The 57671-nt window shown below is 66.8% G+C and carries 50 protein-coding genes (2 of these 50 only partly in view); 29 read left to right on the top strand and 21 right to left on the bottom strand.

Translation table 11 applies throughout. The features are described from left to right. The 5 genes from bcsA to SBI20_RS12285 all read left to right on the top strand — a co-directional run. Window positions 1-1950 carry the final stretch of a UDP-forming cellulose synthase catalytic subunit gene (gene bcsA / locus SBI20_RS12305; protein WP_317975297.1) on the top strand. Its footprint begins 2523 nt before the window's first position, so only the last 1950 of its 4473 coding nucleotides appear in the window; its start codon lies beyond the left edge, outside the window; the stop codon is at window positions 1948-1950. A 46-nt stretch (window positions 1951-1996) separates the two neighbouring features. Beyond that, window positions 1997-6001, top strand: coding sequence for a cellulose synthase subunit BcsC-related outer membrane protein (locus SBI20_RS12300; RefSeq protein ID WP_317975296.1), 4005 nt, complete (start codon window positions 1997-1999; stop codon window positions 5999-6001). Continuing rightward, entirely contained in the window at window positions 5998-6531 is a 534-nt protein-coding gene (bcsD, locus tag SBI20_RS12295; RefSeq protein ID WP_317975295.1) for a cellulose biosynthesis protein BcsD, read from the top strand. Before SBI20_RS12300 ends, bcsD begins: the two co-directional genes overlap by 4 nt. A 31-nt stretch (window positions 6532-6562) precedes the next feature. Further along, complete coding sequence (locus tag SBI20_RS12290; protein WP_317975294.1) at window positions 6563-7630, top strand: glycosyl hydrolase family 8; 1068 nt, start codon at window positions 6563-6565, stop codon at window positions 7628-7630. 79 nt (window positions 7631-7709) lie between these two features. After that, window positions 7710-8597 carry an LOG family protein gene (locus SBI20_RS12285; RefSeq protein WP_317975293.1) on the top strand — a complete coding sequence of 296 codons (888 nt, stop codon included), beginning with the start codon at window positions 7710-7712 and terminating at the stop codon, window positions 8595-8597. A 182-nt stretch (window positions 8598-8779) separates the two neighbouring features. On the opposite strand, the gene SBI20_RS12280 is transcribed toward SBI20_RS12285, so the two are convergent. From SBI20_RS12280 to SBI20_RS12250, 7 genes are all read right to left on the bottom strand, one after another. Then, window positions 8780-9691, bottom strand: coding sequence for an RDD family protein (locus tag SBI20_RS12280; protein WP_317975292.1), 912 nt, complete (start codon window positions 9689-9691; stop codon window positions 8780-8782). Further along, complete coding sequence (locus SBI20_RS12275; protein WP_411911562.1) at window positions 9691-10743, bottom strand: stage II sporulation protein M; 1053 nt, start codon at window positions 10741-10743, stop codon at window positions 9691-9693. Before SBI20_RS12275 ends, SBI20_RS12280 begins: the two co-directional genes overlap by 1 nt. After that, window positions 10743-12110, bottom strand: a complete 1368-nt coding sequence (locus tag SBI20_RS12270) for a DUF58 domain-containing protein (protein WP_317975290.1) — start codon at window positions 12108-12110, stop codon at window positions 10743-10745. The genes SBI20_RS12275 and SBI20_RS12270 overlap by 1 nt, the downstream gene beginning before the upstream one ends. An 11-nt stretch (window positions 12111-12121) precedes the next feature. Then, the gene (locus SBI20_RS12265) at window positions 12122-13078 is read right to left on the bottom strand and encodes an AAA family ATPase (RefSeq protein WP_317975289.1); all 957 of its coding nucleotides are present in this window, start codon (window positions 13076-13078) and stop codon (window positions 12122-12124) included. Continuing rightward, window positions 13075-14424, bottom strand: a complete 1350-nt coding sequence (locus SBI20_RS12260; protein ID WP_317975288.1) for a DUF4350 domain-containing protein — start codon at window positions 14422-14424, stop codon at window positions 13075-13077. Before SBI20_RS12260 ends, SBI20_RS12265 begins: the two co-directional genes overlap by 4 nt. Beyond that, window positions 14421-15119 carry a hypothetical protein gene (locus SBI20_RS12255; RefSeq protein ID WP_317975287.1) on the bottom strand — a complete coding sequence of 233 codons (699 nt, stop codon included), beginning with the start codon at window positions 15117-15119 and terminating at the stop codon, window positions 14421-14423. Before SBI20_RS12255 ends, SBI20_RS12260 begins: the two co-directional genes overlap by 4 nt. An 87-nt stretch (window positions 15120-15206) precedes the next feature. Next, window positions 15207-16100, bottom strand: coding sequence for a prephenate dehydratase (locus SBI20_RS12250; RefSeq protein WP_317975286.1), 894 nt, complete (start codon window positions 16098-16100; stop codon window positions 15207-15209). A gap of 239 nt (window positions 16101-16339) precedes the next feature. Between SBI20_RS12250 and SBI20_RS12245 the strand changes: the two genes are divergently transcribed. Beyond that, on the top strand, window positions 16340-16933 hold the full coding sequence (locus SBI20_RS12245; protein WP_317975285.1) for a c-type cytochrome: 594 nt from the start codon (window positions 16340-16342) through the stop codon (window positions 16931-16933). 165 nt (window positions 16934-17098) lie between these two features. Here the strand turns inward: SBI20_RS12245 and SBI20_RS12240 are convergent, their stop codons facing one another. Next, complete coding sequence (locus tag SBI20_RS12240; RefSeq protein WP_317976128.1) at window positions 17099-18298, bottom strand: LL-diaminopimelate aminotransferase; 1200 nt, start codon at window positions 18296-18298, stop codon at window positions 17099-17101. 205 nt (window positions 18299-18503) lie between these two features. Here SBI20_RS12240 and SBI20_RS12235 point away from each other — a divergent pair, with 205 nt between their 5' ends. The 3 genes from SBI20_RS12235 (at window position 18504) to clpS (ending at window position 22600) form a co-directional block, all read left to right on the top strand. After that, complete coding sequence (locus SBI20_RS12235; protein WP_411911523.1) at window positions 18504-20423, top strand: PHA/PHB synthase family protein; 1920 nt, start codon at window positions 18504-18506, stop codon at window positions 20421-20423. A 649-nt stretch (window positions 20424-21072) separates the two neighbouring features. Then, the gene (locus SBI20_RS12230) at window positions 21073-21807 is read left to right on the top strand and encodes a phasin family protein (protein WP_317975284.1); all 735 of its coding nucleotides are present in this window, start codon (window positions 21073-21075) and stop codon (window positions 21805-21807) included. A gap of 448 nt (window positions 21808-22255) precedes the next feature. After that, a complete protein-coding gene (gene clpS, locus SBI20_RS12225; protein WP_317975283.1) occupies window positions 22256-22600 on the top strand; it encodes an ATP-dependent Clp protease adapter ClpS in 345 nt (114 codons plus the stop codon). 45 nt (window positions 22601-22645) lie between these two features. Here clpS and SBI20_RS12220 read toward each other — a convergent pair whose 3' ends face one another. Next, on the bottom strand, window positions 22646-23077 hold the full coding sequence (locus tag SBI20_RS12220; RefSeq protein ID WP_317975282.1) for a hypothetical protein: 432 nt from the start codon (window positions 23075-23077) through the stop codon (window positions 22646-22648). Between the two features lie 441 nt (window positions 23078-23518). Here SBI20_RS12220 and lptF point away from each other — a divergent pair, with 441 nt between their 5' ends. Both lptF and lptG read left to right on the top strand, forming a co-directional pair. After that, window positions 23519-24781 carry an LPS export ABC transporter permease LptF gene (gene lptF, locus SBI20_RS12215; protein WP_317975281.1) on the top strand — a complete coding sequence of 421 codons (1263 nt, stop codon included), beginning with the start codon at window positions 23519-23521 and terminating at the stop codon, window positions 24779-24781. Beyond that, a complete protein-coding gene (gene lptG, locus SBI20_RS12210; protein ID WP_317975280.1) occupies window positions 24771-25871 on the top strand; it encodes an LPS export ABC transporter permease LptG in 1101 nt (366 codons plus the stop codon). Before lptF ends, lptG begins: the two co-directional genes overlap by 11 nt. Window positions 25872-25878: 7 nt before the next feature. On the opposite strand, the gene SBI20_RS12205 is transcribed toward lptG, so the two are convergent. Next, complete coding sequence (locus SBI20_RS12205; protein ID WP_317975279.1) at window positions 25879-27699, bottom strand: methyl-accepting chemotaxis protein; 1821 nt, start codon at window positions 27697-27699, stop codon at window positions 25879-25881. 168 nt (window positions 27700-27867) lie between these two features. Here SBI20_RS12205 and hisC point away from each other — a divergent pair, with 168 nt between their 5' ends. Further along, a complete protein-coding gene (gene hisC / locus SBI20_RS12200) occupies window positions 27868-28992 on the top strand; it encodes a histidinol-phosphate transaminase (RefSeq protein ID WP_317975278.1) in 1125 nt (374 codons plus the stop codon). Then, the gene (locus SBI20_RS12195) at window positions 28989-29927 is read left to right on the top strand and encodes a prephenate/arogenate dehydrogenase family protein (RefSeq protein ID WP_317975277.1); all 939 of its coding nucleotides are present in this window, start codon (window positions 28989-28991) and stop codon (window positions 29925-29927) included. Before hisC ends, SBI20_RS12195 begins: the two co-directional genes overlap by 4 nt. A gap of 80 nt (window positions 29928-30007) precedes the next feature. Here SBI20_RS12195 and SBI20_RS12190 read toward each other — a convergent pair whose 3' ends face one another. Together SBI20_RS12190 and SBI20_RS12185 are read right to left on the bottom strand one after the other, a co-directional pair. Beyond that, window positions 30008-33097 (bottom strand): autotransporter domain-containing protein, encoded by a 3090-nt coding sequence (locus SBI20_RS12190; RefSeq protein WP_317975276.1) that lies wholly within the window; start codon window positions 33095-33097, stop codon window positions 30008-30010. A 352-nt stretch (window positions 33098-33449) separates the two neighbouring features. Beyond that, entirely contained in the window at window positions 33450-33623 is a 174-nt protein-coding gene (locus tag SBI20_RS12185; protein ID WP_317975275.1) for a hypothetical protein, read from the bottom strand. On the opposite strand from SBI20_RS12185, the gene SBI20_RS12180 reads away from it, so the two are divergent. Together SBI20_RS12180 and SBI20_RS12175 are read left to right on the top strand one after the other, a co-directional pair. Further along, entirely contained in the window at window positions 33615-34220 is a 606-nt protein-coding gene (locus SBI20_RS12180; protein ID WP_317975274.1) for an RNA polymerase sigma factor, read from the top strand. The two genes, SBI20_RS12185 and SBI20_RS12180, sit on opposite strands and share 9 nt — an antisense overlap. Then, the gene (locus SBI20_RS12175; RefSeq protein ID WP_317975273.1) at window positions 34217-35221 is read left to right on the top strand and encodes a hypothetical protein; all 1005 of its coding nucleotides are present in this window, start codon (window positions 34217-34219) and stop codon (window positions 35219-35221) included. The genes SBI20_RS12180 and SBI20_RS12175 overlap by 4 nt, the downstream gene beginning before the upstream one ends. A 200-nt stretch (window positions 35222-35421) precedes the next feature. On the opposite strand, the gene SBI20_RS12170 is transcribed toward SBI20_RS12175, so the two are convergent. Both SBI20_RS12170 and SBI20_RS12165 read right to left on the bottom strand, forming a co-directional pair. Continuing rightward, the gene (locus SBI20_RS12170) at window positions 35422-36489 is read right to left on the bottom strand and encodes a lysylphosphatidylglycerol synthase domain-containing protein (RefSeq protein ID WP_317975272.1); all 1068 of its coding nucleotides are present in this window, start codon (window positions 36487-36489) and stop codon (window positions 35422-35424) included. A 12-nt stretch (window positions 36490-36501) separates the two neighbouring features. Continuing rightward, window positions 36502-37260, bottom strand: coding sequence for an AcvB/VirJ family lysyl-phosphatidylglycerol hydrolase (locus SBI20_RS12165; RefSeq protein ID WP_317975271.1), 759 nt, complete (start codon window positions 37258-37260; stop codon window positions 36502-36504). 75 nt (window positions 37261-37335) lie between these two features. On the opposite strand from SBI20_RS12165, the gene SBI20_RS12160 reads away from it, so the two are divergent. The 10 genes from SBI20_RS12160 to SBI20_RS12115 all read left to right on the top strand — a co-directional run bounded on the left by SBI20_RS12160 (window position 37336) and on the right by SBI20_RS12115 (window position 48099). Continuing rightward, on the top strand, window positions 37336-38022 hold the full coding sequence (locus SBI20_RS12160) for a response regulator transcription factor (RefSeq protein WP_317975270.1): 687 nt from the start codon (window positions 37336-37338) through the stop codon (window positions 38020-38022). A gap of 47 nt (window positions 38023-38069) precedes the next feature. After that, complete coding sequence (locus SBI20_RS12155) at window positions 38070-39506, top strand: HAMP domain-containing sensor histidine kinase (RefSeq protein WP_317975269.1); 1437 nt, start codon at window positions 38070-38072, stop codon at window positions 39504-39506. 24 nt (window positions 39507-39530) lie between these two features. Further along, a complete protein-coding gene (locus tag SBI20_RS12150; RefSeq protein WP_317975268.1) occupies window positions 39531-40529 on the top strand; it encodes an alpha/beta hydrolase in 999 nt (332 codons plus the stop codon). Between the two features lie 56 nt (window positions 40530-40585). Next, a complete protein-coding gene (locus SBI20_RS12145; RefSeq protein WP_411911522.1) occupies window positions 40586-41983 on the top strand; it encodes a M48 family metalloprotease in 1398 nt (465 codons plus the stop codon). 5 nt (window positions 41984-41988) lie between these two features. Next, the gene (locus tag SBI20_RS12140) at window positions 41989-42810 is read left to right on the top strand and encodes a DsbA family protein (RefSeq protein WP_317975267.1); all 822 of its coding nucleotides are present in this window, start codon (window positions 41989-41991) and stop codon (window positions 42808-42810) included. Continuing rightward, complete coding sequence (locus tag SBI20_RS12135; RefSeq protein WP_317975266.1) at window positions 42807-43871, top strand: M48 family metalloprotease; 1065 nt, start codon at window positions 42807-42809, stop codon at window positions 43869-43871. The genes SBI20_RS12140 and SBI20_RS12135 overlap by 4 nt, the downstream gene beginning before the upstream one ends. Window positions 43872-43947: 76 nt before the next feature. Next, a complete protein-coding gene (locus tag SBI20_RS12130) occupies window positions 43948-45135 on the top strand; it encodes a sensor histidine kinase (RefSeq protein ID WP_317975265.1) in 1188 nt (395 codons plus the stop codon). Between the two features lie 104 nt (window positions 45136-45239). Continuing rightward, window positions 45240-46037, top strand: coding sequence for a LytR/AlgR family response regulator transcription factor (locus SBI20_RS12125; RefSeq protein WP_317975264.1), 798 nt, complete (start codon window positions 45240-45242; stop codon window positions 46035-46037). 43 nt (window positions 46038-46080) lie between these two features. Then, entirely contained in the window at window positions 46081-46944 is an 864-nt protein-coding gene (gene nadC / locus SBI20_RS12120) for a carboxylating nicotinate-nucleotide diphosphorylase (RefSeq protein WP_317975263.1), read from the top strand. A gap of 426 nt (window positions 46945-47370) precedes the next feature. Further along, window positions 47371-48099: a RelA/SpoT domain-containing protein gene (locus tag SBI20_RS12115; RefSeq protein ID WP_317975262.1), complete on the top strand. Its 729-nt coding sequence runs from the start codon at window positions 47371-47373 to the stop codon at window positions 48097-48099. 9 nt (window positions 48100-48108) lie between these two features. On the opposite strand, the gene SBI20_RS12110 is transcribed toward SBI20_RS12115, so the two are convergent. Further along, window positions 48109-49203, bottom strand: a complete 1095-nt coding sequence (locus SBI20_RS12110) for an IS5 family transposase (protein WP_317973627.1) — start codon at window positions 49201-49203, stop codon at window positions 48109-48111. A gap of 110 nt (window positions 49204-49313) precedes the next feature. Here SBI20_RS12110 and SBI20_RS12105 point away from each other — a divergent pair, with 110 nt between their 5' ends. Continuing rightward, window positions 49314-49763, top strand: a complete 450-nt coding sequence (locus SBI20_RS12105) for a hypothetical protein (protein ID WP_317975261.1) — start codon at window positions 49314-49316, stop codon at window positions 49761-49763. A gap of 278 nt (window positions 49764-50041) precedes the next feature. Here the strand turns inward: SBI20_RS12105 and queG are convergent, their stop codons facing one another. Beyond that, window positions 50042-51094, bottom strand: a complete 1053-nt coding sequence (gene queG / locus SBI20_RS12100; protein WP_317976125.1) for a tRNA epoxyqueuosine(34) reductase QueG — start codon at window positions 51092-51094, stop codon at window positions 50042-50044. Between the two features lie 70 nt (window positions 51095-51164). Here queG and SBI20_RS12095 point away from each other — a divergent pair, with 70 nt between their 5' ends. Beyond that, window positions 51165-52130 carry an ABC transporter ATP-binding protein gene (locus tag SBI20_RS12095; protein WP_317975260.1) on the top strand — a complete coding sequence of 322 codons (966 nt, stop codon included), beginning with the start codon at window positions 51165-51167 and terminating at the stop codon, window positions 52128-52130. Next, on the top strand, window positions 52127-53323 hold the full coding sequence (locus SBI20_RS12090; protein ID WP_317975259.1) for an ABC transporter permease: 1197 nt from the start codon (window positions 52127-52129) through the stop codon (window positions 53321-53323). Before SBI20_RS12095 ends, SBI20_RS12090 begins: the two co-directional genes overlap by 4 nt. 13 nt (window positions 53324-53336) lie before the next feature. Here SBI20_RS12090 and SBI20_RS12085 read toward each other — a convergent pair whose 3' ends face one another. From SBI20_RS12085 to SBI20_RS12065, 5 genes are all read right to left on the bottom strand, one after another. Continuing rightward, window positions 53337-54206, bottom strand: coding sequence for a 3-hydroxyacyl-CoA dehydrogenase NAD-binding domain-containing protein (locus tag SBI20_RS12085; protein WP_317975258.1), 870 nt, complete (start codon window positions 54204-54206; stop codon window positions 53337-53339). An 84-nt stretch (window positions 54207-54290) separates the two neighbouring features. Continuing rightward, entirely contained in the window at window positions 54291-54878 is a 588-nt protein-coding gene (locus SBI20_RS12080) for a cob(I)yrinic acid a,c-diamide adenosyltransferase (RefSeq protein WP_317975257.1), read from the bottom strand. A gap of 13 nt (window positions 54879-54891) precedes the next feature. Next, entirely contained in the window at window positions 54892-55128 is a 237-nt protein-coding gene (locus tag SBI20_RS12075; RefSeq protein ID WP_317975256.1) for an HIG1 domain-containing protein, read from the bottom strand. Then, on the bottom strand, window positions 55125-56027 hold the full coding sequence (gene gluQRS, locus SBI20_RS12070) for a tRNA glutamyl-Q(34) synthetase GluQRS (protein WP_317975255.1): 903 nt from the start codon (window positions 56025-56027) through the stop codon (window positions 55125-55127). Before gluQRS ends, SBI20_RS12075 begins: the two co-directional genes overlap by 4 nt. 223 nt (window positions 56028-56250) lie before the next feature. Beyond that, window positions 56251-56424, bottom strand: coding sequence for a hypothetical protein (locus SBI20_RS12065; protein WP_317975254.1), 174 nt, complete (start codon window positions 56422-56424; stop codon window positions 56251-56253). A 225-nt stretch (window positions 56425-56649) separates the two neighbouring features. On the opposite strand from SBI20_RS12065, the gene guaA reads away from it, so the two are divergent. Then, on the top strand, window positions 56650-57671 hold the 5' portion of the coding sequence (gene guaA, locus SBI20_RS12060) for a glutamine-hydrolyzing GMP synthase (protein ID WP_317975253.1). Its footprint extends 550 nt past the window's final position; only the first 1022 of its 1572 coding nucleotides appear in the window; it begins with the start codon at window positions 56650-56652; its stop codon lies beyond the right edge, outside the window.

The following is a 57671-nucleotide window of genomic DNA, read 5'->3' as shown; positions in this document are numbered from 1 at the left end:
GACATGTCGCAACTGGTCGTGCTGGTGAACGGGGAAACCGTCCAGACGGTGGCGCTGCGCCCGCAGGATTCGGGCGGGCAGCTCCTGACCCTTCAGGTCAACCCGGCCCTGTTCCTGCCCGGCGACAACCAGCTCAACCTGCGCCTGATCGGCCACTATGCCCGCGATTGCGAAGACCCGTTCAACTCGGTGCTCTGGGCCAATATCAGCAATACCCGCTCGTTTCTCGACCTGACCTTGCAGGACCTGCCCGGCGCGCCCGACCTCTCGCACCTGCCCGGCCCGTTCTTCGACCGCGCCGACAACACCGCGCTCAAGATCCCCTTCGTCTTTGCCGGACAGCCCCACCACGGCGAGCTTGAGGCCGCCGCCTCGGTCGCCAGCTGGCTGGGCAGCATGGCCAGCTACCGCGGCTTCTCGTTCCAGCCGCTCTATGGCCAGCTTCCTGCGGGCAACGCCATCGTCTTCCTCAAGGGGGGGCAGAGCCTTGCCGGCGTCGACATTCCGGTGACCGGCGCTTCGGCGGCGGTGATCCGCAATCCGCGCGATCCGTTCAGCACGCTGCTGGTGATCATGGGCCGCGACGATGCCGAACTGCGCGTGGCCGCCGCCTCGATCTCGTCGGGCCGGGGCGTGTTCGGCGGCGCCCGGATGAGCTTCGATGGCGCCCGCGTGCCCAGCTATCCGCGCTATGGCGCGCCGCGCTGGATCACCACCGATCACCCGGTCAAGCTGGGCGAGATCACCGAGCCTTATGCCCTTCAGGGCATGGGCCTGCCGCCCGGCCCGCTGACCGCGCGCTTCCGCGTGGCGCCCGACCTGTTCTTCTGGCCGCGCCAGGGGGGCACGCTCAACCTCACCTATCGCTATCCGCTGGCCAAGTGGATGGACCGCAAGGCCTCGCGCCTCGACATCTCGATCAACAGCCAGTTCCTCAAGACCCTGCCGCTGGCGGGAAGCTGGTGGAGCAACTGGTTCGGCACGTCCGGGGCCAAGAGCTTCGACGGCACCGCCAGCCTGACCCTGCCGCGCTACAACCTGTTCGGCCAGAACGAGCTGGTCTTCGACTACAACCTGATCGTGGCCGACAAGCAGAAGTGCACGGGCTCCCTGCCCGACAACGTGCGCGTCTCGGTCGATTCCAATTCGACCATCGACCTCAGCCACGCCTACCACGCGCTCGAAATGCCCGATCTGGCGACGTTCGCGGGCGCGGGCTATCCGTTCACGATCCGCCCCGATCTGGGCGAGACGACCGTGCTGATGAGCCGCAACCCGACCCCGGCCTCGGTCGAGGCCTTCCTCGACCTGATGGGCCGCTTTGGCGACAGCACGGGGGTTGCCGCCACCGGGGTCACCGTGGCCGAGGGGATCGATCCTGATCGCCTGTCGGGCCAGGACATTCTGGTGATCGGCAGTTCGGCCATGGCCGGGGCGGGCGCGGTCTTCGCCAATGCGCCGGTGCACTGGGACGGCCACACCCTCAAGGTCGCGCAGAAGAGCCCGCTGCAATATGTGACCGCCCTGTTCGGTGATCGCGGGCTCACCAACGAGGCCGAAGTCGAGCCGATGATCCATGCCGCGCGCGGCTTTTCCGGGATCGTCAGCTTCCAGTCGCCGTTCGCCTCCGACCGCACGGTCGTTGCGCTGATCGCCGACGATGCCGCCGACCTGCCCGCGCTGGTCGATGGCATGGCCGACGCCAAGATCAACGCGCAGATCCAGGGCGACATGTCGGTGACGACGGGCGATGGCATGTCGAGCTTTGCCCTGGGTTCGACCTATTGGGTGGGCAGCCTGCCCATCTGGATGAAACTTGCCTTCTGGTTCAGCCAACGCCCCTTGCTCATGGCGTTCGGTACGCTCATTCTGGCACTGGGGCTGACTGGTCCTGTCTATGCCTACTTCCGTCGCCAGGCTCGCCTGCGTCTGGCTTCCAAGGATGAATGAGATGTCCTGCGCGCCTACCGATTTCCGACGTGCTGCCCTGAGGGCCTTGCTGGCATCCCCGGCACTCCTGACCGTTCCCGACGTGGCCTTCGCCGAAGTGCCCGGCGTCAAGGAACTGGTCGCGCAAGGGCTCTACTGGAAATCGAAGGGCCGTCAGGATCTGGCCGAACAGGCGCTGCGCCGGGCGCTCGCCCTAGATCCGGGCAATGCCCAGGCGCGTCAGGCCCTTCACGGCGGGGGCAGCACGCCTGCGCCCGCTCCGGCCCGCACCAATCCGCCCGCTCACCCGGCTGGCCAGGCCCTCGCCACCAAGGCCGCGCCCAAGCGCGCGGCGGAACCTGCACGCAGCGCGCGCGCGGAACGCCCCGCCGCGAAGGCACCGGCCAATTCCGCAGCCCGCCAGCGCGCCGCCGATACGGCAGGCAAGCAGCGCATGGCCGGCTTCGACGCGCTCGACGACAACAACCTCGATGCGGCCGCCACCCGTTTCCAGCGCGCGCTGGCCACCAACCGCAACGATGGCGATGCGCTGGGCGGGCTGGGCATCGTGCGCCTGCGGCAGAGCCGCTTTGCCGAAGCCCGCGACCTGCTCGAACAGGCCTCGCGCCAGCCCAATCCCGCGCGCTGGGCCCAGGCGCTGGGCACGGCCCGGTTCTATGCCGGCATGGACGAGGCCCGCGCCCTGCTCGCCCGTGGCCAGACCGCCCAGGCCCAGTCCGCCGCCGAGGCGCTCGCCCGTTCGGGCTTTTCCCAGCCTGCCCCCGCCTTCGAACTGCTGGCCGACATCTACGAACGGCAGGGCCGCTATGCCGATGCCGCCGATTTCTATCGGCAGGCCAGCGAACTGGGCGGTTCGCAGAGCGACCAGCGCCTGCAAAGCCGCGCCGCCCGTGGCCGCGCGATGGCCGCCGCCGCGCGTGGCGACGACGTGACCGCCGAACAGGAATTTCAGGGCGGGCTGACCCTCGACCCCAACGATCCGTGGATCCGCTACGAATTTGCGCGGTTCCTGATCCGCCATGGCCGCAGCGTCGAGGCCGAATCGCTGATCGCCTCGCTCTCGCGGTCGAGCGATCCCGACGGCCTCTATGCCGCCGCGCTGATCAATGCCGACCTGAACCGCAACGCCGCAGCCGAATCGCTGATCGACCGCATCCCCGACAGCCAGCGCACCCCCGCGATGCGCAATTTCGTGCTGGGCGTGAAGACCGATGCGGCCATCGAACGGGCCAAGGCCATGGCCGCCGCAGGCCAGCGGACGCAGGCCGTCTCGGCGCTGCGCCAGCTGGGCGGGCTCAAGACCCTGCCCGCCGCGCGCCGTGCCGCCATTGCCAGCGCCCTCTACGATCTGGGCGATGGCGCAGGCGCCAGCCAGTTCGCGCAAGCGGCGATGAGCGGCGATATCGCCGATCTGGAAGGCTATGACGCGGTCGTGCGCGTGCTGGCCAAGACCGGGCGCGACGATCTGGCCCGCGCCGCGCTGCAACGCGCGTCGAGCCTGGGCAACACCTCGCCCGAAGGCCAGCGCACGCTGGCGCGCATGGCCGCCGGGCTTTCGGTCAACCAGGCCGACCGCCTGCGCCTTGCCGGCCAGTTCGCCCAGGCTTTCGACGTGCTGCGCGCAGCCTGGAACGCGGCGCCCGACAATCTCGAAGTGATCAGCGCGCTGGCCCGGCTCTATCAATCGGGCGGAATGTCGGCACGGGCCGCGCAGACCTACCAGATCGTGCTCACGCGCGACGGACGCAACCGCGACGCCCTGCTCGGCCTCGCCCAGACCGCGCAGGCCGCAGGCGACCGCGCCTTGTCGGAAAGCGCGCAGCAACAGGCGCTCGCCGCCTTCCCCCAGGATTATCAGGTCCGCATGACGCTGGCCCAGGTGGCCCAGTCGCGCGGAGACCGCAGCGGCGCGGTGCGTCTGCTCAAGGAAGCACGCGCGCTCTATTCCCGCCAATCGGGCAGCAACGGCATCGATGCCTTTGGCGGCAATCCCTTCTCGGGCGACCCGACGGGCATGGGCACAGGCAATCCGTTCCGCGACCGGGCCGTGGCCCAGCCGCAACCGGTGCTCAATCCTTTTTCACTGGGCAACGGCACGCGTCTTCCGACCGCCAACGCACCTGTCGCACAACCCCAAGCCATGTCTTCCGGTTACGGAGCGCCGGGCAGCTATGGCGCCCCCGCATATGGTTCACCGGGTTACGGTACTCCGGCCTATGGTGCACCAGCCTATGGCACGCAGGCCTATGCCGCGCCGACCTATGGGGCCGCCCCATCACCTTACGGAGCGGCCAACACTGGAAATACCCAGTACGGCAACACCCAACAATATGGGAATACCCCGTACGGGGCCGCACCGGGTGCCGCTGCGCCTGCGAGCAGGCAGGCCTCGCGCCCGCAGCCGATGGCCTATGCGACCGGGAATGCGCCCGACACGGGCTTTGCCGATGCAGGCGGCTTCGCCCCTGCCGCCGCGCCGCGTGCCGCGCTGGCCAATGCCCCGGTTCCCGCTTTCGGTCGCGAACCGGCCGCCTCCTTTACCCGGACCGCCTACGACACCCCGGCCCAGCCGCAGGATGGCTATGCCCCGGGCGGTTATACGCAGGCCGACTATCCCCAGAACGTCCCCCAGCAGAACGCGTACCCGCAGGCGCCCTACCCCCAAACGGCCTATCCCCAGAACACTTACCCTCAGGCCGCTTACCCGCAGGGTGCCTATCCCCAGGGTGCCTATCCGCAGGGTGCTTACCCTCAGGGCACTTATGCCCAGAATGCGCAGCCCTACGCTGCGCCCTATCCCGCCCAACAGCCCTACGAAGGCCAGCCCTTCGCGCCATCGCCTTTCGATGCGAACGGGGGCGGCTCCCAGATGGCTGAAGGTCCACTCGACCCGGTCATGGCCAGCATCGAAAACGACATCGCCAAGCTCACCGCGCAAAGCGGGCCGCGTGTCGACCTCTCGACCTCCTACCGCGAGCGTCAGGGCGAAACCGGGCTTTCGCAACTGCGCGACATGCGCGGCACCGCCGAAATCTCGACCGGCCTGTTTGGCGGGCGTGTCCATGCCCGCGCCGAAGCCGTGGTCATCGATGCGGGCCGTCCGACCGGATCGGCCCTCGCCCGCTTCGGCACCAACGCCACGCCCGAGGCGCAAGGCATCGTCAACAAGCAGGTTTCACTGCTGAAACAGGCCGAAACCCAGCACAAGTCGGGCGTCGCGGTGAGCGCGGGCTATGACGACCAGACCCTCCATGTCGACGTGGGCAGCACGCCGATCAACATGGGCCGCACGACCGTCTCGTTCCACGCCGGGGTCACGCCCTCGCTGGGTGGCGGGGTTCAGGCCCAGGCCTGGGTCGAGCGCCGCCCGGTGACCGACAGCATCATCTCTTTCGCGGGCACGCGCGATCCGGTCTCGGGGCTGACCTGGGGGCAGGTGATGCGTCTGGGCGGGGGCGGCGGCCTGTCAATCGACCGCAACGGCAGCGGGGCCTATGGCAGCGTGGCCTACAACACCTATCGCGGCACCCGCGTGGCCCACAACAGCGGGATCGAGGCCAATGTCGGGGGCTACCTGCGCGTGATGCAGACCGAGCACTCGCACCTGAGCACCGGCATCAACGTCAACTATCAGGCCTACGACAACCCGCAGAACTACTTCACCTATGGCCATGGCGGGTACTTCAGCCCGCAAAGCTTCCTGTCGGTCAGCTTCCCGGTCCGCTACGAACTGGACAAGGGCAAGCTCACGGTCAAGGCCGCAGCCACCCCCGGCTACCAGAGCTACAACCAGGACGAGGTCGCCCTCTATCCGATCGATGCGAACCGCCAGTCCACGCTCGACGGGCTCAAGGCCATCAACAGCGATGTGCGCGCCCGCTACGACAGCCTGAGCAAGACCGGCTTCGCCCTCTCGGCCGAAGGGTCGCTCTACTATCAGGTCAGCCCGTCCACCCGCATCGGGGGCGAGGCCAGCTACAACACGTTTGGCAGCTATGACGAAATCCGCTCGACCATCGGCATTCGCCAGAGTCTGGGAGCAAGCAAATGATGTTCGATGATCCGATTGCGCCCCGCCCGTCCGGCTCGCTGCGTTTCAGCACGCAGGCAGGGGGCCTGAACGGTTCGGGGAACGGTTCGGCAAGTGCTTCGGGCGGCGCAACCGATGCCGCCACGGGGGCCAGCTTTCTGGTTGCCATGATCGCCCGCGAACTGGCCAGCGCGGCCACCCCGGACCAGCACCACGGCTTCTTCACCGCTGTCGGGCGCCGGATCGCGGCGGTCGTCGCGCTCGGCGATGTGGAAGACCTGGGCACGATGACCACGCGCATCAACGCGCTGTGGGCGGCGCTCGGCTGGGGCAGCGCGGTGGTCACGGTCGAGGATAGCGCGATCCTCGTGCGCCACGACGGCCTCTATCCCGAAAGCGATGCCCAGATGGCCGATCCCTGGCGCACGCTGCTGCCGCCCTTGATGGAAGGCACCTACGACACCTGGTTCCGCATGATGGGCAGCGGGCAGAGCCTGACCACGACCGCCCACTGGAAGGGGCATACGCTCGAAATCCGGCATGGGCGATAACGTGAAAATCGATTCTACAGTGAACTCCGCGGTGAAAAAGGCAACATACAGGCAAGACACCGGCCGTCCCGATGGCACATCCATCGACCGGCGCGGGTTCGGGTTCGGCATTCTGGTCGCCCTCACGGCGGCCTGCGCGCCCTCGCGACAGAGCAAGGCCATGGTCAACACCGGCGAGTGGGACACGTTCAAGGCCCGCTTCCTCGATCCCTCGGGCCGCGTGGTCGATCCCCAGAACGGCGGGATCAGCCACAGCGAAGGCCAGGGATACGGCATGCTGCTCGCCCTGCGCGCAGATGATCGCGAGGCGTTTTCGGCCATGGCCAACTGGGCCAACGAGACCCTGATGCGCAGCGACGTGGCGCTCCACGCCTGGAAATACGATCCCAACAGCCCCGAACGCGTTCCCGATCACAACAACGCCACCGATGGCGACATCCTGATCGCCTGGGCGCTGGGCCGCGGAGGCCAGCGCTGGCCCGGCAATGGCTGGCGCACCCGCTCTGCGGCCATCCGCGCCGCGATCCGCCGCCGTCTGGTGGTCGAACGCTTCGGCTACAAGCTGCTGCTGCCCGGCCTCGATGGCTTCGTCGACAACAGCCGGGGGGCCAATGGCCCGGTCATCGTCAATCCGTCCTACTTCATCTGGCCCGCCTTCCGCACTTTTGCCGAGTGGGACAACGGCGATTTCTGGAGTGCGCTGGGCGACGACAGCGCCATGGTCGTCTCGCAGGCCCGCTTCGGCCCGTTCGGCCTGCCTGCCGACTGGGTGGAAGTATCCGGCCCCGGCCAGTTCGCGCCCGCCCCCGGACACGATCCGCGCTTCGGCTTCGACGCCATCCGCGTGCCGCTCTATGCCATGGCAGGCAACCGCACGAGCCTGGCCCAGCCGGTCGCCGCGTTCTGGCGCCAGTGCCTCGCCGAAGGCCAGCCGATCCCCGCCTGGATCGACCTGACCAATGGCCAGCGCGCGCCTTATGCCGTTTCCAATGGCGGCGCGGCGATCGCTGCCCGCCTGATCGGCAGCGCCCCGCCGCTGGGGCTGGCCAACGACTATTACGGCGCCGCCCTCCAGATGCTGGTGTCAGCTTTATTCTAATCTTAAAGCCGCCATTGGGCCTTTCCGATGGTGGCATAAGGGCTTGCCAAGTGCGTTCGGCCAGCCCACCTTCAGCGGAATGACAGAAGAAGAAATCAACCGCGCTCTCGTCAATCGCAAGTTCTACAAGGCCGAGCAGGAAGCCGGCTTCGCCGAGAACCATCCGGGCGCCACGCCCCAGCAGCTGGACCCGGCCTACCGGCTGGCCTTCCGCGACACCGACTTCCTCCTGCGCGAGGAACTGCGTCCGGTGCGCTTCCAGCTCGAACTGTTCAAGGCCGAGATGCTGCTGGAGGAAGCCGATATCGGCTCGACTCTGGTGATCTATGGCTCGGCCCGCATCCCCTCGCCCGAGCACGCGCAGGCCGCGCTCGATGCGGCGACCACCCCCGAGCGCAAGGCCGTCGTCGAGCGGCTGGTGGCCAAGTCGAAGTATTACGACGAAGCGCGTGAACTCGCGCGGCTCGCCTCGGCCTGCGGCGTGGTCGAGGAAGGCAAGCGCCAGTTCGTGGTCTGCTCGGGCGGCGGCCCCTCGATCATGGAAGCGGCCAATCGCGGCGCGGTCGATGTCGGCGCCGATACCGTCGGGCTCAACATCGTGCTGCCCCACGAACAGTCGCCCAACCCTTATGTGACGCCCCACCTCTCGTTCCAGTTCCACTATTTCGCGTTGCGCAAGATGCACTTCCTGATGCGCGCGCGCGCCGTGGCGGTGTTCCCCGGCGGCTTTGGCACGTTCGACGAATTCTTCGAGCTGCTCACCCTGATCCAGACCGGCAAGATGAAGCCGATCCCCGTGCTGCTGTTCGGGGGAGACTACTGGAACAGGGTCATCAACTTCCGCGCCATCGCCGAGGAAGGGGTGATCAACTTCGAGGATCTCAACCTGTTCAAGCCGGTCGAGACCGCGCAGGAAGCCTGGGACGAGATCGTGCGGTTCTACGATCTGGATGTCTGCGAGGCCTGAGAGTCCGACCCAAAAGTCGGGAGGCGGAGGTTTGGCGAGGGATTTTGGGTCACCACAAGAAGGCTGAGAGCCCAGCGATGCTGAAAGCATCGTGGCGAACAGCCGACGCCGTGGTGGCGCAAAAGACCCGCCAAACCGACCCGAAGGACTTTTGGGTCGGGCTCTGAGAGAGAGCCCCGTTTTCAGGAATACTTGTCGGCCTTGCGCTGCCCCAGCCGCATGCCCCCTTCGAGGCGGGCACGCAGCTGGGTGTAGTAGGCTTCGAGGAACGCGCGCTCGTCGCCCCGCCCGCTCGTCCAGCCGATCTTGGTGCAGATCGCATCGGCCACTTGCGCCAGCGCCTCGGCCCGGTCCTCGCGCAGCACGCGTTCGAGCGCCTGCAATTCCAGTTCGCCATAGACCGCCAGTTCGGCCTCGCCAAAGCGATAGGTCGTCTGCGTGAGCGCGCTGTGCCCCTGCCGTGCGGCCTCCCCGGTCGAGAGCGCGGCCTCCAGCTTGTGCCGCGAGGCTTCGACCACCCAGGTTCCCGCCACCAGATCCCCCGTCCGCAGGGCATCGCGGTTGAAGAACGGGAAGCACACGAACAGCAGGAACCAGCCCGCCCCGGCCCAGCCCATCAGCCCCGCATCGGCATCCTGCCGCAGAGCATCGCCCAGGAACATCATGGGCAAGGTTATCTCGATCTCGCGCAGGATATTGCGCGCCACCACGGCCTCGCTGGTCAGCCGCCCGCCATCGCGCGCCGCCACGCGAAGGCCCAGCACCCGCTTGCCCGGCGTTGCCCCGCGCGGCCCCAGCTCGAACAGCAGGAACCAGACATGGCGCGAGGCGAACATCACGATGATCCACACCACCACCAGCGCCTGGCTGGCCGGGTTGTCCACGCTCATGCCCGCGGCACGGGCCATATAAAAAAGTGCCAGCGAAACACCGACGAGCATGGCCCCGATCATCATCAGATCGAGCCCGAAGGCCAGCGCCCGCGCGCCGCGCGCCCCCAACGTGAACGCCAGCGGCACGCCCTCGGGCGTGATCACCGTGCGCACCCGCCGCGTATCGGCGCGATAGCCCGCGCGTTGTGCCTTGCGCACCATCAGGCCCGCTTTCCGCGCCCGAAGGCGAAGAAATAGGCGCACCACAGCGCCAGCATCACGCCCCCGATCACCAGCCGGGTCGCCGTCGTATTCACCAGTTGCCGCCCGAACCCTTCGAGAAGCGCGGCCACCACCAGCATCAAAACGACGCCGACCATCACTTGCGCCGCGCGCCGCCCGGCTTGCGCGGCGGCATCGACCACCCGCCTGTCGCCCGGAAAGGCCATGGCCCGCCCGATGTGCAGGCCCGCCGCCCCGGCCAGCAGGATCGCGAACAGTTCGGTCGTCCCGTGGATCGCCAGCCAGCCGATCAGGTCGAGCAGCAGACCCTGCCCGTGATAGAGCCACAGCAGCGCGCCCAGCCCGGTCGTATTGTGGATCAGCACCAGCAGCGTGGGCAGACCAAAGGCAAAGCCCAGCGCAAAGGCCATCAGCGTGACTTGCGCATTGTTGCTGAACAGGAACGCGGCAAAGACCGACAGGCCCGTCTGGCCCTGCTGGCCGAACAGCGTGCCATGAAGCGCCGCGCGGCTGGCACCGGGCACGCGCACATCGTCGGCCATGCCGCCCATCATGCTGGCAAACCAGTCCACATCGTGGGCCACCATCAGCCAGCCGATCACCGTGCCCAGCACCATGACCGCCAGCGCGATCAGGATATCGAGACCCAGCCCGCGCACCGCCGCGCTCCACCCGCCGCCAAAGAACCGCCGCATCCAGGCGCCCAGCCCCTCGCGCGGGCCATAGACGACGAACCACGCGCGCCGCGCCAGCCCTTCGAGATAGGCGACCAGCGCCGCGTCGAGCGAGGTTTCGCGCGCGATGGCCAGCGCCGAGACCGCCCCGCGATAGAGCACGGGCAGCGCCAGCAAGTCCTCGTCGGACAGCGAACGCAAGCGCCCGCGCTCGATCCGGGTGATGATCGCCTCCAGCCGCTGCCAGTCGCCCTCGCGCGTCTGGCGAAAGCGGTCGGAGCGCAAGGCGGCGGCTTCGACCGCCACGTCCTGCGCCTTCCTGCGGGAAAACAGGCCCCCGATCACCCCTTCCCCGATCACCCCAAACTCCCTTCACGCTTGATCGCCAGATAGGCATCGAGCAGCGCGGTGCCGATCCGCTCGTGCGGCGCTTCCACCACGTTCACCCCCATCTGGCGCAATTGCTGCAAGACCAGCGCGCGCTGGCGCAACAGGGCCTGTGCGGTCACCGCGCGGGCCATCGTGTCGAGATCACGCGGGGGCGCATGGGCGAACCCGGCCAGATCGGCATCGGCCATGACCACGAAGAGCACGCGATGGCGTTCGAGCAGCCGCCCGAGGCTCTCGACCATGATCTGCGCGCCGGTCGGATCGGTGAAATCGGAAAAAACCACGATCAGCGAGCGCCGTTGCAGCCGGGTGGCAAGCGTGGCCATCGCGAACGTGAAATTGGGCTCCTGCATGTGATAGTCGAGCGCCGCCGCGCTGCGCTGAAGCTGCGCAAAGTCGCGCGGGGCGCCCACGAACGGCGAAAGCGCGAGGGGCCGGGCGGCAAACCCGAAGACCGCCACCCGGTCGAACGCCTTGAGCGCGACCCAGGCCGTGGTGAGCGCGGCGGTCATCGCCCGGTCGAGCCGGGCCAGTCCGGCAATCGGCTCGCTCATCGCCTGCCCGCAATCGAAGGCAAACACGATCTGGTTGTTGCGCTCGGTCTCGAATTCCTTGGCGAACAGGCGGCCATGGCGCGCCGAAGAACGCCAGTCGATCCGGCGGCGGTCCATCCCCGGCTCATAGTCGGCCAGTGCCTCGAACTCGGTCCCCTCGCCGCGAATGCGCCGCGCGATCAGGCCAAAGGCCGCGTCGCGCAGGAACATCTGCAAGGCCGGGCTGCGCACCGGGGCAATGTCGGGCCAGACATGGACGGGTTCGTCCAGCCGCTGCACCGCCTGCCGGTGCCCCAGCCCGAGCGGCCCCGTCCAGCGCAGCCACAGCGCCTCGACCATGGCCGGCCCGCGCCGCACCGGCCGCACGCTGGCCCGCCCCCGCCATGACGGACCGCCAGCAATCGATTTCCCAACCGATTCCCCAATCGATTCCAGGGCCACCCGCCCGCCCGGCGCCAGCCGCGCATCGAGCGCCAGCAGCGCCTGCACATCGCGCGCGCGCGGCCCTGCCTCCACTGCGGCCCCCAGCACCAGATCCTGCCCCACTTCCGCGTCGCCGGGCACATCCACGCGCTCCACGCGCACGGGGCCAGCCAGAAGCCCGTCGAGCAGCGCCAGCAACAGGACCACGCCGCCCGCCGCCGGGGCCAGCGCCCACCCCTGCGGCGCCAGCGCGGCCAGCAACAGCCCGAGCGGCGCCAGCACGACCAGCAGGGCCACCGCCCGCCCGGTCGGATAGACCGGGGGCACCAGACCAGAAGGAAGGGAAAACAGGCGCATCCGCGTTACGGTCAGCGCGGCGCGGGCACGCGCTCGACGAGATCGGCGACGATCCCTTCGGCCTGCCGCCCCTCGATCTCGGCGGCAGGGCTCAGCACCATGCGATGACGCAGGACCGCCGTGGCCAGCGCCTTCACGTCGTCGGGAATCACATAATCGCGCCCGTCGAGCGCGGCACGCGCCCGCGCCGCGCCGGCCAGCAAAACCGCCGCGCGCGGGCTGGCCCCGGCCAGAAGGTCGCCCCCCTCGCGCGTCGCACGCACGAGCGCGACGATGTAATCGACCAGCGGCGCGGCCAGCGTCACCATGCGCAAGCTTTCCTGCGCGGCGCCCAGCGCGGCATCATCGGCCACGGCCATGACCCCCAACTCGACCGGATGGCGCGCCCCGCCGCCCGCGCCATAGCGCGCGACGATAGCCGCCTCTTCCTGCGCCGAAGGGTAATCGACCAGGAGCTTGAACAGGAAGCGGTCGAGCTGGGCCTCGGGCAGCGGATAGACGCCCTGGTTCTCGATCGGGTTCTGCGTGGCGACGACCATGAAGCGCGGCGAAAGCGGATGGACCGTCCCGTCGAGCGTCACCCGGCGCTCCTGCATGGCTTCGAGCAGGGCGGCCTGGGTCTTGGGCGGGGTGCGGTTGATCTCGTCGGCCAGAACCATCTCGTGAAAGATCGGCCCGCGTGTGAGGGTGAACTGGCTGGTCTGGAAATTGAACAGGTTGGAGCCGAGAATATCGCCCGGCATCAGGTCGGGCGTGAACTGGATACGCCCGAAATCGAGCCCGACCGCCGTGGCAAAGCTCTGCGCCAGAAAAGTCTTGGCCGTCCCCGGCGGCCCTTCGAGCAGGACATGCCCGCCCGCCAGCAGCGCCACGAGCAGGTGATCGACCGTGCCCTCCTGCCCGATCACCGCCTTGGCCACCTCGCGGCGGATCGCCCCGGCCAGTTCGCGCACGCCATCGAGAGTCATTCCGCCGTCCCTTTCACCACACTCTGTTCCATCTCATGCAGGCGCATCGCCAGACGCACCGCCTCGGCCTCGCTGCGGGTCTGCGCCAGCGCTTGCGCCACTTGCGCGAAAGACGCGTCTTCATCACCCTGCCGGTTCAACGCGCGGTCGATGGCCGCATCGGTGAGCGCCATCGTGGCCCCCAGCGACAGGTCCAGTCTCGGAAGACCCAGCCGCGCGGCCATCCGCTCGCGCAAGGCTTGCGCATAAGGGCCCGTCAACAAGTGCAGCCGCCGTGCCCGGCGGATCAGCCCGGCGCTGTTGGCCACCAGCGCCCCGCGCCCTGCCATTTCGCCCGCCACAAGTGCGCTGCCCGCAACTGGCCCGAACCGGCACCACGCGCGCCAGCCCACCGCCAGCAAGGCCAACACCAGCACCACGGTCGCGCCCAGAAACGGCGGCTCGAACGCCAGCGTCAGCAGATTGCGCCGCGCGCCCACCCCGGCCAGCGTGAGGTCGAACGTGACCCCGCGCTCGCTCGTCTTGGCCGAGGCCGCCGCGATCAGGCGCAGCGCCAGCATCGCCGTGCGCCGGTCGGCCAGTCCGGCATTGTCGAGCAGGTCCGGCTCGAACACCACGACCAGCGGCTGCAAATCCTCGTCCCTGCCACCAAAACCGGGCCTGTCCCCGAAACCGGGCGCATCCACATCCTGTCCGGCAAGCTGCCCGAGCGCGCGATACCGCCCCGAATCGTCGACATAGGCCGCCAGAATCCGCCCGTCCGCCGCCCGTACCAGCGGCACGAGGTGGTCTCCCTTGCCGCTCAGGACAACTTTGTCGAACGGCAGGGGCCCTTGCGTCCCGTCGGCCAGATGCCAGCCATGCGCGGGCGCCCTGGCCACATCGACCTCCACGTCATCGAGAAAACCGGGCCATTGCGGCGGCGCAAGGCCGGTCAGGACCGTCCACCCGCGCGGCTTGTTCCACTTGGCGGGAACCGGCATGGCCTGCCACTTGGGGCTGACCACCAGCGTCGGACCGATATGCCGCCGCGCGACGACGGCCTGTTCGATGTCGCTGCCCTTGGCATCGGCCAGCGGAGTCAGCACGAGCAAGCCCGGCGTCTTGAGCGCCATGGCCCCGCGCCCGAGCGTCACCTCCTGCCCATCGGCCTGCACCAGCGCGGCCAGCCCGGCAAAGCCGTTGAGGCCCCGCCCCCCGGCATGCCCGCCCCCGTTATTCGTCCCCGGCCCGCCATTCCCCAGATACCACAGAAACAGGCCGAATAGCCCCATGCCCACCAGCAGGAGGGCCAGCGTGCCCCCCCTGCCGAAAGTCTGAGGACGCGAAGCCGCAACCGCGCTCATGCCCCAGCCCCCAGCGGCTGCGCCGCGAATGCGGCATAGGCCCCGCGCGCCCGCGCCCATTCCTGTGGCCCCGGCGCGCGCAAGGCATAGCGCGCGCGCTCGACCTCCCCCGCCATCGTGGCAAAGGCCAGCCGCGCCGCGCCGGGCAGCGCGGGCATCCCGGCAATCTCGCGCGCGGTGTTCGATGGATGCAACAGATCGGGCCGCGCCGCCGCCAGAAGCCCCACGCTGCGCCGCAAGAGCAGATGCACCGCCGCGCCATAGTCGCCCTGCGCGGCCAGCCTGTCCGCCTCTTCAAGCAAGGCGAGCGCTTCGGGCGAGGGCCCGGCCAGCACGGCCTCCTCAGGCGCCCTTGCGCGCCACTTGCGCACCATCGGCGCCAGCAAGACCCACGCCAGCCAGACCAGCGCGACAATGCCCGCCAGCCCCAGCACCAGAACCACCCACCGCCAGCCATGCGACAGGTGCAAGCCCAGCGGCGCGAACACATGCTCCCCCAGCCATTCCAAACCGCGCGCCAGCGCCTGCATCACCGCCCTGAGCCAGTTGGGCGAAACATAGACCGGGTCTGGCGGGGGCGGCGTGACCGGCGCGAACTGGATCTCGCCCATACCATGGAGCGCGCGCCAGGCCTGATCGGCATGGGGCCCGCCCGCATCGGCACTGGCAGCAGGATCGGGAAGGGGCACGCTCACCGACAGGGTGGTCGCACGCCGCCAGCCCCTTGCGCAAGCATCGTTTGCGCCGATGTTGCCAGAGATGTCGGCAGAGATGTTGTCAGATCAGCCGCGCGCGCGTTCCAGCCGATAGGTGCCCAGAATCCGCAGGTTCTTCGAGAAGTAGGCCAGTTCCTCCAGCGCCCGGTCCACCGCCGGATCGCCCGGCGCGCCCACGATATCGGCATAGAACATCGTCGCGGAAAAGCTGGCGCCCTTCTGGTAGCTTTCCAGCTTGGTCATGTTGACGCCATTGGTCGCAAAGCCGCCCAGCGCCTTGTAGAGCGCGGCGGGAATGTTGCGCACCTCGAAGACGAACGTGGTGAGCGCGGGGCCCTCGATCGTCGCAGGGTCGAGCGGCGCGCGGGCCAGCAGGACGAAGCGCGTGGTGTTGTCCGCCGCATCCTCGATGTTCTCGGCCAGAAGGTCGAGGCCGTAAAGCTCGGCGGCGATGCGCGGGGCGATGGCGGCCTGTCCGGTCTCGTTCCCGGCGGAAACCAGCGCGGCGGCCCCGGCCGTATCGGCATAGGCCATCGGCACGATGCCGCGTTCGCGCAAGTAGAAGCGCGTCTGGCCCAGCGCCTGGGGATGGCTGTGCGCGGCGGTGATCGGCCCGGCGTCGGGGCGGGCCATCAGGCAGTGATGAATGTCGAGGAAATGCTCGCCCACGATCCGCAACCCGCTTTCGGGCAGCAGGAAGTGGATGTCGGCCACGCGCCCGTGTTGCGAATTCTCGATGGGGATGATCGCCTGTCCGGCGCGCCCTTCACGCACGGCATCGAGCGCGTCCTCGAACGAAAAGCACGGCAGGGGCAGCCCCTCGGGCATGATTTCGAGCGCGGCGCGGTGCGAATTGGCCCCCGGCGCGCCCTGAAACGCAATCGCACGGGCCGGATCAGCAGCGGCGGCGGCGCTCATGCTGTCGACGAGCAAGCGGGCGGGTTCGGGGAAATTCTGCATGGACAGGGCCGTTAGGCGAAAGGCCGGGGCCGGGGCAAGACGAATCCCGCCCATCCGCCTTTCCCCCCGCCTCTCCCCCCGCCTCTCCCTATGTGTCCAAATTTGTCCTGGATCACAGACGCGCGGGCCCATGCGGTTTTAATCGCACTTGCGCTGGTGCGGGGGCCCGATTATCCCTGCGGCCAAAGGTGCGTTGCAGGCAGCGGGCCCGTAAATGCGCCCAAAAAATGGGGCTGGGAATGGACAAGCGTTTCAACACGATCGCAGGCTGGGCCTTTGCAGGCGGAATCGCTGTCATCGGTTTCTCGATCCTGTCCTCATCCTATTTCCACGCCGACCAGAATGAGCGGCCCGAAAAAATGGGCTACGCCATCGCTGGCGTCGCCGCCGAAGCGGGCGCTGGCGCGCCTGCCGGGCCGGAGCCCATTGCCAACCGCCTCGCCCAGGCCGATGCCGCCAAGGGCGAAGCCACCTTCGGCAAGTGCAAGGCCTGTCACACCATCGATCAGGGCGCGCCCAACGGGATCGGCCCCAACCTCTATGGCGTCGTGGGCGAAGCCATGGCCACGGGCCGGGGCGGCTTCGCCTTCTCCGACGCGCTCAAGGGCAAGGGCGGCAAGTGGGACTTCGCCAACCTCGACGAATGGCTGACCAGCCCGAAGAAATTCGCCGACGGCACCAAGATGTCGTTCGCAGGCCTGGCCGACCCGATGGATCGCGCCAACGTGATCGCCTATCTCAACTCCAAGGGGTCGAACCTGCCCCTCCCCGCGCCAGAAGCGGCAGCAGCCCCGGCGGCTGATACCAGCGCCGAGGCCAGTGAAGCCCCCTGAGGTCAGGCTTCGCGAAGGAAAAGAAGAAGGGATGACGAAGGGGGCAAAGCCCCCTTCACCCCATTGGCTTTGGCGGGCGTCGCGGTGGTGGCCAGGCCGGGCATGGCGACCAGCCCCGTTCCCGGGGGCGATGCCCCCCGGGATATTATCCTGATTTCCTGTTCTTCACCCCGCCGGCGTATTGACCCCCTTGCTGGTCAGGAAGCGCTTGATGTTGCGCGCGGCCTGGCGCAGGCGCTGCTCGTTCTCGACCATGGCGATACGCACGAAGCCTTCGCCATCCTCGCCATAGCCCACGCCCGGCGCCACGGCGACTTCGGCCTCGGTCAGGAGTTGCTTGGAAAATTCGAGGCTGCCCATGTGCTTGAGCGCGGGCGGCAGCGGCGCCCAGGCGAACATCGAGGCCTTGGGGCTGGGAATGTCCCACCCGGCGCGGCCAAAGGCCTCGACCATCACGTCGCGGCGCTTCTGGTAGAGCTTGCGGTTCTGCTCGACGATGTCCTGCGGCCCGTTGAGCGCCGCGCAGGCCGCCGCCTGAATCGGGGTGAACGCGCCATAGTCGAGGTAGGATTTCACGCGGGTCAGCGCCGCGATCAGCTTCTTGTTGCCCACCGCAAAGCCCACGCGCCAGCCGGCCATCGAAAAGGTCTTGGACATCGAGGTGAATTCGACCGCCACGTCCTTGGCGCCGGGCACTTCGAGAATCGAGCGGGTCGGGTTCCCGTCGAAATAGAGTTCCGAATAGGCCAGATCGGACAGGATCCAGACCTTGTTCTCCTTCGCCCAGGCCACCAGCCGCTCGTAGAACGCCAGATCGACCGTCTCGGCCGTCGGGTTCGACGGATAGTTGACGATCAGGATCGATGGGCGCGGCACGGTGAAGGCCATCGCGCGGTCGAGCGATTCCCAATAGCGTTCATCGGGCGTGGTCGGCACCGAACGGATCGTTGCCCCCGCGATGATGAAGCCGAACGTGTGGATCGGATAGGAAGGATTGGGCGCGAGCACCACGTCGCCGGGCGCGGTGATCGCGGTGGCGAGGCTGGCAAGGCCCTCCTTCGAGCCCATGGTCATGACCACTTCGGTCTCGGGGTCCAGCTCGACGCCAAAGCGCGTGGCGTAATAGTTCGCCTGCGCCTTGCGGATGCCGGGAATCCCCTTCGAGGCCGAATAGCCATGGGCCGAGGGCTTGCGCGCCACTTCGCACAGCTTGTCGATCACATGCGCCGGGGGCGGCAGATCGGGGTTGCCCATGCCCAGGTCGATGATGTCCCGGCCGCTGGCGCGGGCTGCGGCCCGCATCGCGTTAACTTCGGCGATGACATAGGGCGGCAGGCGCTTGATGCGGTAGAACTCTTCTTCCACGGTGCTCACTCGGAACTTGCCGGCTGGATTGCCGGGATCGCCCCCTTACGCCAATCGGCCGGTTTCGCCAATAATCCGAAAGCGTACACGGCCTTGAAAGCATCTTTTGGTCTTGAACCGACTTGCCCAAGGCCGCGCCCGCGCGCACAAGGCAGGATGCAAAGGGCGTCCACTCGGGAACCGGGCGCAAGAGGATTTGTCGTCAATGCACGAACAGGACAAGACGCGTGAACCGGCTACCGACTTGCAGCCCCGGGAGGGCAGCGCGATAACCGAAAGTACAGTCATCGAAGACCTTTTCCGCCTGCAATCCGAAGCCATGCAGGCCCTGTTCACCCCGTTCCTGCCCACCCCCCAGACCAAGGCGCCCGATCCGGGCGAGATCCCGCACTGGGCCCTGTCGGGCGCGAAACTCCAGTCGATGTGGGTCGATTTTCTGGCCGAGCAATCCGCGCAGGCCGAGCCGGTCTGGGCCCGGCTGGCCGAAGGCACGCGCTGGCAGGCCCTCGTCGACGACTGGATCGGCGCCATGCCGCTCGCCCGCGCCGAAACCCAGGCCAAATTGTGGGACGAGAGCATGCAGCTGTGGAACAGCGTGCTCGACCTCTATTCCGGCCAGGACAAGGAAACCGGGCCTGCCGCCATCGCGCCCGAGGCGCTCCCCCGCCGCGACCGCCGCTTTGCCGATCCGCGCTGGCGTGGCCAGCCCTGGTTCGCGCTGCTCCACCAGACCTATCTGCTGCTGGCCGAGCGTCTGGCCGAAATGGCTGAGGACATCGCCGGGCTCGAACCCGAGCGCCATGGCCAGATGCGCTTCCTCACCCGCCTGATCACCGAGGCGCTCTCTCCCGCCAACTTCCCGATGACCAATCCGATGGTCATCGAGCGCACGCTCGAAACGCGCGGCGAGAATCTCGTGCGCGGGGTCGAGCACCTGCTGGCCGACTTGCGGCGCGGCCAGTTGAGCCACACCGATTCCGGCGCCTTCGAAATCGGCCACAACATCGCCACCACGCCCGGCAAGGTCGTGTTCGAAACCCCGCTCTACCAGCTCATCCACTATACGCCGACCACGCGCGAGGTCTCGACCGTTCCGCTGCTGATCTTCCCGCCGTGGATCAACCGCTTCTACATCCTCGACCTCAACCCCAAGAAAAGCTTCGTGCGCTGGGCGGTCGACCAGGGGCTGAGCGTGTTCCTCGTTTCGTGGAAATCGGCCGACGCCAGCATGGCGAACGTGACGATGGACGACTATGTGCGCGCCCAGATCGAGGCCATCGACTTCGTGCGCGAGCGTCTGGCCGTCCCGTCGGTCCACACCATCGGCTATTGCGTGGCGGGCACCACGCTGGCGGCCACGCTGGCCGTGCTGGCGCGGCGCGGCCAGGCCGACAAGGTCGCCAGCTCGACCTTCTTCACCGCGCAGGTCGATTTCAGCGAGGCGGGCGAACTGAGCCACTTCATCGACGACGCACAATTGCGCTGGCTGGAGAGCCTGGAGACCGACGGCTACCTCGACGGGCGCTATCTGGCCGCCACCTTCAACCTGCTGCGCGGGCCAGACCTGATCTGGAACTATGTCATCAACAACTACCTGATGGGCGAGGACTACCCGGCGTTCGACCTGTTGTTCTGGAACGGCGACACCACCAACCTGCCCGCGCGCTGGCATCGGGCCTATCTGACCGACCTCTATCGCGACAACAAGCTGGTCGTCCCTGACGCGCTGAGCGCCGATGGCACGCCCATCGACCTCCACAAGATCACCACCCCCTGCTACATCCAGGCCGGGCGCGAGGACCACATCGCCCCGCCCGAAAGCGTGTGGAAGCTGACCCGCCATCTGGCCGGGCCGTGGAAGTTCGTGCTGGCCGGGTCCGGGCATATTGCCGGGGTCGTCAACCCGCCCGAAGCGGGTAAATATCAGTTCTGGACCAATCCTGCCGAAGTGGCGAGCCTCGCAGACTTTTGCGCGGGCGCCAGCGAGACCAAGGGCAGCTGGTGGCCCGACTGGCGCGCCTGGCTCGAATCCATCGACGCCACCCATGTGCGGGCGACCGGACACCGCGTTCCGGGCAAGCGCAGCATCGAGGATGCTCCCGGACGTTATGTTCGGCAACGTTGAGGGGGAAACCTAAAGCTAACGGGCGCTAGCAAAAAATTGTCACCAAGATGGACGTTGTGCGCTGCACAATTCCCTTGACTTTCGCGGGCGCATTCCTATTTATTGCAGTGCAGCAACGGCAGGATTTTGACCCGGGTCGGGTTTTTTGCGCCCATTGGTACGGCTCGCCCCTGGATCTCAGTTTAGCATCAAAAATCTGCTCAGGCTGCATTGCAGGAGCCGTTTTGCTATGGCCGAGGATAAGAAGAACAAACCGATAGTTTCTGGATCGACTCCGTCGTCCGCTCCCAAGGCGGGTGTTGCGGGGCCGGTGACGCAAGTTTCAACTTCTCTCCCTTCGCCCGGCAGCACGGCACAAGCGTCGGCCCCGACTTCCAAGCCCGGCAAGACCGCAACGGTCCCGGTCGGGAAGCACGCCCGCCGCTCACGCAACACCGTGCCCCCTGCAAAGGTTGCCACGCCCCCCGCCCCGATCGTCTCCGCGCCCGTCAAGGCTGCCCCGGCTCCGGCCGTCCAGGCCAAGCCGGAACCGGCAGCACCTTCGGTCAAGGGGCCAACCCCCGCTCCTGAACCGGCCCAAAAGCCGGTTGCCGGACCGGCCTTGACGAACCAGGCGCCAAGCCCGCCCCCCGTCGGGAGCCCGAAACCGGTGGCAGCACCGGTGGCGGAAAAGGCACCTTTGCCGGTCGAGAAGGGCCCCGCCAAGGCGGTGCCGGAAAGCCCTGTCGTGGCCAAAGCCGAAACGATCCAGCCTGCGGCCGAAAAGACCGCTCCGGCTGCAATCGAACCGGCCCCCACCAAGGACGTTCCGGCCAAGCCGGCCACGGTCTCCCCTCCGGCAACGGTCCGAACCGGATCTGGCACCGCCCACGCGATGGTGCCGACCCCTCCGAAGTCTCGCGTGACCCATGCCGCAGCCGCCGCGGCTCCCAGGAAGGAACATTCCCTCATGACCACCGCCACCGATTTCTCCGAAAAGTTCCAGTCCGCTTTCAAGGATGCCTCGGAAAAGGCCAAGGCCGCTTTCGAAAAGAGCCAGACCGCGTTCGGCGATGCCGGCGAATTCGCCAAGGGCAACGTTGAAGCCGTCGTCGAGTCGAGCAAGATCCTCGCTTCGGGCCTCCAGGAAATGGGCAAGGGCTACGTTGCCGAAGGCAAGACCGCGATCGAAAGCCTGACCGCCGAGATCAAGGAACTGGCCGCCGCCAAGTCGCCGACCGAATTCTTCGAAAAGCAGACGGCCCTGATGCGCAAGCAGTTCGACGCCGCCGTTGCCGCCAGCAGCAAGCACAGCGAAGCCGTGCTCAAGCTCGCCAACGACGCGTTCCAGCCGATCTCCAACCGCGTCAGCCTCGCGGTCGAAAAGATCAAGCAGGCCGCCTGATCTCTGCTGCGGCCTGAATCCGGCATCCCGCCTCGCCGGGGCGCCGTTCGTTCAGGCCGACACGGCGCATCTGACCGGAAGTCCTGACTGGAATACCGGGCAGGCATCCGCGACAGGATGCGCGTGGCAAGCTTTCACGAAGCCCCCTTGCAACCATGCTGGCGCAACTGTGCTGGCGTGGCGGCGAGGGGGTTTTGTTTGCAGGACGGCCCAAACAACGGACCCTGCGTGCAGGGCATGGATCGCGCCTTGCCCCGAATCCCCTTGGCGCCACCTTGGTAAGGATCGCCACTGTGGGCGCGGTTTTTGAGGCAGCCTGCCCCCAGCCCCCTTGTCGTTCGGGGGGAGCGATGCGATATTGTGCGCTCCAATGACCCGTTCCGACCTCCCTCTGGCGTCCATCGCCCCCTGTTCGTGTGCAGTGTCCAGCTGCGGCGCATCGCTCTCGATGACGGGCCAGCCCGTGATGACGGGCGACGATGGCGATTCCCACGACGGCGATCATGTCGGCCTGGCTACCCGCACCCGTGCCCGCCCCAAAAAGCCGAGCATGTTCAAGGTGCTGATGCTCAATGACGACTATACCCCGATGGAATTCGTGGTGATGGTCCTCAAGCGCTTCTTCCACATGGATCTGGAACAGGCGACACGCGTGATGCTGCATGTCCACCAGCGCGGCGTCGGCGTATGCGGTATTTTCCCTTATGAAATCGCCGAGACCAAGGTGAACCAGGTGATGGATTTTGCCCGGCAGAATCAGCACCCGCTCCAGTGCACGCTCGAAAAGGCCTGATCACCGGCGCCTGACCGATCACCGGTTCAGGAATGCCCGTCCGAGTCAGTGCAAGCCCCGCTTCATGATGATGTCGCGGGCCAGCGCCCGGAACAGCGCCGCCAGCCAGGCCATCGCCAGCGATCTGGCCCCGCGCGAATGCGCCGCCGCGCCGCCCGGCAACGTCACATGGGCCGTGTAGGTTTCCTCAGCCAGGCGCTCCCCGCCATAGAGGGCATCGGGTGGCAGCAAGGCCAGAGCGGCGCTTTCATAAGCCCCCGAATCCGCCAGCAGGCCAACCCACAGGCTGCCCTCGTCGCCATTCATGGTCGAGGGCGCCAGCAAGGCTTCCCCCATCAGCCTGAGCGCCAGTTCGAAGCCGAAACGCTGTTCATCGGCCGCCAGTCGCTCGCATCGGTCAGCCAGCGCGATCAGATCGTCGGGGCGGGCATTGCCCCCCGTCAGACGGCCGCCCATCCACCACGATCCCGATGCCATGGAAAGCCCCCCCTTTTTCTTTCGCCGGTTCCGGTCCCATGACGCCACGTCAGCACACACCCGGCACGATGCCGGCGCATGGGACCTCAACGTCCGGGAAGCCTGCCCCCTTCCGGCCATTTTCTGGTCGACTGTCCTGTGAAACCGGGGCGAAACCTATGAGCATTCCACCGGACAGGCAATAACTTTGGGTATCGACCACCCCGGATGCGGCCAGGGCTGCCCACCGCAGCCCCCCTTCCCGCGACAGCCCGCCGCCCCGCTCCCCCCATCAGACGCGTTCCGCGCTTTTTCGCCTTTCGCATCGCGACGAAGCGGGCTAACCGACAAACGCGCCCATCCGGGTGCCGGACACCCGGCCGGTGACCGCCACACGCGAGCGCGGGACGCCACCGGCTTCCTGACTTCCGCCCCGACGTCCCCAAGGTGATGTTTCCGAACGTGAGATTCCTCAGCGCCATCGACAGGTACATCGCCCGCCTGGTGATCGTGCCCATGCTGGCCGTGTTCGTGCTGGCGGCCTCGCTGCTCGTGCTCGACAAGATGCTGCGCCTGTTCGATTTCGTGGCAACCGAAGGCGGGCCCGTGGCGGTCGTCTTCAAGATGCTGCTCAACCTGTTCCCCGAATATGCGAGCCTGGCGATCCCGCTCGGGCTGATGCTGGGCATCCTGTTCGCCTTCCGCAAGCTGGCGACCAGTTCGGAACTCGATGTGATGCGCGCGGTCGGGCTGTCCTATACCCGGCTGCTGCGCGTGCCCTACATGTTCACGATCGGGCTGGCGGCGGTCAACCTGCTGATTGTCGGCTATATCCAGCCGCTCAGCCGCTATTACTACGAAGAACTCCAGTACGAGCTGGGCTCGGGCGCGCTGGGGGCCTCGCTCAAGGTCGGCGAATTCAACGCGCTCAAGGATCGCACCGCGCTGCGCGTCGAGGCGAGCCGCGATGAAGGCCGCGACCTGCAAGGGATCTTCGCCCGCCTCGTCACGCCCGAGGGCGAGACGATGACCATCTCGGCGCGCGAAGGCCAGTTCTTCGCCAATCGCGAGAACCGCGACACGGTGATCCTGCGCCTGACCGACGGCCAGATCGTGCAGGACGGCCCCAAGCTGGCCAGCCCGCGCGTGCTCTCCTTCGCCACCCACGACCTGCCGATCGACCTGCCCAAGATCGCCCAGTTCCGCCAGCGCGGTGACAAGGACCGCGAATATATCCTGCCCGAACTGCTCCAGATCGGCTGGAACAAGGCCTATTCGCAGGACATCCGCAACAAGAGCAAGGCCAGCCTCAATTTCCGCCTCGTCGAGGTGGTGATGATGTTCCTGCTCCCGCTGCTGGCCGTGGCGCTGGCCGTGCCGCCCAAGCGGTCGAGCTCGGCACTGGGGGTCTTCCTGTCGATCGTGATGGTGGTCGCCTACCACAAGGTCAACGAATACGGGCAGGACGTGGCCAGCCTCGGGCGGCTCGACCCCGCGCTGGCGCTGTGGGGGCCCTTCGTGCTCTTTGCCGCGCTGATCGTGTGGATGTACTGGCGCCTTGCCTATGTCCCCGGCGGCCAGCCGATCGGTGCGCTCGAAACGGTCTTCTCCAAGATCGCCTCGCGCGTGCGCAAGCTCTTTGCCCGCCGCCATCCCCGCCACCACCCTCTTCCCGCCGGCCCCGAAGACCTGACCCCTGCCAAGGACGACACCGGTGCAGCTTGAATTCTTCCCGTCGCGCACGATGACGCTCTACATCGCGAAGATGTTCGCGGTGCGCGTGGTGGCGGTTCTGCTGATGCTGGTCATGGTCCTTCAGGCGCTCGACCTGCTGAGCGAGAGCGGCGACATTCTGGCCGTGCACGGCAATGGGCAGGCCCAGTTGCTCACTTATGTCGGCCTGCGCGCGCCCCAGCTGGTAGCGCGCTTCCTGCCCTATTCGGTGCTGCTGGCCACGATCATCACCCTGATCACGCTCAACCAGAACAGCGAAGTCATCGCGATGAAGGCCGCAGGCATCTCGGCGCACCAGATCCTGGCGCCGCTGTTCCTCGTCACGGCGGTGATCAGCGTGGGCAACTTTGCCTTCAACGAACGCATCGTGACCCGCTCGACCGCCACGCTCAAGGCCTGGCAGGACGCGCATTACGGCCCGATTCCCACCGATTCGACCGCGCGCAGCAATGTCTGGCTCCAGGATGGTGCCAACATCCTCTACGCCCGCCTCGTCAGCGGCGAGGGCAAGGCCATGGTGATGACCGATGTCACCTGGCACCGGCGCGACCCCACCGGCATGGTCACCGAGATCGTCACCGCCAAAAGCGCCACTTATGCCAACCCCGGCTGGCGCTTCGACCATCCGCTGACGTTCGACGTCCAGAGCGCGCGGCGTACCGCGGTCAAGGGCGATGCGGTCTATGCCCAAGGGGTGACCCCGACCCAGGTCGAAATCCGCAAGGCCGATGCCGACGCGGAATCGATCACCCGCCTGTCCCGCTCCATCGCGGCCATCCATGCCGCCGGACACAGCACCAACGAGCTGGAAAGCCGCTGGTGGCACAAGATTTCCGGCCCGCTCTCGGCCCTGCTGATGCCTTTGCTGGGCGCGGTGGCGGCCTTTGGCCTTGCACGGTCGGGCCAGCTCTTCATGCGCGCGGTGATCGGCATGGCGCTGGGCTTTGCCTATTTCGTGCTCGACAATGCCGCCCTCGCGATGGGCAGCTTCGGGGGCTATCCGCCGCTGATCGCGGCCTGGGCGCCTTTCGTGCTGTTCCTGCTGATCGGCGAAACGGTCCTGATCCGCACCGAAGAATAAGCGCCCCTCACCCTGTCGCCACGAGCCGGGGCTCGGCCTCGACGATCTGGCGTGCCCCGCGGCCGCTCTCGGTCATCGAATCGCGGCGCAGGGCGCCTGCATGGAACGTGTAGGCCGGGCGATTGCTGACATCGCGGGTGCGGAAGGTCGAAACCAGCGAGGCCAGCGCCTCGGCCTCGGTCGCGAGGCCCCGCGTGGCCGCCGAGGATTGCTCGACCATCGCCGCGTTCTGCTGGGTCATGCGGTCCATGTCGCCCACGGCCTTGTTCACCTCGGTCAGGTTCTCGGCCTGGCTGTGGGCCGCCTCGGCGATGACACCCACGAGGCCGCCGATCTCGCCCACGCGGGCGACCAGACCGCCCAGCCGCTCGCCGGTTTCCCCCACGAGGTGGACCCCCTGGCTCACCTGCCCGGCGCTTTCCTCGATCAGTTCCTTGATGTCGCGCGCGGCGTCGGCGCTGCGCTGGGCCAGCGCGCGCACTTCGGCGGCCACCACCGCAAAACCGCGCCCGGCCTCGCCCGCCCGCGCCGCCTCAACCCCGGCGTTGAGCGCCAGAAGGTTGGTCTGGAAGGCGATCCCGTCGATCACGCTGATGATCTGGCCGATGCGGGCCGCCGAAGCCTCGATTCCCGCCATCGCGGCCACCGCGCGGGTCACCACTTCGCCGCCCGCCGCCGCTTCCTGCTGGGCCGCGCCCACGGCGGCCTGCACGCTGGCTGCGCGCCGGGCGGTCTCGCCCACGCTGCCGGTCACCCGGTCGAGCGCCCCAGCGGTAACCGCAAGGCTTCCGGCCTGACGCTCGTTGCGCTCGGCCAGATCCTCGGAAGCCGAACGGATCTCGACAATGGCCCGCGCCACCCGATTGGCCCCCACGCGCACCGCCCGCAGCGCCTCGGCCATGGCCGAAGCCGCCGTGTTGTAGTTGGTGCGCAATCCGTCGAAGCCATCGGGGAAAGGTTCGTCGATCCGCTGTTCGAGATCCTTGGCCGCCATGACTTCGAGGCCGGAGGACAGCGCCTCGACCACCTGGGCCTGAACCTTGCGATCATCCTCGCGCGCGCGCGCGGCATCGCGGAACACTTCCGTCGCGCGGACGATCTGGCCGATCTCGTCCTGCCGCGTGGCCCCTTCGAGCCATATGCCATAATTGCCATCGGCCATGGTGGTAAGGCCCTGTGCGGTCTTGACCAGCGGCTCGACCACCCGGCGGCGCAACTGGCGCCCGGTAAAGACGATCATCGCGAAAGTGGCCAGAGCCAGCCCGGCGACCAGCACCAGCGAGACCACCACCGTGCGCTGGCCATTGGTGAGCAGGGCCGTGCGATGGCTGTTGGACAGCGCCACGAGTTCATCCACGCGCTGATGCTGGCGTTCGTAGGCGCGGGCCAGGTCGCCATCATGGATGCGCCGCAGCGCCTCCATGTCGCCCCGGCGCAGCGCGGGAAGATAGGCCTTGTCGACGATGGCCCAGAAATCGACTTCCGCCGCCAGCGTGGCATCGAGCACCGGGCGCATTTCTTCGGACACGGGCGCGGTCCGCCAATAGGCCTGACGGGCCAGGAAGGCCGTGTGCTCCTCCTGCAAGGCGCGCACCGCCGGCGCCGCCCGCGCCGGCGCGGTGAGGATCAGCGTCGTGCGCAAGTAAGGCTCCACCACGAAGCAGGGCGGCGGGAGAATATCGGCCAGCAATTCGTCCTGAAGCAGGCTGGCCCGATGCATCGGGCCACCATAGCGGATCTGGGCCATCACGAAGGCGGCGATCATCATGGCCAGCACGGCCAGGGAAATCACCAGCCAAACGGCGCGCCGGGTCTGCACACTGATCATCGAAAGCCCTTCATTCCCTCAGGTTTCAGTCGCGTCATCGCCATGGTGGTATGGTAAATGCGCTTAACGAGGGGACCGACCGGGCTTGAGGGGAATTGCGGAGCCCGGCTCCTTCCGCGCCAAGCTGTGCCTTGAAATGCGCACCCCATGGCGTAAAGCCGGGCGATCATGACCGACACCCCCGCCCCTGCCGCCCCCCTTCGCCCGCAGCCCAAGGACTGGATCAAGGCCATCCATGCCTATGTGCCGGGCAAGTCGACCGGGCTCGACGGCAAGCCGCTGACCAAGCTCTCGGCCAACGAGAACCCGCTGGGTACCAGCGAGAAGGCCCGCGCCGCGCGCGCCGGTGTGGTCAATACCGCGCTCTATCCCGATCCCGACAGCAAGGACTTGCGCGCCGCACTCGGAGCCCTCCACGGGATCGATCCGGCGCGGATCGTCATGGGCACCGGCTCGGACGAACTGCTCCACATCGCAGCGCAGGCCTATGCCGGAGTCGGCGACGAAGTGCTGTTCGTGCGCTATGGCTTCTCGGTCTATCCGATTGCCGCGCGCCGCTGCGGGGCAACCCCGGTCGAGGCCGCCGATCTGGACTATGGCACCAATGTCGACGCACTGCTCGCCGCGGTGACCGAGCGGACCCGCGTGGTCTTCCTCGCCAATCCCAACAACCCGACCGGCAGCTACATCGGCAAGGCCGAACTGGCCCGCCTCCACGCCGCGCTGCGCCCCGACATCCTGCTCGTGCTCGACCAGGCCTATGCCGAATATGTCGCGCCCGAGGACGACGATGGCGCGCTGGCGCTCTCGCAGAGCGCGCCCAACGTGCTGGTCACGCGCACGTTCTCCAAGATCTACGGTCTGGCGGGCGAGCGGATCGGCTGGGGCACCGGCGACGAAGCCGTGGTCGACATGCTCAACCGCATTCGCGGGCCGTTCAATGTCTCGCTGACCGGGCAGGCGATGGGGCTGGCCGCCGTCCATGATCAGGACTTCGTGCGCGCTTCGGCGGCGCACAACCGGGCCGAGCGCGCGCGCTTCGTCGCCGCGATCGACGCGCTGGGCAACCACGGGCTGCGCCCGCTGCCCAGCCAGGCCAATTTCGTGCTGATCGAGTTTTCGGGCAAGCTGACCGCACAGGCCGCCTACGAAGGGCTGATGGACGTGGGCTACATCACCCGCTGGCTGCCAGGGCAAGGCCTGCCCCAGTGCCTGCGCATCACCATCGGCACCGCCACCCAGATGAACGAGATCGCCGCCGCGCTGCGCGCCATGGCGCAAGCCGCGCAATGACCCTGGCGGCAACGGCTCCGGCGCCATTTGCAAAAGTCTCGGTCATCGGCCTTGGGCTGCTGGGCGGGTCGGTGGCGCGCGCGGTCAGGGCGCGGATGCCCGGTGTCCATGTCACCGGCTATGACGCCAGCGCCGACGTGCGCGCCCGCGCCGCGCAGATCGATCTGGCCGACACCATCGCCCAGACCCCGCGCGAGGCCGTCGCGGAGGCCGGCCTCGTCATCTTCTGCGTGCCGGTCGGGGCCATGGGGGCCGCCGCCGCCACGCTGGCGCCCTATCTTCCCGCCGATTGCGTGATCAGCGACGTGGGGTCGAGCAAGGCCAGCGTGCTCAAGGCGCTGGGCGAGGCGCTGCCCGGCCATGCCCTTGTTCCCGCCCATCCGGTCGCGGGCACCGAGCAGAGCGGGCCTGACGCGGGCTTTGCCACGCTGTTCGTGGGCCGCTGGTGCATCCTGACCCCGCCCGAAGGCACTCCGCACGAGGCGGTCGCGCGTGTCAGCGCGTTCTGGGAAGGGCTCGGCGCCAAAGTCGAGATGATGGAAGCGGCCCATCACGACCTCGTGCTGGCGGTGACCAGCCACCTGCCCCACCTCATCGCCTATACCATCGTGGGCACCGCTTCGGACCTTGAAGAAGTGACCCAGAGCGAGGTGATCAAGTATTCGGCCGGGGGCTTCCGCGATTTCACCCGTATCGCCGCCTCCGACCCGACGATGTGGCGCGACGTGTTCCTCAACAACCGCGACGCCGTGCTCGCCATGCTGCAAGTCTTCACCGAAGACCTGACCGAACTGCAAAAGGCGATCCGCAAGGGCGATGGCGAGGCCCTGTTCGACCATTTCACCCGCACCCGCGCAATCCGCCGCTCGATCATCCAGATGGGCCAGGACGATGCCCGCCCCGACTTCGGGCGCAGCGACCACAAACCGGCCTGAAAGCACGGCTCCGGCAACACAAAAAAAGGGGCGGCAACCGCTGTGGTTGCCGCCCCTTCTTGTGTTGCGCGCCGGGTCTGTCAGAGCGCGATGCTGATCGAGGCGCGCAGGCTGTAGGCCAGTCCCCCGTTCTGCGGCTTTTCGGCGCCGGCCGAGATCTTCCAGGTATAGTCGAGACCACCCTGGAGGATGCCGACCGAGCCGACCCAGGCCGACTGGAGGTTCTGCGGGGTGAGCGTGAAGGACGACCCCGAGCCGAAGGTGGCCGTGGTCGAGCCCAGATCGCCCGCGACATGGTTGCGGCGACCGAAATCGGCTTCGAGGGTGAACGGGCGGCCTTCGTAGCTGCTGGCCCCCCCGCTCCACGAGAAGCCGAGGGTCGTGGTCGCATTGACCGCCGTGCTCTTGCGCCCGTCGACGAGCAGGATGATCGCGTCGGTACCGGTTTCCTGGTAGCCGTTTTCCTTCAGGCGATAGGCGTCGATGCTGACCTTGGGGCGAACCTTGAAAGTCTCGCTCAGCGGCATCTCGTAGGACAGGCCACCGCTGGCCGCCAGCATGTTGCCCTTCCAGTTGCCCGTGGCCGAGTAGCTGATCGCGGTGCTGTCGACCGCACCGGTGAAGGTGCGCGTGATGCGGTAGCTCGAACGGCCATAGCCGACCCGCGCGAACGTGTAGAGCCGACCGAAGGCCTTGCGCCAGAAGGCGTTGAATTCGATGTTGCTGACATGCATCGACTGGTCGTTGTTGTTTTTGACGTTACCCGTCGTCCAGTCGAAGTACACACCGACATTGCCGATCGCGGTCGTCCGTTCGAGGCCGAGCGTCACGCCGCCGCCGGTCAGGCTGTAGCCGATCGAATCGGTGTCGTGCTTGGTGGCATGGAACACCATCGGTTCGAGCCAGACACCGGTGTTGCTGATCGTGAACAGCGAGGAATCGTCGCTGATGTGCTGGGCGGCCTGACGCGACCCGCGCGTCACGAAGTCGAACCCGCCACCGGCATAGTCGGGCAGGAGCCCGTTGAACTGGCTTTGCAGTTCGCTGGTGGTGGTCATCTGGAGCAGGCTGCCCTGAAGGTCGGTGTAGTTGGCCGCATTGGCGATGATCGCATCATAGGCCGCCGCCTGGGGCGAAGTCAGGCCGAGCTGGGCCGCCGTCTTGCGGGCGATGTTCACATAGACGTCGTTGCCATCGGCGGTGATCGTGCCGTTGAACAGGATCGGCAGCGTGAGCGTCTGGCTGGTCACGTTGCTCGCGCCGGTCAGCGTCCCGGCCGAGAGCACGTTGTAGTTGCCTTCGGCCTTGGTGAACGAGGAAATCGTCACGCCGATCTTCGAGCCGCTGTTGAAGGTCGCGGCATCGGTCGTCAGGTGCGAGGCCGTGCCGGTGGTGCCATTGATGTAGACGCCCAGCGAACCGCCCGAATTGACCGTCAGGCTGTGAACCGTCGTGGACACCGCGCTGGTCGCGTTGAAGGCACCGCCATTGACCACCACGCCCAGTTGCGAGCCGCCCGCGATGGTGCCGCGGAAAATCGCACTGTCGTTGATCGTGAGCGTGCCGACCTGATCGTTGTACTGTGCCTGCCCGGTGAAGCGCGAATTGCCGCCCATCGTGAGCGAGCCCGACCCCGTGCCGAAATCGACATTGCCGATCCACTTGGCATCGTCAGCAAGGATCACGGCGTTGTTGCCCGCGCCCAGATAGGCGTTGCCGGTCACCTTGCCCGACTGGATGTTGATCGTGTCGTTGCCGCTGCCGGTGTAGATGTCGCCGGTGATGCCGGTATAGACCGTGGCGGTTTCGACATTGTAGGTCGAGCTGGCCTTGTCGGTGGCCTGATTGGTGGCATTGGCCGAGGTGAGCGACTGGTTGATCGTCACGCCCGTGGTGTTGGCCGAGACGTCGATCGCCGCGACGGTGCCGGTCGAGGCGCCGCTGACCGTAATATAGCCGGTGTTGTTGATCGTGGTGAGCGAGCCTGAAAGGTCGCGGATGCCATAGAGGTTGCCGTTGGAAACCTCGCTCGACGTGGCGCGGATCGTGCCCTGGTTATAGAGCGAGGTCGCCGTGACACCCTGGTTGATCAGGATGGCGGTAGCGTCCGAATTGACCGTGGTGGCCGTGACTGTGCCCGAGACACCGATCCCGTTGCTCAGCGCAACGGTGCCGCCCTGCCCGCCCAGAACGACCCCGCGGGCATTGAGCCCGCTGTAATAGGCCGTGGCCCCCACGGTGCCGTCGATTGCCACCGAATAGGTGCCGGTCGTCGCCACGACCGGGCCGATGGTCGTCGCGCCGGTGCCGCCCACGAGCAGCGCGGGGCTGGTGCCATAGGACTGGATCGAGCCGGTCGTCTGGGTGACGTTGTTGGTGCTCGAAGCGATCGTCACGATCACCCCGCCTGCCACATTGCCCGAAATCTGGGCCGCGGCGGCCCCGGTGCTGATCGCGGTGGGCGAGAGAACCTGGGTCGTGGCATCATCGGCGGTATAGCTGACCGCCTGGCTGAGCGCGCCGTTGATCGTCACCGCGCCCGAGACATTGCCGTTGACGACGAGCGCCTGCGCGCCCGAACCGGTCACCGCGACCGTGCCGCCGATGGTCAGGCTGCCGGTCACGTTGCCGGTCTTCACGCCGACCGAATTGTCGCCCTTGACGGTGATCGTGCCGGTGTTGGTGATCGAGCCGGTAAGGTCGGAATCGGCCACGATGCCGCCCGAAGTATTGCCTTCGAGCGTGATCGTGCCCGAATTGGTGATCGTGGCCGCCGTGGTGCCGCCCGAAAGCAGATGGATGCCATAGCGGTTGGACAGTTGCGAAACCGACCCGCTGACCACCGTGCTGTTGCCCAGCGTTGCGGGGGTATAGTCTTCGGGAACCGAGATCGTGCCCCCGTTCGTGATCGTGGTGGTCACGCCCGGATTGACGACGATAGCGGCATTCCCGCTCACGCCGCCCATGGTGAGCGTCCCGGCCGAGCTGAGCGTCACGTTGCTGGAGGAATCGACGGTAACGGCCGTGCCGCTGTTGACGCGGATCGAGCCGGTATCGGAAACCGTGACATTGCCCGCCGAAGAGGTCAGCAGGGGCGTCAGGGTGCTGCCGCTGACCGTGGTATCGGCCAGGGCCGGGGTTGCCCCAACGAAAGCGGCTGCGGCCAACATACTGGCCGGAAAGGCAATGGGCGCGACGGAAGAAAGAAAATGAAATTTCTTGGGGCGCTGCATGGGCTCTCGTTTCATGGGAAGGGCTCGCCGCACAGGCGGGCCAGTGGCATCGTCCCCCAATTCATATCGGTGACATCGGGGCTTTACCAGTGTCTGAAATGTCGCGGGATGACCTTGCTTCTGATACCAATGCCCGAAATGTTATGAAAAATTCGGAGATTGTAAATTCGCCGTTCAGATACCGGAGCCCACCTGAAAAGCGGGACAAGGGAATGGACGGAGCAACCATCGTGCGCGACGGATGGACCGCATGACCTTTTGCGGCGACTGGCAGGGAACTGCCCTTTCTTCAGGCAGCGATGCCCCTGGCCCGGACGGTGATCCCGACACCGATGATCCCGACATGCAAGTCCGGGAGCAGCAGGATCATGCCCCAGCCTCCCGGAGCCCAGCCCGAAACCCTGCCCGCGCCCCCACCCGCCACCGGCACCCGCCCGCCGACGATGCCACCCTCATGCGCCATGTCGCCGACGGGTGCGACGCCAGCTTTGCCGCCCTGGTCGAGCGCCACGCCGCCGCGCTCTATCGGGTCGCTGCGCGCATGCTGGGCGATGCCCACGAAGCCCAGGACGTGGTGCAGGACTGCTTTGCCCGCCTGTGGCAGCATGCCCCGCGCTGGACGCCCACCGGGGCCGGGCTGGTCGGCTGGCTGCACCGCGTGACGATGAACCTGTGCTTCGACCGCAAGCGCCGCCTGCGTGTCGTGGTGACCGACGACCTGCCCGAGACCATCGATACCGCGCCACTGGCCGACCGTGTGATCGAAACGCGACAGGCGCGCGAGGAAGTGGCCCGCGCCCTGGCCGACCTGCCCGAACGCTATAGAGCCGCGCTCGTCCTGTGCTATTACGAGGACTTGTCCAATGCACTTGCAGCCCAGGTGCTTGATCTCAATATCAAGGCGATGGAATCGCTGTTGTTCAGGGCGAGACGGCAGATGCGGGAATTGCTTGAGGCACGGGGCATCAATGCAGGCGATGTCGCCTTCTGCGGCGCTCAGGCCATGACCGGCGCTTCTCCCCGTTCCGGCGCTTCCCCGTTCAGGGATGGCCGCCCGTGAGCAACCCGCTGCATTCCCCCGGCCCGCAGGCATCCCCCCGGCTGACCGATACCGGATGGCGGGACGCCGGGTGGCAGGATGAGGCCACGCTCGACCGGATGCTCGCCCTGCACGAGACCCCGGCGCTGCCGCCCGGCCTCGTCGCGCGGATCGTGCGCGAGGTTCCCCGGCAGCCACAGGCGCCCGCCGCCCCTCCTGCCCCCCCTCAGGACCGCGCCGCCTGTTCTGCCCGCCATGCCCCGGTCATGGCCTCCCCGCTCCACCTCGTCAGCAGGCATCCGCGCGAAAGCATCCGCCCGGACTTTCGCGCGATGGACGCCGCCACGCAGGCCGCCCCCCGCAACGGACGCCTGAGCCGGATGATCCGCCGCCGCCCGAGGCTGGGTGCAACCGCGGCGGGGCTGACCGCAGCCGGGCTGGCGGGCCTTGGCCTCTTCACGCTGGCCATAAACACCACGTCCGGCCCGGCAGTGCCCGTCGGCACCGCGCAAAGCGCGCCTCTGGCCCTCACCCCGGCAGCAAACCCGGATACCATCGCAGGCCAGACCGCCAGCGCAGGACTTCCCCCCGCCGGACAAAACGCCATGCAGGGCGCCATTCAGGGCGCCGGTCCGGGTACGGCACTGGCCTCGCGCGCCCAGACCGTGGCACGCCCCACGCTCGCCCCGCCGGCGGCCGTTCAGGCCCCCGCGCTCGACGACGATGATCCCAATCCTTCGCTCACCCCGGTCGAGCCCGATACCCACATGCTCGCCGCCGAATCCCCCGATCCCGGCTCCCAGCGTGCGGAGGGGGCCAATGGCGCGATGAGCCCGACACTGGGCGCATCGCATGGCGCGATGGGCCCGTTCATGCCGCAAGGCTATGGTTTTGGCGGCGCCATCGGCGGCGGACCGCAAAGCACGCTGGGTGGCGGCCTCAACGGAAGGGGCGGCAACGGAATGGGGGGCATGGGGTCTGGGGGCCCCGGCGGCGCGGGCGGTCCTCCGCCGCTCCCCTGAGAGCCCGACCCAAAAGTCGGTCGGCGGAGGTTTGGCGAGGGATTTTGGGTCACCACAAGGAGGCTGAGAGCCCAGCGATGCTGGAAGCATCGTGGCGAACAGCCGACGCCGTGGTGGCGCAAAAGACACGCCAAACCGACCCGAAGGACTTTTGGGTCGGGCTCTGAGACAGAACAGAAAGGTTGGGCGCGCGTGTCCGTTCAGCTCGCAGCCGGGCCTGTCGCACCGTGGCGCCGGGCGCGGCGCGCACGCCAGCGCACCCAGAAGTGGCGCCCCTCGATCATCAGATTGATCCCCACCGCCACCACCAGCGGCAGCATGTAATAGATGATGCGATAGCCCAGCAGCGCCGCCAGCGTGGCCGCCCCGGTCTGCCCGTTGGCAGCGCCATGGGCATATTCGGGCAAGGCGGCCAGCAGGACCGCCTCGAACACCCCCAGCCCGCCCGGAACATGGGTCACCAGCCCGGCGGTCATCCCCATGGCATAAGCCAGAATGAACGCGGCAAAGTGCCAGCCTTGCGGATGGGGCAGCAGGACATAGAGCGCCGCCGCCGCCGCCGAAAGTTCGAGCGTCGAGACCCCGACCAGCGCCAGCACCGCGCCCGGATGGGGCAAGGTGATCGCCTGCCGCATCCGCGCCAGCCAGCCAGAGCGCGCCCACTCGGGCGTGAACCGCCCCGAGAAGAACCGCGCCGCCACGGCCCCGCCGGGCACCAGCACCAGCACGGCGAGCGCCACCAGCCGCGCCGGGCCAGCCGGCAGGGTATGCCCGCCCAGCGTGACCGGAGCCGGATTGACCAGCAGGGCCAGACTTGCCGCCGTGACCAGCCCCACCCAGAAGGCAATGCCCGCGATCACCACGACCCGCGCCACCTTGGCCGCCGAAACCCCGGCCTGCCCATAGATCCGCAACCGCGCCGACCCGCCGGTGACAGCCCCGAACCCGAGCGTATGCGAAAGGGTGTAGCTGGTGAACGAGGCGCGCATCATCGTGCCCAGCGGCACGTCGCTCTCGACCATGCGCAAGGCCAGCCGGTCGTAGAACGTGAGCAGGAGATAGCTGCACACGGTCAACCCCAGCGCCGCCAGAAGATGGCCGGGCGGCAAGGCCCTGAGCGCGGCCATCGCCTGTTGCGGGGTCAGTTCATGAACCAGCGGCCGCAGCGCCCGCCAGGCCAGCGTGCTCATCACCCCGGCCAGCACCAGCATGGCCAGCGTTCGCCAGAAACGGCTGCCCAGGGCGCCAAGTCGCGAGAAAATTTTCAAGGATGCAACCGATCAATGCATGGGCGCGGGCGGAAAGAGCGCCGCCTGCGTAGCCTGCTGCGCCCATGCCCGATAATGCCTTAACAGCAAATGGCCATCATCGATCCCGATCCGCCGTGCGCCGGCCAGTTCGGGGGCCGGACACAGGCTGCCCCGGTCGCCCAGACCGAACACGCATGTCACCGGCAGGCCATGGAGCATCCGCACCGTCCGGCGCGGATCGCTGTCGGGCCCGCTCACATGAAGCAGGCCAATCGGATCGGCATGGAAATAGACCGCCCGCCCGGGCTCCAGCAGCACCACCGAGGCGATCCGCGCGCGCAAGTTGGCCGGAACCGCGCCCAGCCCGGTGTCGAGCACATCGGCGCCGAAGGCCGAGCCCACCAGCACCACCCGCGCCGCCCCGCTGCGCAGCAGGGCCAGGCGCATCGCCCGCGCGACGAGGGCATCGACAAAGACCCGGTCGCGCCCGAACCGGAACAGCGAGGGAGAATTGACCGCAACCACCGGCACCCCGTGCGCCTGCAAGGCGGCGATCACCCCTTCGCCCGGTCCGGTCGCGCCGCCCATGGCATCGGAGAAATAGACCGCGACCAGATCGCCCCGCGCCCCGCCGGGTGGCGCCTGATAAACCATGGCCGTGCGGTCGAAATAGCCGCCCACCGCGCCCAGCCCCACTGCCCCCAGCACAGCCGCCGTCATCGCCGTCCCGAGCATGGTCAGGACAGCGGACAGGGCAAACAGCTTGCGAGCGATACCGCCAATAGCCATGATGGCCCGAGCATGATGCCCGCCCCCTGTCGCAAGGGTGAGGGCCAGATTAACTTGCTGTCATGGACGGGGCTTGTGGCCGGACGCATACTATTGGTTGAAGATGATCCCCAGATCGGGGACTATATCGCACGCGGCTTTGCCGAAGAGGGGTTTACCGTCGACCGTGCGGCCAATGGCCGTGATGGACTGTTTCTGGCCACCGACAGCCAGTTCGATGTCGTCGTGCTCGATCGCATGTTGCCCGGCATGGATGGACTTTCCGTTCTCAAGGCGCTTCGGGCTGCCGACGTGGAAACTCCGGTTCTCGTCCTTTCGGCACTGGGCAGCACCGACGACCGCGTGGCCGGGCTGACCGCCGGGGCCGACGACTATCTGGGCAAGCCGTTCTCGTTCGCCGAACTGCTGGCGCGGGTCCAGGCCCTGATGCGGCGCGGCAATGGACGGCAGAAGGCACAGGACACCGTGCTGCGCTGCGCCGATCTCGAACTCGACCGACTCACCCGTCTGGTCCGGCGTGGCGCGCGCAAGATCACGCTCCAGCCGCGCGAATTCCGCCTGCTCGAATACATGCTGCTCCACCAGGGCGAGGTCGTCACCCGCACGATGCTGCTCGAAGCGGTGTGGGACTATCACTTCGACCCCGGCACCAATGTGATCGATGTCCACATCAGCCGCCTGCGCCGCAAGATCGACGATGGCGAGGAACGCGCGCTGTTCCACACCGTGCGCGGCGCGGGCTATCGCATGGCTGCCGACTGATCCGTGCGGATGTTCCCAATCATGCCTGCCCATCATGACTCCCGGTCATGCCTGAGACCCTGACGCCCGGTGCTTCGGTCCAGCGACGGCCGCTGTCGCCCACCATGTTGCGGCTGGTGGCCAGCGTCTTCGTGCTGCAACTGCTGTCGAGCGTGGTGGCGATCTTCTTCCTGCGCACCGAGATGCTCGGCGTGGTCCGCACCGACCGCGAGGAACAGGTGATCGACGTGCGCGACGACCTGCTGGCCGCCTATTACGACGGCGGACGCGCCGTGCTGGCCGACTACATCCGCCAGCAGCGCGGCAGCGCCGCCGATCCGGGCATCTTCATCACCCTGTCGGGGCCGGGCCACAAGCCCGTGATCAGCAATGTCGGCTATGTCCCCGAAATCATCCCGCAAGTCCGCCCCCACAGCGTCCTGATCCGCACCGGCGCCGATGCGCCCGATGTCGAGGCGCTGGTCCTGGCCAGTTCGCTGCCCGATGGCGGCAAGCTGATCGTGGGGCTGATGGGGGCCAGCGAAAAGCGCTTCAACCTCGCCTTCGCCACGGCCATCGGCCTGACCATCACGGTGGCCGTCACCCTTTCGCTGATCAGCGCGGTGGCGCTGGGCGTGGCGCTCAGCCGCCGCACGCATGAAATCGCCAGCGCCGCCGAGGAACTGGCAGCGGGCAATTTCGGGATGCGTCTCGACGAAGGCCACAGCGGCGACGGCTTCGATCACTTGCGCCTCCAGATGAACCGCATGGCCGAGCGCATCGCCGCGCTGGTGGCCGAACTGGGCGCGGTCTCGGGCGCGCTGGCCCACGACTTGCGCTCGCCGGTCACGCGCCTGTCGGCTGCCATCGACACCGCGCTCGTCCGCATGGAGCAGGCCCGTGCCAGTACCGGCAGCGGCACCGGCACCGGCGCTGCGGGCCCCGAAATCGCCGAGGCGACCGAAGCCCTGCTCGCCGCCCGTGCCGATGCCGATGGCCTGCGCGCGATGCTCGAAACCGCGCTGGAAATCAGCCGCCTTCAGGGCGGCGCGGTGCAGGATCGCCGCGTGGCGCTCGATCTGGCCGAAGTGGCCGCCGACATGGTCGAACTCTACGAACCGCTGGCCGAGCAATCGGGCGTCGCGCTCACCCTCGCGCTCAGCCCGGCCCCGGTGCGCGCCGACCGCGAACTGATCTCGCGCGCGCTGGCCAACTGCATCGACAATGCCCTCAAATATGGCGGCGACACGATCACCGTGCGCACCGCCGATACCGAAGATGGCGTCGTGCTCGAAGTGCTCGACAATGGCCCCGGCATCGCGCCCGAAGACCGCGCGCGGGTGGTCGAACGCTTCGTCCGGCTCGACAATGCGCGCACCCGGCCCGGTGGCGGACTGGGCCTGGCCATGGTCGATGCGGTCGCCCGGCTCCATGGCGGGCGGCTGGTGCTGGACGAGGCACCCGGTGGCGGCCTTGCGGTGGCACTTCACCTGCCGAAGCGATAAGGCGCGCGGGATGAGGCACAGAGAATGACCGCACTTCGATGGACAATCGCCGTGGGCGGGGCGGCCATGGGCAGCCTGGCCACGGGTCTGGCCGCACGGATGCTCTATCGCCGCGCACTGGCCCGCAATCCGGTCGGCGTGCTCGATGCCGCCGACTTCGCGTTGCGGGCGGGGCGCAGCGGCGTGCGCCGGGTCGCCCGCGCCCGCTTCGGTCCCGATCCGCAGCAGGTTCTCGAAGTCTTCGTGCCGCGCGGGGCCCATCCCCGGCGCGATCGGCGCGATACGGCAAGCGCCCTGCCGGTGGTGGTCTTCATCCACGGCGGCGCCTGGGACAGCGGGCGCGTGGCCGACTACCGCTTCATCGCCCGCACGCTCGCGCCGCTGGGCGTCATGGTCGTGCTGGCGGGCTATCGCCTGCTGCCGCACGGGCGCTGGCCGGTCATGCTCGAAGATGGCGCAAAGGCGCTGCGCTGGGTGGCCGATCATGTCGGCCCGCTGGGCGGCGATCCGGGCCGCGTGGTGCTGATGGGCCATTCGGCGGGAGGCTACAATGCGCTGGCCCTCGCCCTCGACCGGCGCTGGATGGAGGCCCAAGGGCTCGATGCCGGGGCGCTGGCCGGGGTCATCGCACTGGCCGCGCCCAGCGATTTCCTGCCGCTCGACGATCCCGCCTCGATTGCCGCCTTCGGCCATTGCGCCAACTTGCGCCAGACCCAGCCGATCGACCACGCCCATGCCCTGCGCCACACCAGTGGCAAGACCGGAACCCGCGTCCCGCCGCTGCTGCTCGTCCACGGCGCCAACGACACCCGCGTCCTGCCCCGCCACAGTCTGGCGCTGGCCGATGCGATGACCGGCGCGGGCCATCCGACACGGGCCGCCGTGCTGGAGGGGATCAACCACGAACAGCTGATCACCGCCTTTGCCCGCCCGTTTGCCCGCGAGACCCGCCCGCTCGATGCCGTAAAGGCCTTCCTCGCGGAGGTTTTCCCTTCACGCGAAGTTCATTCCGCGTCACAATAAGCAATATCGTGATGCGCCTCCTCCCTTCCTGCCTGGGTTCCTTGAGCCTGCGTTCCATGCGCCGGTCTGCCGGTCGCCGGGCCTTCCCGTCGGGGCGCCTGCGCCCGGCCCTTGTCGCCATGGCTGGCGCACTGGCGATCACGGGGATGAGCGCCCAGCCGGCCTGCGCGCAGGAAGTCCTGCGCGATGCCGAGACCGAGGCCCTCTTCCGCGACATGTCGGCCCCGATCATCAAGGCCGCCGGGCTCGATCCGCACAATGTCGACATCATCCTGCTCAACGACGGCGACATCAACGCCTTCGTGGCGGGCGGACAGGCGGTCTATGTCCAGTCGGGCCTGATCGGCGCGGCCGACAATATCAACGAGGTTCAGGGCGTCGTCGCCCACGAACTGGGCCACATCACCGGCGGCCATGTGATCAGCACCGCCGGATCGCGCCCCGCCACGGGGATCACCCTGCTCAGCCTGCTGCTGGGCGGGCTGGCCGCCGCCGCCGGATCGCCCGAGGCAGGCATGGGCGTGTTCATGGCCGGGCAGCAGGCCGCGATGGGCAGCTATCTGGCCTTCAGCCGCGCGCAGGAAAGCACCGCCGACGCAGCGGGCGCGCAATACCTGTCGAAGGCGGGCATCTCGGGCCGGGGCTCGCTCGATTTCTTCAAGAAGCTCCAGAACATGGAGTTCCGCTATGGCTTCACCCGCAATGCCGACAGCGAGTTCTATTCGACCCACCCGATGACCGCCGACCGTCTGGCCACCTTGCAGGACACCTATGAAAAGGACCCGGCCTGGAACACCCCGATCGATCCCGATCTCCAGGCCCGCTTCCTGCGCGTGAAGGCCAAGCTCTATGGCTATCTGGCCGATCCCCAGGCCACGCTGGCGGCCTATCCCGACTATCTCAACGATCCCCCTGCGCATTATGCGCGGGCCTATGCCTACCACAAGGAAGCGCTGATGGACAAAGCGCTGGCCGAAGTGGACGCCATGCTCAAACAGTTGCCCGACGACCCTTACGCGCTCGAACTCAAGGGACAGGTGCTGCTCGAATCCGGCCAGCCGCAAGCCGCCATCGCCCCCTTGCGCCGCGCGACCAACCTGACCGGCAACAACCCGCTGATCGCCACCACGTTCAGCCATGCCCTGCTGGCCACCGAAGACCCCGCCAATTTCGCCGAGGCCGAGCGCGTCCTCAAGACCTCGGTCGCCAGGGACCGCGAAAACCCGTTCGCCTGGTATCAGCTGGGCATGGTCTACGAAGCCGAAGGGGATACCCCCCGCGCCCGTCTGGCCAGCGCCGAACAGCAACTGATGCAGATGCAATTGCCCGAGGCAGCCCGCAACGCGCAGGCCGCCGAGGACACGCTCCCCAAGGGCTCGGCCGACTGGCTGCGCGCGCAGGACATCGCCATGTCGGCCCAGTCCCAGATGGAGCGGCAAAGGAAGAAGAAATAGACACGATGACAGCCGTTCCCGAACGCCGTTCGTTCCTGATCCTGCTGGGGCTGGTGGCCGCCGTGGCCGCCGCCCTGGCCTGGTGGGTCGTGGCCAGCCGCCGCGCCACGCAGGAAATCGCCAGTTCCGCGCCCGGCGAGATGACGCAGGCCCAGTTGACCAAGGCCCTGTCCGACGCCGGGATCGACCCGGCCCAGCGCGTCGCGATCGAGGGCCTCGTGCGCCAGACCCTGATCGACCATCCCGAAATCCTCAGCGAAGCCGCACAGGCCCTCGAAGCGCGCGAAAGCGCCAGCCGCCTCGCGCCCTTGCGCGGCGCGCTCGAAACGCCCTTCCCCGGCGCGGTGCTGGGCAATCCGCAGGGCAAGCAGACCCTCGTCGAGTTCACCGACTTTGCCTGCACGTTCTGCCGCGCCAGTGTCGCCGAAGTCGAGGCGCTGATCGCCGCCAACCCCGACTTGCGCGTGGTCGTGCGCGAATTGCCGATCATCTCGGAACAGAGCCTGCCCGCCGCACGCATGGGGCTGGCAGCCGCCGCGCAGGGCAAGTATGCGGCCTTCCACAAGGCCATGTTCAGCGGCGAATCCCCCAGCCCCGCCAGCATCGCCGCCGCCGCCGCCAAGGCCGGGCTCGACATGCCCGCCGCGCGGGCTTTTGCCGCCCGGCCCGACACCACGACCGAGCTTCAGCGCAACCTCGCCCTCGCCCGCCAGCTGGGCATCAGCGGCACCCCGGCCTGGGTGGTCGGCGACCAGTTTCTGAGCGGCGCCGTGGGCCGAGACCGGCTTCAGGAAGCACTCACCGCCGGAAAGGCCAAGGGCGCGTGATTCGCGCCGCCGCGCCAGCCCTGCTGGTGCTGGCCTCTCCGATTGCCTCTGCCCGGACAGCGCCCCTGCCGCCTGTTCCCCTCCAGCCAGCCCCCCTCCAGCCAGCTGACGAGATCCAGAAGGACGATCAGCTCGTCCAGTCGATCGGCTGGAAGCTGGCCCGCGCCAATGCCCGCTTCTGCGCCCGCGCGGGGCCGGGCGTGGGCATCATGCTTCAGGATGCGCGCACGTTCGACGATCCGGCCCTTGCCCGCGCGGTCTATGGGCTGAGCGGCGACATCGGCATCGCCGCCATCGCCGCTGATGGCCCCGCTGCCGCCACCGGCCTGCCCCTGAACGCCACGGTTCTGGCAGTCGACGGGCTGGCGATCACGTCCCTGCCCGAACCTCGCCCCGGCCACTGGGACCGCCAGATGGCCTTGCAGGATCGCCTCGAACAGGCCGTGCGCCGCAAGGGCGCCGTCACGCTGACGCTGGCAGGCCCTCTGGCAGGTGGGCAAAGCCTCACCATCTCCGGCCAGACCGTGTGCACGGTCCGCTTCCTGATGGACGACAGCACCGGCAATGCGGGCGCCAACCGCGACATCGTGCGGATCGGGCGCCCGATGGCCGAAGCGCTCGGCTGGGACGAGGCCGAAGTGGCCGCCCTCATGGCCCATGAAATGGCCCACGCGGTGCTCGACCACCAGACCTGGCTCGCCCACGGCGGCAGCACCCGCAAGGCAGAACGCGAGGCCGACCGCCTCTCGGTCTGGCTGCTGGCCAATGCAGGCTACGATCCGCAAGCCGCCCCGCGCTGGATCGCGAAAATCGGCCCGCGCTACCAGATCGGCTTCCTCGTCTCGCCCAGCCACGGCGGCTGGCGCACCCGCGCCCGCGACATGACCGCCGAAATCGCCACGATGCAGGCCGCGCGCGCCGGATCGCCAGAAGCCGGATCACAGGAGGCCGGATCACAGGAGGCCGACTGGCCCCGCCTGTTCCGCCGCGAGGAAGGCGCCCCCGCGATGCCCACCGTTTCGCACGACGAAGCGATGGCGCAAACACCCGCAACCCGCTAGGGCCTTGGCGGTCGCATCGCCTGATGCGAAAAACCGGTTCCCACTTTTTCACGCGATGCTCTAGAACCGTCTTCCCATGGCTATGCTGCCCCTTCGCCCCACGCCGTTCTTCGGCAACAAGAACCGCGCGTTCTGGCGGCTCCAGTTTGCCGGCTGGGGTGGCGCCATGGTGCTGCGCGCGATGTCGACCATCGCCAATGCCCAGCCCTGGTCGTTCCTGCTGATCGTGCTGATCGCGTCGATCACCGGGTTCTCGATCTCGTCGATCCTCTCGGTGATCTATCGCGCGCTGATCAACCGCCGCCCGATCATCACCTGGGGCGCCACGGCGGTGGTTCTGGCCATCGCGGTGTGCCTCTATGCGTTCATCGACGCCTGGGTGATCAGCCTCTACCGCCCCGGCAGCGACGCGGGCTTTGCCCAGCTGTTCGTCGGGGTGTTCTATATCGACCTGACCCTGCTGGGGGCTTGGTCGGCGCTCTATTACGCGATCAATTTCTACATTCAGGTGGAAGAGCAGAACGACCACCTGCTCTATCTGGAGGCGCAGGCGACTTCGGCCCAGCTGGCCATGCTGCGCTACCAGCTCAACCCGCACTTCCTGTTCAACACGCTCAATTCGATCTCCACGCTGGTCCTGCTCAAGCAGACCGAACCGGCCAATGCCATGCTCAGCCGCCTGTCCTCGTTCCTGCGCTACACGCTGATCAACGAGCCGACCGGGCGGGTGACCGTCGCGCAGGAAGTCGAGACGCTCAAGCTCTACCTCGACATCGAACTGATGCGCTTCGAGGAGCGCCTGCGCACCGAATTCCGCATCGACGAGGACGCGCGCAATGCGCTGATGCCCTCGCTGCTGCTCCAGCCGCTGGTCGAGAACGCGATCAAGTATGCCGTCAGCCCGCTCGAAGACGGCGCCCAGATCACCATCGGCGCGCAAGTCGTCGGCTCCATGCTGCGGGTCACCGTTTCGGACAGCGGACCGGGCTTGCCAGCGGGCACCGATCCCTCGACGCTGTTCGGCGTGAACCCTGATTCCACCGATTCCGCCCGATCCCATCCCCCCCTTCCGGGGGCTCCGGTTTCTACCGGGGTAGGCCTTCCCAATATCCGCGACCGGCTGGCCCAGGCCTATGGCAGCAACCAGCGTTTCGAGGCGGGCAACCGGCCCGAAGGCGGCTTTGCCGTCACCATCGAACTTCCTTACGAACCCCGTGAGGAAACCCCGGCGTCTCCCTCGTCGCGGCGCCTCGAACGGGCCTGAAAAAAGGATTCGGGCCAGTCCGGGAACTTCTTGGGCTTGCCGTAATTGACACGCGGGGGCAAAAATAACCGCAACAGGGCAGACGCTCCAGGCAAAGGTAGCAAATGACCATCCGCACGATCCTCGTCGACGACGAGAAACTCGCCATCCAGGGCCTCCAGCTTCGTCTTCAGGCCTTCCCCGATGTCGAGGTGATCGACACCTGCTCCAACGGGCGTGAAGCGATCCGCAAGATCAAGACCGAAAAGCCCGACCTGGTCTTTCTCGACATCCAGATGCCCGGTTTCGACGGGTTCAGCGTGGTCAAGGGGGTGATGGAAATCGACCCCCCGCTGTTCGTCTTCGTAACCGCCTATTCCGAACATGCCTTGAAGGCGTTCGAGGCCAACGCCGTCGACTACCTGCTCAAGCCGGTCGAGGAAGACCGCCTGGCCGATGCCCTCGACCGCGCGCGCACGCGCCTCGCGGAAAAGCGCGGGCTGGAGGAAGTCGAAAAGCTCAAGACCGTGCTGGCCGAAGTGGCGCCCGACGCCATGCCCGAGATGGAAGACGATGGCGAAGTGGCCGCAGGCCGCTTTGAAAAGCTCATCAACATCAAGGACCGCGGCCAGATCTTCCGCGTCGATGTCGACACCATCGAACGGATCGAGGCGGCGGGCGACTACATGTGCATCTATACCGGCGACAATTCGCTCATCCTGCGCGAAACGATGAAGGATCTCGAACGCCGGCTCGACCCGCGCGTGTTCCAGCGCGTCCACCGCTCCAAGATCGTCAACCTCGATCAGGTCCGGCAGGTCCGCCCGCACACCAATGGCGAATGCTTCCTCGTCCTTGAATCGGGCGCCGAAGTGAAGGTCAGCCGCTCCTATCGCGACGTGGTGGCGCGCTTCGTTCACTGAAACCGGCTTTCCTTCGCGCGCCTGCCTGCGTAAACGTCCCGGCATGACCGATTTGAGCATTCCGGGTTTTGACCTTGCTGCCTTCGTGAAAGCCACGCTCGAGGAAGACCTCGGGCTGGGCTTTCCGGGCGGCGGCCACGATGTCACCAGCGAAAGCGTGATCCCTGCGCAGGCCCGCTTTGCCGGGGTGATGGACAGCCGCGACCCCATCAGCGTCTGCGGACTTCCCATCGCCGCCGCCTTCTTCCGCGCGCTCGACCCGGCGATGGAGATCGAGATCCTCGTGCCCGAAGGCGCCCGCGTCGAACCGGGCACCGCGCTCATGCGCCTGACCGGCAATGCCCGCGCCATGCTCACCGCCGAACGCGCCGCGCTCAACACCGTGCAGCACCTCTCGGGCGTGGCCACCCTCACCCGCACCTATGTCGATGCCATGGGCCAGACGAAGGCCCGCCTGCTCGATACCCGCAAGACCATCCCCGGCTTCCGCCACCTCGAAAAATACGCCGTGCGCATGGGCGGCGGCCACAACCACCGCATGGGCCTGTGGGACGCAGCGATGATCAAGGACAACCACGTCCTCGTCGCCGGCGGCGTCGGCCCCGCCGTCGCCCGCGCACTGGCCGCTGGCGTGCGCGACGTGATCTGCGAAGTCGACACCCTCGACCAGATCGAACCCGCCCTGCAAGCAGGCGCCACCCGCCTCCTGCTCGACAACATGGGCCCCGACACCCTGCGCGAAGCCATCGCCCTGGTCGCAGGCCGCGTCCCCTGCGAAGCCTCGGGCGGCGTCAACCTCCAGACCATCGCCGCCATCGCCGCCACCGGCGTGGATTACGTCTCGGTCGGCCGCCTGACCCAAAGCGCCCCGGCAGCGGATATCGGCCTCGATTTCACCCCGCTTTGAAGAAGGATTAAGAACAAGGGGAAAATGAAGGGGCCATCGCCCCTTCGACCCCGGAACTCCTGCGGATCGAGCGCATGGACGCCGATGCTCCGCCTCCATCCGGGCGTTTGCTGGCAAGCACACCATCGCCGCGCATGGACAAATCTGCGGTTAAGGGAACGGCTGAGGTTGGGACTTAACGGGCATTCAGCAAGCATGCGCCGAACGGCAGCACCCACCTGAAGCAGACATCGCGCTAAGCCCAGCGGATAACTATGCCCATTAAATTGGCTTCTGTAGAATGCGTTCAAAAGTTCAACGCAACTCCCATAATCACCGCTCAAACAGGCCTGCGCCGCGCCCAAGACGGCGTCCACAAAATTTCCGATGACTTGCAGGCGCTTCGCAAGTAGGTTTGCAGCAGCAAGAACAAATTTTGGAATAAAGATGTCGATTTGGTCCCCACCACCCGAAAGCAAGGCGCGAGTCAGGCAAGCAGGAAAGCGTATCGCGGATGGGAATGGGACAGATGAGGATTTTTATCTGGTAGATCAATGGCGCTCATCCCACGGCTATGTCATCAACACTTTTCAGATCTGGCTAAAGCGGAAAATCGCGATCAAGCCTTACAACGTTGAATTCGCGCAGCGCCTGAAGCGCCGAAATACTGTAATTGATAAGCTGAAACGAAAAAATGCTGCGGGCGACCCTCTTATTGCAGACGTTTCTGCTATGCACGACTTTGCTGGCTGCAGGATGATTTTTGAAGATCTTAAAGATCTTTATGACTTCCGGGAGTATCTTAATTCGGCAGCTGTCATGAAAAACGTCAATCATGCGCTCCGATACCCGCGCGAAAAATATGACTATATTGAAACGCCCAAGTTCACCGGATACCGCGGAATCCATGATGTATATCGGCACCTGCCGCGTGGGAGCGATCGAGCTGAAACCAGGAAGCCCTGGGATGGGCTGATGGTAGAGATTCAATACCGCACACGCGCCCAGCACGCTTGGGCCACAGCAGTTGAAATCTCGGACTTAACAGGCTGCGGAAAAAGGCATGTCAAAGCTCGCCATTGGTCCCGTTTTCACCGCTTCCAGACCATGCCGACAGTCATTCTGGCAGGCACCCTTCCCAAGGCGGGCCGCGTTTGGCCGTTCTGGGCGCTGTGAGGCGCAGGGCTAGGCCGCTGCCAGCAGCTTTGGCAGTCTGACGAGGTTGTAGGCGGCGGCGGTCAGCGTGAAGGACCACCCGACGCGTTGCCGTCCGCGATGGCGTGTCTTGCGCATGGTGCCGCAGGTCTTTGCCCATCCGAACACCTCCTCGATCCGCTTGCGGATTTTCTGCGAGAGGCCGTAGCCGGGATGGCGCGTCGTGCGCCGATCGATAGCCGAGCGCCGGTTGGTGTTGTTCTGCGCGACATGCGGGGTGACATCCATTTCGCGCAAGGCCGCGACGAAGGCGGCCGTGTCATAGTTCTTGTCCGCCCCCAGCGTGATCCGGTGGCGCCCCTCCATGCGCTCGAGCATGGTCAACGCGGCCTCGCGCTCTGCGGTGCCGGTGGCATGGGTGAGTTCTGTATCGACCACCAGGCCATTGCGGTTTTCCATGAGGACGTGGGCCATGTGGCACAGCTTGGCCGCTTGGCCGCGCGCCTTCTTGAACAGCCGGGCATCGGGATCGGTCGTCGAGGCATGGGTGGCATTGCTGCGCTTCTCGCCGCGAAAATCGCGTTCGGCATTGCGGCCGCTCGGCCCATCGCCACCGTCATTCCCGGGGCCGCCTTCCTCTTTGGGGCGGAAGCTTTTCACGCTGGCCCAGGCCTCGATCAACGTGCCGTCCACGGAGAAATGATCATCAGAAATAAGCGCCTGCACGCGCGGATGCCGAATGATCGCTGACAGAAATCTGGCCGCAATGTCGCCGGCCAGCAGCCTCTCGCGGTTCTTGGTGAAGACCGTGACATCCCAGATCGGCGCATCCATCGCCAGGCCGACGAACCAGCGGAACAGCAGGTTGTAATCCATCTGCTCCATCAACTGGCGCTCCGAGCGGACCGAATAAAAGGCTTGCAAAAGCAAGGCGCGCAGGAGCTTCTCAGGCGGGATCGAGGGCCTGCCGATGCGGGAATACAGGCCGTCGAAATCTGCCGACAGCACATCCAGCGCCTCATCGACAATGGCCCGGATCGCGCGCAGCGGATGATTGGGCGGTACCCGGGCTTCGCAACTCACGTAAGAAAACAGCCCCTCGCTCCGTTCGTCCCCGCCCCGCATCACCGTCCCTTCAACATCACGCTACGCGATCCTGGAATCAGCAATAGTGCCTGCGCGCAAGGGCCTTTTTCCGCAGCCTGTTAATCGACGGGGAGCGGACAAAGTTCGAAATGGACCAGTCGAAACGAGGTAAATTTTTTGCAATTGCCAGCGAGATCATCGCTCGAAAACACGAACATCTGGAGAGAGCCTTCTCGAACGTAAGTACCTCTGATCTACAAGATCAGCTTCAGACCCTTGAAGATGAGCTCGGGATTCTCCAGCGGCTGTCTGCTCTCAAGCAGTTTGAAGACGAGGAGAAACTGCAAGAGCATACCGTTCTAAATGTTTTCAAAAACGCGGACGGAAGTGCCGGTCTGGAAGTGATTCCGTTTAGAAATTCGAGCGACGCTATTGCTAAAGCCACTGAGTTAGAAACTTCGGGTTCGAGCCTAAATGCTGTTTATGTTCGAGCAAGCAACCCAAAGCAGCTGAGGTCGGCATATAGAAACTATTTCAACGATCCAATCGACTTTGTAAAAATAATACAAGAAGAAGCTAAAGTCGAAATGTCCGCGTGATGCAGGATTTGCCAGAACTCGCATATGGTCGCGTAGTGAATTGCAGCGTGGGCAATGTTCGCTTTCTACGCGTAGCCGACCGGCAGGCCGTCTGGTTTACAAAGGACCGGTTGCAGCGGCATCGGACATTCTAGCGACTTCAACCGGATGGCGTGAGTTGGTCGCAAACGGCCATTCGAAAACGCCCACCCCGCCAAAGTTAATGGGGTGAAGGGGGCCTTGCCCCCTTCGATATCTCTTTTCTTCACTACCTTCCTGAAAACAGCGTCGCGCAGCGATTATGGCTTCAAAGCCCCCAAGGCCCAGACCGCCGCTTCCGCCACGACCGGGTCGGGATCGGCGCGAAGCCCCTCGACGGTTGGCACCAGCCGTTGATCGCCGCTGTTTCCCGCCGCGTAGAGGCAGTTGCGCACGAAGCGGTTGCGGCCGATCCGCTTGATGGGGGAGCCTGCGAAGACCGTGCGGAAGGTCGCGTCGTCAAGCGCGAGCAGTTCGGCGAGGCGCGGCGCGACGAGTTCGGCGCGGGGCAGGAAGGCATGGTTGTCGTGGGCCGCGCGGGCGAACGAGTTCCATGGGCAGACCGCGAGGCAATCGTCGCAGCCATAGATCCGGTTGCCCAGCGCCGCGCGATAGCGTTCGGGGATCGGTCCCTTGTGCTCGATGGTGAGGTAGGAAATGCAGGCCCGCGCGTCGAGCTGGTAGGGCGCGGGGAAGGCTCCCGTCGGGCAGGCATCCTGGCAGGCCGTGCACGAGCCGCAGCGGTTGGCGTGGGGGGCATCGGGGGCAAGGTCGAGCGTGGTATAGATGGCGCCGAGGAACAGCCACGAGCCGTGGCGGCGGCTGACCATGTTGGTGTGCTTGCCCTGCCAGCCCAGCCCGGCGGCCTCGCCCAGCGGTTTTTCCATGACCGGGGCGGTATCGACGAAGACTTTGACTTGCGCCTGCGGTTCCTGCGCCACGATCCAGCGGGCCAGCGCCTTGAGCGCGCGCTTGACGAGGTCGTGATAATCGACCCCTTGCGCATAGACCGAAATCCGCGCGCGGTCGGCCACATCGGCCAGCGCCAGCGGGTCGTGCGCGGGGGCATAGCTCATCCCCAGCGCGATCACGCTGCGCGCCTCGGGCCAGAGCGATTGCGGGCCTTGGCGCTGCTCGGCGCGGGTTTCCATCCAGTCCATCGAGCCGTGGCGCCCCTCGCCCAGCCAGGCGTGGAGGCGGGCGGCGCGGGCCGGGTCGTCCTGCGCGGTGGTGATCCCGCAGGCAGCAAAGCCGATCCGCGCGGCTTCCTCTCGCAGACGCTGCTCCAGTGGTGGAAGGGCGGGAGAGACGATCTTAACCAAACCTTCTTTCCCTTCCGGCCATAGGCATGCTCAAGTGGCCAATACAGGATCGGCGGGGGTAATGGCAGATTTCGGGCAGGACGGCGAATGGGCCATCGAGGCACAGGGCCTCGTCAAGCGGTTCGACGGGTTTACCGCCGTCGATGGCGTGGACATCCGCGTGCCCAGGGGCGCGATCTATGGCATCCTTGGCCCCAATGGCGCGGGCAAGACGACGACGCTGCGCATGTTGCTGGGCATCATCGACCCGGACGAGGGGCGCCGCGTGGTGCTGGGGCACGAGCGCCCCACCGATATCGCCCGGCGCATCGGCTACCTGCCCGAGGAACGCGGGCTTTACCCGGCGATGAAGGCGACCGAGGCCATCGCCTTTCTGGCCGCGCTGCGCGGGGTGCCGCTCAAGGTGGGACGCGCGAGGGCGCGGGCTTTGCTGGAAGAGCATGGCCTCGCCTATGCCGCTGATCGGCAAATCCGCCAACTCTCGAAAGGCATGGCCCAGCAGGTCCAGTTGCTGGGCACCCTCGTCCACGAACCCGACCTGGTGGTTTTCGACGAGCCGTTCTCGGGGCTGGACGCGCTCAACCAGGGCAAGCTCGAAACGATGATCCGCGCGCTGGCCGCACGGGGCACGACGGTCATTTTCTCCACCCATGTCATCGCCCATGCCGAGCGCCTGTGCGACCGGGTGGCGATCATCGCAGGCGGCAAAGTGCCGTTTGCGGGCCTTGTCGACGAAGCGCGCGACCGGCTGCGCCCGCAAGTCCGCCTCGAAACCCGCGCGGCCGATGGCCCATGGCGCGCCGCGCTCCCTCCTGAAGCCCGCCACGAGGGGGCCTTCTGGCACTTCACCCTGCCCGAAAGCGGCGTCGAACCGCTGCTGCGCGCGCTGATCGAGGGGGAAGCGGGCATCCTCTCGCTCTCCATCGAGCGCCCCGGCCTGCACGATGCCTTCGTGGCCATCGCGGGCGAGGCCGCCGCCCGCGCGCTCGCCGAAAATGCCGCGCAAGCTGAAGAGGCCATCCGATGATCCCCGAAAAGCTGCGCGCCGCCGCCGTCATCGCCCGCCGCGATTTCGTTGCGGTGATCTTTTCCAAGACCTTCCTGCTGTTCCTGCTCGGCCCGCTGTTTCCGCTGGTGGTGGGCGGCATGGCCGGGGCCATTGGCGCGCAAGTGGACAAGGAACTCAACCAGCCGCAAGTCGGCCTTGCCCTGCCCGCCGAACAGACCCGGCGCCTGCTGGCCGCCCATGCCGCGCTGGCCGATGCCCTGCCCGGCGATGTCCCCGATTTCGTCGCCCTCGATGCCCCCGGCACCAACCCGCGCGCGCTTCTTGCCAAACATCTGCCGGGGCACGAAGGCGTGCTGTCCGCCGTCGTCTCGGGCACGCTCGATCACCCGGTGCTCACCGCCACGCCCGAGCGGGCGCAGATGTGGCAGGGCATGGTGGGCCTGATCGCCGCCCGCGCGCGCGACGACCACCCCGCCCCGCTGCCCCCCGTCACCCTCGACGAAGTGGCCACCAGCGCGGCCAAGGTCAAAAGCGGGCAAGTCATGACCGCACAGGCCGGGCAAGTGCTGCTGTTCCTGCTCACGATGCTGCTGGCGGGCATGGTCCTCTCGAACCTTGTCGAGGAAAAGGCCAACAAGATCATCGAAGTCCTCGCCGCCTCGATCCCCATGGACGCGCTGTTCCTGGGCAAGCTGTTTGCCATGCTGGGGGTGAGCATGGTGGGCATTGCCGTCTGGGGCACGGTCTGGGGCGGGCTGGTACTGGCGGGGATGAAGTCGCTGCCGATGCTGGCCGCGCCTGCGGTGGGCTGGCCGCTGTTCGTGGGGCTGGGGTTCCTCTATTTCGCGATGGCCTACCTGCTGCTCGGCTCGCTGTTTCTGGCCATCGGCGGCATGGCCAGCACGGTGCGCGAGGTGCAGACGCTCTCGATGCCGGTCACGATGCTTCAGCTCATGGTGTTCTTCTTTGCCAGCTATGCGCTGGCCCGTCCGGGCACGATGATCGAGACCGCCAGCCTCGTCTTCCCGCTTTCCTCGTCCTTTGCCATGCTGGCGCGTGCGGCGCGCTCGACCGAGCTATGGCCCCATGTCCTCGCGCTGGGCTGGCAGGCGCTGTGGGTGGCCCTGATCGTGCGCACGGGCGCGGTCCTGTTCCGCCGCACCGTGATGAAATCAGGCCCCGCGCGCCCGAAAAAGCGCGCGAAGGCCTGATGTTCATGGGCGCTTACCGCGTCGGAACGGGCGTTTCGCCGCTGTAGTCATAGAAACCACGCCCGGTCTTGCGGCCCAGCCACCCGGCCTCGACATATTTGGCCAGCAACGGCGCCGGGCGATACTTGCCATCGCCCGTGCTGCTGGCAAACACGCGCATGATTTCCAGGCAGGTGTCCAGCCCGATGAAATCAGCCAGTTGCAGCGGCCCCATCGGATGGTTGAGACCAAGGCGGCAGGCCTCGTCGATATCGGCAACATTGGCCGTGCCACCACCCAGCACGAAGACCGCCTCGTTGAGCATCGGCACGAGGATGCGGTTGACGATGAACCCGGCCTCGTCCTGCGAAAGCACCATCACCTTGTTGAGCCGCCCGACCAGCGCGTGCATCGCCTCGATCGTGGCAGGCGCGGTGGCAAGGCCGGGGATGACCTCGACCAGCTTCATCACCGGCACCGGATTGAAGAAATGCAGCCCGATGAAACGCGCCGGATCGACCGTGCGCGCGGCCATGCGGGTGATCGGGATCGAACTGGTATTGCTCGCCAGAATGGCATGGGGCGCCAGCACAGCCCCGGCGGCGGCGAAAATCTTCTGCTTGATGTCCTCGCGCTCGGTCGCCGCCTCGACGATCAGGTCGGCCCCGGCCATCGGCGCATAATCCCCGATCGCGGTGATCTTCGCGAGGGCCGCGTCGGCCTCGTCCTGCGTCATCTTTTCCTTGGCGACAAGACGCGCCAGCCCCTTGCCGATCCGCTCGCGCCCCTTGGTGGCCGCATCCAGATCGACATCGGCGAGCAGGACCGCCAGCCCCGCCTGCGCCATGACTTGCGCAATGCCCGCGCCCATCTGCCCGGCACCGATAACGGCAACAGTTTCCATGCCTTCACCCTTTCCTTTGCAACCGGTCGCGGGCACGCAGGCCCGCAAACCGAAAATCAAGCCCGGCTGGTCAAGCCCGACCAATCAAGAGCGGCTGGCGCCCGGAACCCAGAGCGGATCGGCGCCCTTGTTGAGCGCGCGCGCCAGCACGAAGCAGTAATCGGAAAGCCGGTTGAGATAGGCCAGCGCCGCCGGATTGACCGGCTCGGCCGCCGCCAGTGCCACGCCGGCCCGCTCGGCCCGGCGCACGATGGCACGCGCCAGATGAACCCGCGCCGCCGCCTCGCTGCCACCGGGCAGAATGAAGCTGGTGAGCGGGGGAAGATCGGCGTTGTGCGCGTCGATCGCCTGTTCGAGCCAGTCGACCTGACCCGGCACGATTCGCAAGGTCATGGCGCCGGGTGCGAAATCGTCGTCAGGGCCGCTCGCGGGCATGGCCAGATCGGCGCCAAGATCGAACAGGTCGTTCTGGATGCGCGCCAGTTCGGCGGCAACGGCAGGCGCCGGAATCGCCGCTACCGCCAGCACGGCAAGGCCCAGTGCGCTGTTGGCCTCGTCCACCTCGCCGATGGCGACCATGCGCGCATCGTGCTTGGCCCGGCGCGAGCCATCGACCAGCCCGGTCGTGCCAGCGTCCCCCGTGCGGGTGTAGATCTTGTTCAATTTTACCATGATTCTCGCCTGTTCAGTGTTTTCCGGCCACCATCAGCAATAGGATCACCACCGCGATAGCCAACCCCTGAAACTTGATGCGGTTCATCATCATGCGGTTCTGCAACAAGTGCATGTCGCGCAGGCCTTCCGCGCCCTCCCCCGATCCATCCCGCCGCACGGTGCGTGCGAACGCCATGATCCCGCGCACGAGCGACCACACGGTCAGCACCATGAGCACGATCAGCAAGGGGACCAGAACCTGCCTCATGGCGCCAAGTCTATGGTGTCGACCAGTGAAATGCCAGCATCAAAGCGTCCATCCTTCAGCCGCCGGGCCAAGGCTGCCCCATCCTCCCCGGCCAGCCTGCGTTCGGCCAATCCGGCAGCCCCGCGCCGCTTGGCCAGCTTGCGCCCGTCTGGTCCCACCAGCACGCCATGATGGTGCCAGCGCGGCACCGGCAGGCCCAGCAAGGCCTGAAGCAAGCGATGGACATGGCTCGCCCGGAACAGGTCCACCCCGCGCGTCACCACGCTCACGCCATCGGCGGCATCGTCGAGCGTGGCGGCCAGATGATAGGACGCAGGCGCATCCTTGCGCCAGAGCACGACATCCCCGAACGGCAGCGGATCGGCCTGTTGCAGCCCCCGCCGTTCATCCTCCCACGCCAGCGATCCATGCCGGGTGGTGGCCCATTCCATGGCCCGCGCCATATCAAGCCGCCAGGCCACGTCCGGGGCCGGCGCAAACGCGCCGCGATACGGAAAAGATGGACGGCAGGTGCCCGGATAGACCGGACCATCAGGCCCCATCCCGTGCGCCCCCGCCGCAATTTGCGCGCGCGTGCAGCGGCATGGATAGAGCAGCCCCTCCCCGTGCAACACCTGCGCGGCAGCCAGATAGCTGGCGATGCGCTGCGACTGGGGCGCAACCTCGCGCCACGACAGCCCCAGCCAGGCCAGATCGGCGCGAAACTGGTCGGCCAGTTCAGGGCGATTGCGCGCCCCGTCGATGTCCTCGATCCGCACGAGGAAAGTGCCCTGATCGACAGCCGCCCGCCCCTGCGCCACGAGCGCCGCCCAGGCATGCCCCAGATGAAGGGGGCCGTTGGGGCTGGGCGCGAAACGCGTCACGGTCCGCAGTGCGGTCGACGGCAGAGGTTCTGACATGGCGCGGATGGGTAGAAGGTTTCCTCTCGGGAACAAGTGTATCCCCAAAGACACAATTGCTAAAAACGCAAAACGGCCACCCCGCCGGGTGGCCGCTTGACGTCAAGACCTTCGCCGCGATGCGGTGACATTGCAAACAAAGGCTTTATAACAAGTATTTAAAACCATTTCATAGCCGCTTGAGAGGATCCGGCCCGAAATGGCATAGTGCTGCCACCAGCGCTCAGACGAGCGTGGCAGTGAACATCGCGCCGCTGACACCAGCAGCAAGGATGAGCGGCAGCACAACCGTAGCGAACTTGCGCATGGTTTGCTCCTGTATTTCCTGCGAATAAAGTTTTTTTATAGTGCCTTCTAGGCCCTCTCCAGTCCGTCGCGCCGGCAGGGTGAACAGCACGGAGCCGCGAACTGGGGCTCACATAGGACCAGCCGGTTTTTGTACAAGTGCTATCATGCATCACACACTTGCAATAAGTGCAATTTATTACACTCAACTCGCTTGCTGTGGCATGTTTGCCACGCATAATTTAGCATACGTAACTATCTTGCACCATTTTGAAGCAAAATTGTCCAGGCCTCGCAAATACTGGACAGGCAGGGCAGCCTTCCTTATCGGCCAGCCATGACCATCCAGCCCCAAGAATCGGCCCCCGAATCGATCCTCATCGTCGATTTTGGCAGCCAGGTGACGCAGCTGATCGCGCGCCGCGTGCGCGAGGCGGGCGTCTATTCCGAAATCGCCCCCTTCACCCAGGCCGAAGCGGCATTCCACCGCATGAAGCCCAAGGGCATCATCCTGTCGGGTTCGCCCGCCAGCGTGCCCGCCGACGGCAGCCCCCGCGCGCCGCAGGTGCTGTTCGACAGTGGCCTGCCGATCCTGGGCATCTGCTACGGCCAGCAGGTGATGAGCCATCAGCTCGGCGGCACCGTCGAACCGGGCGATTCGGGCGAATTTGGCCGCGCCTTCCTGACCGTGACCGAGCCCTGCGTGCTCTTCGACGGCCTCTGGGCACCGGGCGAACGCCATCAGGTGTGGATGAGCCATGGTGACAAGGTCACCCAGTTTGCCCCGGGTTTCCGCATCGTCGCGGTCTCCGACGGCGCCCCCTTCGCCGTCATCGCCAATGACGAAAAGAAGTACTACGGCACCCAGTTCCATCCCGAAGTCGTCCACACGCCCGACGGCGGCAAGCTGATCGCCAATTTCGTGCGTCACGTCTGCGGCTGCACCGGCGACTGGACGATGGCCGAATTCCGCAAGACCAAGATCGCCGAAATCCGCGCCCAGGTGGGCGACGCGCGCGTGATCTGCGGCCTTTCGGGTGGCGTCGACTCCGCCGTGGCCGCCGTGCTGATCCACGAGGCGATCGGCGACCAGCTCACCTGTGTCTTCGTCGACCATGGCCTGATGCGTCTGGGCGAGGCCGAACAGGTCGTCTCGCTGTTCCGCAACCACTACCACATCCCGCTCGTCCATGCCGACGTCTCCGAGATGTTCCTGGGCGGCCTTGAAGGCACGACCGATCCCGAAGCCAAGCGCAAGTTCATCGGCAAGACCTTCATCGACGTGTTCGAGGCCGAGGCCAAGAAGATCGGCGGCGCCGACTTCCTCGCGCAGGGCACGCTCTATCCCGACGTGATCGA

It is taken from the genome of Novosphingobium sp. IK01, assembly GCF_033242265.1.
Lineage (GTDB): Bacteria > Pseudomonadota > Alphaproteobacteria > Sphingomonadales > Sphingomonadaceae > Novosphingobium > Novosphingobium pituita.
This window is presented reverse-complemented; position numbering and strand designations above follow the sequence as displayed.

Coding starts and splice junctions, on each gene's coding strand:
- SBI20_RS12075 (WP_317975256.1), bottom strand. CDS start 55,128: ATGAGGCAGGTTCTGGTCCCCTTGCTGATCGTGCTCATGGTGCTGACC.
- SBI20_RS12235 (WP_411911523.1), top strand. CDS start 18,504: ATGCACGAACAGGACAAGACGCGTGAACCGGCTACCGACTTGCAGCCC.
- SBI20_RS12095 (WP_317975260.1), top strand. CDS start 51,165: ATGGCAGATTTCGGGCAGGACGGCGAATGGGCCATCGAGGCACAGGGC.
- gluQRS (WP_317975255.1), bottom strand. CDS start 56,027: ATGTCAGAACCTCTGCCGTCGACCGCACTGCGGACCGTGACGCGTTTC.
- SBI20_RS12270 (WP_317975290.1), bottom strand. CDS start 12,110: ATGCGCCTGTTTTCCCTTCCTTCTGGTCTGGTGCCCCCGGTCTATCCG.
- SBI20_RS12150 (WP_317975268.1), top strand. CDS start 39,531: ATGACCGCACTTCGATGGACAATCGCCGTGGGCGGGGCGGCCATGGGC.
- hisC (WP_317975278.1), top strand. CDS start 27,868: ATGACCGACACCCCCGCCCCTGCCGCCCCCCTTCGCCCGCAGCCCAAG.
- SBI20_RS12190 (WP_317975276.1), bottom strand. CDS start 33,097: ATGTTGGCCGCAGCCGCTTTCGTTGGGGCAACCCCGGCCCTGGCCGAT.
- bcsD (WP_317975295.1), top strand. CDS start 5,998: ATGATGTTCGATGATCCGATTGCGCCCCGCCCGTCCGGCTCGCTGCGT.
- SBI20_RS12110 (WP_317973627.1), bottom strand. CDS start 49,203: ATGCGGGGCGGGGACGAACGGAGCGAGGGGCTGTTTTCTTACGTGAGT.
- SBI20_RS12085 (WP_317975258.1), bottom strand. CDS start 54,206: ATGGAAACTGTTGCCGTTATCGGTGCCGGGCAGATGGGCGCGGGCATT.
- SBI20_RS12080 (WP_317975257.1), bottom strand. CDS start 54,878: ATGGTAAAATTGAACAAGATCTACACCCGCACGGGGGACGCTGGCACG.
- SBI20_RS12155 (WP_317975269.1), top strand. CDS start 38,070: ATGCCTGAGACCCTGACGCCCGGTGCTTCGGTCCAGCGACGGCCGCTG.
- SBI20_RS12130 (WP_317975265.1), top strand. CDS start 43,948: ATGGCTATGCTGCCCCTTCGCCCCACGCCGTTCTTCGGCAACAAGAAC.
- SBI20_RS12265 (WP_317975289.1), bottom strand. CDS start 13,078: ATGACTCTCGATGGCGTGCGCGAACTGGCCGGGGCGATCCGCCGCGAG.
- SBI20_RS12195 (WP_317975277.1), top strand. CDS start 28,989: ATGACCCTGGCGGCAACGGCTCCGGCGCCATTTGCAAAAGTCTCGGTC.
- SBI20_RS12180 (WP_317975274.1), top strand. CDS start 33,615: ATGCGCCATGTCGCCGACGGGTGCGACGCCAGCTTTGCCGCCCTGGTC.
- SBI20_RS12140 (WP_317975267.1), top strand. CDS start 41,989: ATGACAGCCGTTCCCGAACGCCGTTCGTTCCTGATCCTGCTGGGGCTG.
- SBI20_RS12185 (WP_317975275.1), bottom strand. CDS start 33,623: ATGGCGCATGAGGGTGGCATCGTCGGCGGGCGGGTGCCGGTGGCGGGT.
- SBI20_RS12280 (WP_317975292.1), bottom strand. CDS start 9,691: ATGGTGCGCAAGGCACAACGCGCGGGCTATCGCGCCGATACGCGGCGG.
- SBI20_RS12115 (WP_317975262.1), top strand. CDS start 47,371: ATGTCGATTTGGTCCCCACCACCCGAAAGCAAGGCGCGAGTCAGGCAA.
- nadC (WP_317975263.1), top strand. CDS start 46,081: ATGACCGATTTGAGCATTCCGGGTTTTGACCTTGCTGCCTTCGTGAAA.
- SBI20_RS12245 (WP_317975285.1), top strand. CDS start 16,340: ATGGACAAGCGTTTCAACACGATCGCAGGCTGGGCCTTTGCAGGCGGA.
- clpS (WP_317975283.1), top strand. CDS start 22,256: ATGACGGGCCAGCCCGTGATGACGGGCGACGATGGCGATTCCCACGAC.
- SBI20_RS12105 (WP_317975261.1), top strand. CDS start 49,314: ATGGACCAGTCGAAACGAGGTAAATTTTTTGCAATTGCCAGCGAGATC.
- SBI20_RS12165 (WP_317975271.1), bottom strand. CDS start 37,260: ATGGCTATTGGCGGTATCGCTCGCAAGCTGTTTGCCCTGTCCGCTGTC.
- SBI20_RS12260 (WP_317975288.1), bottom strand. CDS start 14,424: ATGAGCGCGGTTGCGGCTTCGCGTCCTCAGACTTTCGGCAGGGGGGGC.
- SBI20_RS12250 (WP_317975286.1), bottom strand. CDS start 16,100: ATGCAGAATTTCCCCGAACCCGCCCGCTTGCTCGTCGACAGCATGAGC.
- SBI20_RS12285 (WP_317975293.1), top strand. CDS start 7,710: ATGACAGAAGAAGAAATCAACCGCGCTCTCGTCAATCGCAAGTTCTAC.
- SBI20_RS12090 (WP_317975259.1), top strand. CDS start 52,127: ATGATCCCCGAAAAGCTGCGCGCCGCCGCCGTCATCGCCCGCCGCGAT.
- SBI20_RS12125 (WP_317975264.1), top strand. CDS start 45,240: ATGACCATCCGCACGATCCTCGTCGACGACGAGAAACTCGCCATCCAG.
- SBI20_RS12145 (WP_411911522.1), top strand. CDS start 40,586: ATGCGCCGGTCTGCCGGTCGCCGGGCCTTCCCGTCGGGGCGCCTGCGC.
- SBI20_RS12220 (WP_317975282.1), bottom strand. CDS start 23,077: ATGGCATCGGGATCGTGGTGGATGGGCGGCCGTCTGACGGGGGGCAAT.
- SBI20_RS12205 (WP_317975279.1), bottom strand. CDS start 27,699: ATGATCAGTGTGCAGACCCGGCGCGCCGTTTGGCTGGTGATTTCCCTG.